We start from the raw sequence: 54,936 nt of genomic DNA on the forward strand, positions 1-54,936 counted from the left end.
AAAGTAACCACTGAGAAATCAGTGGTTTTTTTGTATGTTTTGAAATCTAGAAAATGTTAAAGTTTAATAGAGTGATCAAAATATTCAAAGGGGTGCAATGGAATGGCAACAGGACAATATAGTAAGGTAATCAATGTACAGAAAAATAAATTAGAGGGTTTTATTCATAATAAAGAACAATGGGCTGTTTTAATACCAGGTTACTTACATCACGAATTACTAAATGAAGACGATATGATCTGGGTCTTCCAAGGAGACTTTGGTATAATTCAGAAAGCTGTTAAAGTAAAACTTAAAGTAAACAAATCAGATGCTCATCAAATACAGTTTGAATTAGAGGGTTTATCTGATCCTATAAATGGTAATGGTTCTTTTGAAATCTTACAAAATCAAAATGAATCACCACAACTGACTGGTAATTTAACAATGAAAGCAAGTGGGTTTTTAGCAGGAATGATGAATCCAGTATTAGATAATTTTGTACCTGGGTTGATTGAGCAATTAGTGGAAGCAATGGCCATTCAAACATTACAAGACTAGTTATATGAAAATAAGTGGTGAACCGATTATTACAGATAACAGCAATAATCGGTTTTATTTTAATAAGCAACTCTTATTGCTACAAAAATGATGGTTTAGGTATAGATGACTCTTTTTTTGAGTGAGGCGTCAACGATAATGACATCAAGCTGTGATTAACTTTGATGAAAAGGTTTGTTACTAAATAAAAAGTGGATTTCCATGCGGAGGGATAGCTTTTTTCTGTCCTTATAATTTCGTATAATTAAGGAGAATCTAACGAAAATGGGTGTATGTTTTGCATAAGAAAAAACCAATTATAGAAGGGTTAGAACGTTTTCGACAGCAACAAAATATTTCTTTTCATGTCCCAGGTCATAAGCATGGTGAACTGTCTCACCTTCCGCAAGCATTTAAAGATGTTATGCGTTATGATGTAACTGAATTATCTGGATTAGATGATCTACATTACCCTGAGGAAATGATATTAGAAGCCGAGAATTTATTGGCAGATACATATGGAGCAACGAAGAGTTTCTTTTTAGTAGGAGGGTCTACTGTTGGAAATTTAGCAATGATTTATGCTACTTGTAACAAAGGAGATACCATTATTGTTCAGCGTAATGCACATAAATCAATTTTCCATGCTATTGAACTTGTTGGGGCTAAGCCAATTTTTGTGTCGCCGCTATGGGATGAGCGGACAATGTCGGCGACACATGTAACTTATAGAGATTTAAAAGAAGCCGTAGAAAATTATTCAGAGGCGAAAGCAGTAGTTTTAACATATCCTACTTATTATGGGATGACTTCGAATGAAATACAGCAACAAATTGTTTATTGTCATGAGAAGGGAATACCTGTATTGGTGGATGAAGCACATGGCGCTCATTTTAATGCATGTACGCTATTTCAGCCATCCGCATTGACACTTGGTGCAGACGTTGTTGTTCAATCAGCTCATAAAACTTTACCTGCTATGACGATGGCCTCTTTTATGCATGTTAAGTCGGCATTGATAGAGGCTGACAAAATACATCATTACTTACGCATGTTACAATCTAGTAGTCCATCTTACTTATTATTAGCATCATTGGATGATGCTCGCTATTATGTACAGACATATATGGAGAGTGATGGGGCATATATAATAGAAAAAAAGAATCAATGGGTAGATGCATTACGAGCAATTGGATCATTAGAAGTAATTGAAGTAGATGATCCACTTAAAGTATTGCTACGTGTTAATGGTTATAGTGGCTTTCAATTACAGGAGGCATTAGAGGCAAAGCATGTATATGGGGAACTTGCAGATGCCAATCAGGTTTTATTTGTGTTACCTTTGCTGAAGCAGGGACATACCTACCCATTTGCTGAAATCAGGGTTCGTATAAAAGAGGCCATAACAACGCTATTAAATACAGCTAAAACAGATAGCATGACGGCTTCTCAAACAGCCTATCATTTTGTACCGATTACTGAGCCTATATATACCTTTAATGAGGTTGCATCATTAGAGAAAGAATGGTTACCATATATGCGTACAATGGGGCGAATTTCAGCGAATATGATCATTCCTTATCCACCTGGTATACCATTATTAGTACCAGGAGAAAGAATAACAGTAGCTAAGTTAAGTCAATTGGAAGAGCTACTAGCAGCAGGTGCAACATTCCAGGGGAATCATCGTTTAGCAGAAAAAATGATTCAGGTTATTAAATAGTTGGAGGCAATAACAGCATGAATAGCAATTTATTTATTACATTTGAAGGACCAGAGGGAGCAGGAAAAACAACGGTCATTCAAATGATAGCAGAGCGATTAACAAAAAATAATATTGAAGTTCTAGCAACAAGAGAACCAGGTGGAATTGAGATTGCAGAAAAAATAAGAACGATTATTTTGAATCCTGCACATACTGCTATGGATGAACGAACAGAAGCATTGTTATATGCTGCAGCAAGAAGCCAGCATTATTTTGAGAAAGTACGTCCTGCCTTAGATGCAGGGAAGTTAGTGATATGTGACCGTTTTATTGATTCCTCTTTAGCTTATCAAGGATATGCAAGAGGTATAGGTGTCAATGAGGTACTTTCTATTAATGAATTTGCTATTGGGAAGAAATTACCTGACGTGACCATACTATTTGATCTTGCTCCAGAGGTTGGCTTAGCGCGTATTCATGCATCTGGCAATCGGGAAGTAAACCGCTTAGATGTTGAAAGCTTACCGTTTCATCAGAAGGTACGTGAAGGATATTTACAATTAGTAGAGCAGTATCCAGAGCGAATACGTGTAGTCAATGCAGATCAAGATATTGAAAATGTTGTGGAAGATGTATGGTTATTATTATTGGAAGCAATGCAGTAAATGCATGAAGTTGTCTACAACAATGTGATATAATGATACTATCCATTAATTTATCTTCACTAGGAGGGCAACATTTGTCGAAGTACCTATTAGGTCAGACACACCTTCGTGTAAGATACATTATGTGTTTAGGGAACCTTGTAGATGTCTCTTTTAAAACTTTCTTATAGAGTTTTTGTATCAATATGATGATGTTCCTCAAGTTCAACAGATGAACTAAGATTAAGAATAGAATTGAAATCTATCTAGGTGAATTTTATAAAAGGGGTGAGTGCGAATGAAGTTAGTCGTAGCTGTAGTGCAAGATCAGGATAGCAGCCGCTTATCAAATGCTTTAACGAAAAATCAGTTTCGCGCAACTAAATTAGCGAGCACAGGAGGATTTTTACGTTCAGGAAATACGACATTTCTTATAGGAACTGAAGACTCTCTCATACCCAAACTTTTAGATATTATTCGGGATAATTGTCGGGCAAGAGAGCAAATGGTTGCACCCGTTTCTCCGTTAGGAGGAAATGCTGATTCCTATATACCTTACCCTGTGGAGGTAGAGGTGGGAGGAGCTACCGTATTTGTTTTACCGATTGAACAATTCCATCATTTTTAAAAAGTAGCCTCCGAAGCTAAATCATTGATTATTTGTTACTATTAAACATTTTATTTAAAATTGATTATGCGTAGGAGAAATAGATGAAAATTGTGGGGGCGAAACCAGCTTGAAGATTAATCAAGATATACGTGTCGGGTTAAATACAAATCGCAAAGAGCCACTACAAAATAATAATCAAAATAACCGATTTGGAGATATGGTCGTCAAGCAAGGTAATAAGCTGCAAACAGAACAACTCACGCGTTTGTTAGGAGATATATCTACTGCAGGGGACCGAGTAGCTAGATCACGTAATTTACGAGAACTTGCTAGGTTTAAAATGCTTGTTAAACGATTTCTACAAGAGACAGTAGAACATGGTATGGAGTTAAAACAATCACATACCTGGAATCGTTTTGGTGAAGGAAGACGTCTGAAAATCATTGAAACCATTGATACACGTCTTGTCGAGCTTGCACAGGATCTCTTAGACGAAGAAAAAGAAGCAATAGATCTTCTTGATAAAATCGGTGAAATTAAAGGCTTACTAATTAATTTATATATGTAAAACCCGTGTCTCGTTCTCATTTAGGCGCGGGCTTTTTTCAAATGTTGATGTGGCTACTCGCCATAAAGTAAACAACTGTAATCTTTACAAGAGTGCAAGAAAGTATCACCTTTTGTTGTAGAGACAGGAAGGAATTTAAATGTATGGCCAAGAATGTTGAAGAGCTACTCACACTGCAACCAGTCGTAATGAAGCAGCTTCAAACAATATTTGACAAGAATAGATTAGCACATGCATATATTTTTGATGGCGAAAAAGGGACAGGCAAGGCAGATATTATGCACTTTTTTGTCAAATTAATGTTATGTGAGCAACCAAGTGGAAATGTTCCATGTGAAACATGTCGAAATTGCAAACGTGTAGATTCGGGAAATCATCCAAATATTCATCGAATTTATCCAGATGGTCAATTCATAAAAATTGATCAGATGCGAGAACTCATCGGAGAAATGAAAATGGTGGGTGTAGAAGAAGGACGTAAGATTTATGTGCTTCATCATGCAGACCGTCTTAATACAGCCTCTGCAAATATGATACTTAAATTTTTAGAGGAGCCAGAAGGAGAAGTAACTGCCATATTACTAACTGAGCAAATGCAGTCAATTCTTCCAACTATCCGTTCTCGTTGTCAACATATCAAATTTCAAAAAATGCCACGTCATGTTTTGTTGAAGCATTTACAGGAAAATAATATTTCATATTCAATGGCCTCAACAGTAAGCATGATGACAAATGAGCTCGAAACAGCGATTTTTCTAGCAAATGATGAGCAGTTTGCACTCGCTCGAAAAACAGTGTTAAAATTAGTAGAGGCTATTCGGCAAAATGTACACGAAGCATTGCTTATTGTGCATGAAGAGTGGTTGCCTCACTTTAAAGAAAAAAGCGAGATGGAGCAAGCATTGGATTTACTACTATTTGCTTACCGTGATATAGTGTCAATAAAAGCTAATCCCGAGGCAGCTTGTACTTATCCAGACATGTTACCACTATTTAAAGAAGTTGCGTTATATTCCACTTATGAAAGATTATCAAACCAGATGGAATCTATTTTACAAGCACGCGCCTCTTTACAGCGTAACATGAATAGGACGTTATTGATGGAGCAGTTAATGCTAAATCTGCAGGAGGGATATACATTTGTATAATGTAGTAGGAGTCCGCTTTAAAAAGGCGGGTAAAATATATTATTTTGATCCGGCATCATTTCTACTAGAGGATAGTCAATATGTTATTGTAGAGACAGCCCGCGGTGTAGAGTATGGAAAAGTAGTTGTCCCTCAAAAAGTTGTGGGTGATAATGATGTTGTATTACCACTAAAACAAGTACTTAGACCAGCAGATGATCGTGATCGTATACAAGTAGAGGAAAATGCAGCGGAATCAAAGCGTGCATTTGAGCTCGCTAGTACTAAAATTATAGAGCATAATTTAGAAATGAAACTTGTAGATGTTGAATATACATTTGATCGTAATAAAATTATTTTTTACTTTACAGCTGAAGGACGAGTTGATTTTAGGGATCTAGTAAAAGATTTAGCCTCGGTTTTTAGAACACGTATTGAACTTCGTCAAATTGGTGTGCGTGATGAAGCCAAGCTTTTAGGTGGTATCGGTCCATGTGGTAGAATGCTTTGTTGTTCCACATTTTTGGGTGATTTTGAGCCCGTTTCGATTAAAATGGCTAAAGATCAAAACCTATCATTAAATCCTTCAAAAATATCTGGCCTTTGTGGACGTTTAATGTGTTGCTTAAAGTATGAAAATGATGAATATGAAGAAGCAAAAGAGGGCATGCCAGATGTTGGTGAGATAACAATGACACCAGATGGCCGTGGGAAAGTAGTAGGGCTAAATGTGCTGGAAAGACTTATTCAAGTATATTTACATGAGCAGGAACGCACAGTTGAGTATACACTAGAAGAACTGCTAGCATGCGAAAAAAATCTTATTTAAGATAGAGAATTTAACGAGGTGGCTTGGGTGAAGGACCGTAATTTCTTAGATACCGTTATGGAGTTCGAACAACAGCTCGAAGCAATGCAGGAGCAATTTGGTGCATTGAAACAATTTGTAGCGTTAATGATGGAAGAGCATAAGGCGCTTGAAACAGAAAATCATCACCTACGTACACGTCTAGAAGAACTACTTTCTAATACAAACTCCGTACAAGCTGCTGAAGTAAAGAAAGAGAGTCCGCTAGATATTGGTGAGGGATATGATAACTTAGCTCGCCTCTACCAAGAGGGCTTCCATGTTTGCCATGTTCATTTTGGAAGTTCACGTAAGGGTGAGGATTGTCTGTTCTGTCTATCATTTTTAAATAAACAAAATGTGTAATAAAAGGCTGATTCCCGCTACGGTGGTGTCAGTCTTTTGTTTTGTAGCGTAGGAGGAGTAAGTATGGAAAAATGGCTAAAAGGTGACGAGCGGTTAGATTATTTGTTGGCTGAGAATTTACGTATTATTCAAAGTCCCTCTGTCTTTTCGTTCTCATTAGATGCAGTATTGCTTTCGAAATTTGTCAGTATTCCTTATCATAAGGGAAAAATCGTTGATTTATGCTCAGGAAATGGTGTGATTCCACTTTTTTTAAGTGCACGTACAAAGGGACAGATAACGGGAGTAGAAATTCAACCACGTTTATTTGAGATGGCAGAGAGAAGTATCCGTTACAATCAGCTAGAACAGCAAATTCAAATGATTCTTGGAGATGTTAAAGAAATACCAAAACAACTTGGGATTGAAAAGTATGATGTGGTTACCTGTAATCCACCCTATTTTTTAGCACATGAAGCGAGTGATAAAAATCTTAGTGAGCATCATGCCATTGCACGCCATGAATTGTATTTAACATTGGAAGAAGCGATTCAATCCGCAAGTAAATTATTAAAGCAAGGGGGCAAGGCCGCATTTGTTCACCGACCTGGGCGATTATTAGATATTGTGACAGCTATGCGAGCAAATCGCTTAGAGCCTAAACGGATGCAGCTCATTTATCCGAAGGAAGGGAAAGAGGCTAATACATTATTAATAGAAGGAATAAAAGATGGAAAGCCTGATTTAAAAATTCTGCCGCCGTTGTATGTTTATGATGCCAATAATGAATACACGACAGAAGTGAGAGAAATTCTTTATGGAAAAGAGCAATAATCACTACTTTTATGTGTTAGAGTGTGCTGATCAAACTCTTTATGCAGGGTATACAAATAATATAGAAAAACGTGTTGCTGTACATAACGCTGGTAAAGGAGCAAAATATACAAGAGCTAGAGGTCCAGTGAAATGTATTTACAAAGAAATATTCGAGACAAAGCAAGAAGCAATGCGTGCTGAATATGCCTTTAAGCAATTAACAAGAACACAGAAAATTAATTATATAAGGAGGGGTGAATCGTGAAATCACAAAAAAGTACAATACACGATCAGACAGGTTGTTTATATCTGGTAGGAACACCTATTGGTAATTTAGAGGATATGAGTGTGCGTGCACTTCGCATTTTAAAAGAAGCAGATATTATCGCTGCAGAAGATACTAGAAACACCAAAAAGCTGTGTAACTACTTTGAGATTGACACACCACTAATCAGCTACCATGAGCATAATATAGCCGTAGGTGGAGAAAAATTATTAACATTACTACAAGAAGGAAAAACAATTGCATTAGTAAGTGATGCAGGTTTACCTTGTATTTCTGATCCAGGTGCAGATATAGTGGAAAAAGCAATTGCCCAAAACTTTTCTGTTGTACCAGTGCCAGGGCCTAATGCAGCAATTTCAGCATTAATTGCATCTGGGTTATCGCCACAACCATTTTTCTTTTATGGATTTTTGAATCGCGGAAAAAAGGAACGTCGCCAGCAATTAGAACAATTAAAAAAACGCCAAGAAACGATTTTACTATATGAGGCACCACATCGCTTAAAGGATACATTAAAAGATATGGAAGCTATACTCGGGGAACGTCGTATTGTTTTAGCTCGAGAGCTGACAAAGAAGTTTGAAGAGTTTTTACGAGGTACTTTGTCTGAAGCTGTAGAATGGTCACAAACTGAAGAAATACGAGGAGAGTTTTGTATTGTTCTTGAAGGTAATAGCTGTGTAGAAGAGGAAGATCATGAAGAAGCCTATTGGCAAAACATGTCCATTGTTGAACATGTTGATTTCATTATCAATCAATCGAATGTATCTTCAAAAGAAGCCATTAAAGAAGTAGCTAAGTTAAGGCAAGTGGCAAAGCGAGATGTTTATAATGAATATCATAGTGAATAATAGTAAAGAGTTACCTTATTAGGGTAGCTCTTTATTTTTATTTAGTTAATGACTCGAAACTTAAAAGTTGAAAAGTAATAATTTTGAGACACAATTTTAAATTGATAATAATTGTAAATAATAGTAACCTTAAATAGAAAGGTCTGACATGGACATTATAAGGGGTTAAGAAATTGGTTATATTAATAAACAGAAACACCTAAATCACTGTTTTGATTTAGGTGAGAAACTAATTATTTTTTTAAGTTAGATTGAATTTCTTTAACTAACATTTCTGCGCCTTCTGGACTTAAAATTAATTTGCCTCCAACTAGACGGAAGTTATCATCTGAAACTTCACCAGTAACAGCACATGTCATATTAGGCATATATTTTTTTAAGATGATTTTATCATCATCCACATAGATTTCTAAAGCGTCCTTTTCAGCAATACCTAGCGTACGGCGTAACTCGATAGGAATTACTACACGACCTAACTCATCGACTTTACGAACAATCCCTGTTGATTTCATAATAGATTTCCTCCTAATTTATAAAAGTTATATTGGTATTTCGTCAAATTTCGACATTATTTCTTTGTCTGATAGTTATCATACCAAGTAATGCCATAAACGTCAATTAATTAATGCACTAATATTATGGTTTTTAAAAAAAATTTTTGAGAAGAATGCAGGTATTTTAATTTTTTTAAAAGGTTTTTAATAAATATTTTTGTTAATAGTAAAAAAGGTTCTTATTTAAGTCATTTAATGGATTAAATATATTATTCGACAATTTTCGCGTTTAATAAACTTTCATTGAAACGAATTTCGTACTTCGTTAGAATAGAAAGTATATTGTAAAACAATGGAGGCAGTTCTTGTGAGTGAACAACAAAAAACATTCTATATAACAACACCCATTTACTATCCAAGTGGGAAATTTCATATTGGTACGGCATATACAACAGTAGCATCTGATACTATTGCACGCTATAAACGTTTAAAAGGTTATGATGTACGCTTTTTAACAGGAATGGACGAACATGGCCAAAAAATTCAAGAAAAAGCAGCTGAAGCGGGTAAACATCCTCAAGATTATGTAAATGAAATTGCCGATGCTGCGAAAAAACTTTGGGGTTTAATGGATATTTCTTATGATGACTTTATTCAAACAACGCAGGATCGACATACGAAAGCTGTCGAAAAGATTTTCCAAAAGTTTTTAGATAATGGTGATATCTATAAAGGTGAATATGAAGGCTGGTACTGTACACCGTGTGAATCATTCTTTACTGAGACTCAACTAGTTGACGGGAACTGTCCTGATTGTGGTCGTCCGGTGCATAAGGTTAAAGAAGAATCGTACTTCTTTAATATGAAGAAATATGCAGATCGTTTATTAGCTTATTATGAAGAGAACCTTGAATTCATTGAGCCAGAATCACGAAAAAATGAAATGATCAACAACTTCATTAAACCAGGGCTAGAGGATTTATCGGTATCAAGAACATCCTTCGACTGGGGAATTAAAGTACCAGGAGATCCAAAGCATGTCATTTATGTATGGGTTGATGCATTAACGAATTATATTACAGCCTTAGGTTATCTATCAGAAGATGAATCATTATTCAATAAATATTGGCCAGCAGATGTACATGTAGTTGGCAAGGATATTGTTCGTTTCCACACGATTTATTGGCCAATCTTCTTAATGGCATTAGATTTGCCATTACCGAAAAAGGTATTTGCTCATGGTTTTATTATGATGAAAGACGGTAAAATGTCTAAATCAAAAGGCAATGTAATTTATCCTGAAATGTTAATCGAGCGTTATGGTCTAGATGCGACACGTTATTTCCTATTACGAGAATTACCATTTGGCTCTGATGGGGTATTTTCACCAGAATCATTTATTGAACGTACAAACTTTGATCTGGCTAATGATTTAGGGAACTTATTAAATCGTACAATTTCAATGATTAATAAATATTTTGATGGTATTATTCCGACAGAAAATCTTCAACCGACAGAATTTGATGCAGCTTTAAAAGAGCAAGCTGAGTCGGTACGTATTAAATATGAAGAAAGTATGGAAAAAATGCAATTTAGTGTCGTTCTTGCTGACTTATGGACGCTTGTTTCACGCACAAATAAGTATATAGATGAGACACAACCATGGGTGTTAGCAAAGGAAGAGTCAGACAAGCCAAAATTAGGTGCAGTTATGCGAAATTTGGCAGAAAGCTTACACCAAATCGCTGTCATGTTGCAACCATTTATGACAACAACTCCTAAACGTATGATCGATCAGTTAGGATTAGATGACAAATTCTTAGCATGGGATACAATTGCAACATTCGGCAATACTATTCCAGCAAACATTAAAGTGGTAGAAAAAGGGATACCGATTTTCCCACGCTTAGAAAATGAGGTTGAGATTACTTATATTCGTGAGGAAATGCGTGGGTCTGTGAAAACACCACAGGATGAAGAAATTAAAAAGGTAGAAAAAACTGAAGAAAATCCAGAAATTCCTGAAATTACTATTGATGATTTTATGAAAGTTGATTTGCGTGTAGCTACTGTGACTGCATGTGAAACTGTTCCGAAAGCAGATAAATTATTAAAGCTACAAGTTGATCTAGGATATGAGCAACGTCAAGTAGTTTCAGGTATTGCGAAATTTTATACACCAGATGATTTAATAGGTCAAAAAGTGATTGTCGTAGCAAATTTAAAACCAGTAAAATTACGTGGTGAAATATCACAAGGAATGATTTTAGCTGGTGAGAAAGATGGAATTTTAAAATTAGCATCAGTTGATCCTAAACTTGAAAATGGTGCAAAAGTAAAGTAATGAACTTAAGGAAGGCCTGCTGAATATGAATTATTCAGCAGGCTTTTCAAATCTGTTAGAGAAATCGGGATTAAATTATTTTGATATAATTTACGATGCGTGAAAAACTTGGTTTTATGGGCCCGAAGAACTACTTGTGGTAATGTCGATTAAGTGGAATGTCACAATGTCGAATAGTTTGTAATGAAATTGTAATGATCACGAAAAATATGAAATAATAAATTTTAATAAAATCAATGTTAGGAGAATGAAGATGTTTATAGATACACACGTACATTTAAACGCAGATCAGTATGAGGAAGATCTTCAAGAAGTGATTGATAGAGCTCTTGAAGCTAAAGTAGAACGAATGGTAGTTATTGGTTTCGACCGTAAAACCATTGAGAGAACAATGCAATTAATAGAGCAATATGATTTTGTTTACGGTGTCATTGGCTGGCATCCAGTAGACGCTATTGATTGTACTCAACAAGATTTAGAGTGGATTGAGCAATTAGCTTCACATCCAAAAATAGTTGGCATTGGTGAAACGGGATTGGACTACTATTGGGATAAGTCTCCAAAAGACGTTCAACAGGAACTTTTTCGCAAGCAAATTCAATTAGCTCAAAAGATCAATTTACCAATCGTTATTCATAATAGGGATGCAACAGGTGATGTTGTACAAATTTTACGTGAAGAAAATGCTGCATCCGTAGGGGGTGTTATGCACTGCTTTAGTGGAAGTGTAGAAACAGCGCGTGAATGTATAGCAATGAATTTTATGATTAGTCTTGGGGGACCAGTGACATTTAAAAATGCACGTCTACCAAAGGAAGTAGCTACAGAAATAGCTCTTGAGCATTTGATGATTGAAACAGACGCTCCTTATTTAGCTCCACATCCACATCGAGGTAAGCGCAATGAACCCGCTTTCGTGCCTTTAGTTGCTGAGGAAATCGCACGTTTGAAAGGGTTGACAATTGAGGAAATTGCACAAGCAACTACAGCCAATGCGAAAAATTTTTTTGGGATTGACAATTAACTAGCTTAGATGCCTCCAATACAGGGTTTGTGGTTGGCAAAAAACAAGAAGTCAATTTTCAGAGAAATACTTTCGGGTTGACAGTGCCAAAACTAGTCCGTATAATCCAACCTTGTATTAAGGAGGCGTTTTTTCATGTCAAATAATTCCATGAAAAACTTGTTCTTAGGATCATTGAGGAGTAAGCAAACAGTGATAAGAATTATCTCACTTGTCCTGTTTGTGTCTGTAATCTCTTTCGTGCTTTATCAAGGTACGAAAAAATCCGTTAAGCTTGAAGCAAATGGAGAAACAATCGAAGTATCAACACATGCCAAAACTGTAGAACAATTATTACAAAATCAAAATATAGATATAGCAGAGCATGACAAAATTTCACCCTCTCTGAACACCAAAATTGTTAATGGATTAGCAATTACATGGGAACAGGCAAAAGAAGTAACTATTTCAGTTGATGGAAATCAGTCAAAAGTTTGGACAACTGAAACACTTGTGAAGGACATTTTGAAGGAAGCAAATATTAAAGTATCTGAACATGACTCTTTAGCGCAAGGTCTAGATACTGAACTAGGAGCAGAAAACAAAATCGATATTCAAAAAGCGTTTCAAGTAGCGCTTGTCGATGGCGTAAATAAAAGACAAGTATGGTCCACTTCGACTACGGTCGCTAACTTTTTAAAACAACAAGGAATTCAGCTAAATGAATTCGATCGTGTCGAAAATAACCTGGAGAACGTTATTACTCCGGAGAGTAAAATCACAGTAGTTCGCGTAGAAAAGGTTATCGATGTAGTGGAAGACTCTTTAGATTTCGCAGTTGAAAAGAAGCAGGATGCTTCATTGCAAAAGGGGAAACAAAAAGTAGTAGCAACGGGCGAGAAGGGTTCGATTTCTCGTACGTATGAGGTTGTCAAAGAAAACGGTAAGGTTGTGGCAAAAAACCTACAATCTGAGAAAGTTTTAAAAGAGCCGAAGAAACAAGTGGTTGCTGTAGGCACAAAAACAATTGTTGCAAGTGCAGCAACTGTGTCACGTGGTTCAGCAGAGCCTACTAACGGAAAAGAATTTTATGTAACGGCAACAGCATATACACCATATTGCAACGGTTGTACTGGTACATCAGCAACTGGTATAAACCTACGTTCAAATTCTGGCTTGAAGGTGATCGCAGTTGACCCTTCTGTTATTAAGTTAGGATCAAAGGTTTGGGTAGAAGGCTATGGAACTGCTATAGCTGGGGATACTGGTGGGTCAATTAAGGGTAATAAGATTGACATACTTGTACAAACAGATGCCCAAGCACGTAACTGGGGACGTAAGAAAGTGCGCGTTAAAGTATTAAATTAAAAAAATTGTAAAATTAATCAAAATGTTTTTCACAAATGGAGCTTTCCTGTTTTGACTGGCGGGAAGGCTTCTTTATTATTTTTTTAGCAAATGATGTTGTAGGTATGTAGAGAGAAAGTTGAATAAGATAAGCTCATCTGAACCTTGTATTCCTGTACAAATCGTATAGAGCAGTTGTAAAATGGTCAGAAGATAAGGTAGATAGAAAAGAGGAGCCTTTTTGCAAATTAAAGAAATTATTGTTGTTGAAGGAAAAGATGATACGACAGCTATTAAACGTGCTGTACAAGCAGATACTATAGAAACGAATGGATCTGCAATTTCTGAAGAAACGTTAAAGCGAATTCAGCACGCCCAAGAAAAACGTGGAGTTATCGTATTTACTGATCCAGACTATCCAGGACGTCGAATACGCGCCATTATCGAGGAGCGTGTAAAAGGGGTGAAGCATGCCTTTTTACCAAAAGCGAAAACGATCGCTAAAAACGGTAAAGGGTTAGGGATTGAGCATGCTGCTGATGAGGATATACGTGAAGCACTACAACATGTCTATACCCCTACACATGAGTTGCTAAACGAAGCGGTAATTACACTGGAAGATTTAATGACTGCTCGTTTAATTGGACATCCACAATCAAAGCAGCGTCGTGATAGACTAGGGGAAATTTTAAATATAGGTGCTACAAATGGTAAACAACTTCATAAAAGATTGAAAATGTTTCAGATTACAGAGGAGCAATTTGGTGCGGCTATCGCACAGTTAGATCAGGAGGAAAATGATGCATAAGGATATTGCTACACCAATTCGAACACAAGAAATATTAAAAAAGTATGGTTTTTCATTTAAAAAAAGTTTAGGTCAAAACTTCTTAATTGACCCGAACATTTTAAGAAATATAGTGAGTCACGCCAATTTAACTGAGAATAGTGGCGCAATTGAAGTTGGTCCTGGGATTGGGGCATTAACTGAGCATTTGGCGAGAAGCGCTAAAAAGGTAGTTTCCTTTGAAATTGACCAACGTTTATTACCTGTACTAGAAGATACGCTTAGTCCATATAATAATGTGTCTATTATTCACTCTGACATACTTAAGGCAGATGTGGAGAAAGTAATTGCAGATGAGATGCCAGGTATTGATGATATTATGGTTGTAGCAAATTTACCGTATTATGTAACGACCCCAATTTTACTGAAGTTACTCAATGACCGATTACCGATCCGTGGTTTTGTTGTGATGATGCAGAAAGAGGTAGCAGACCGTATAACAGCTAAGCCAGGGACGAAAGAATATGGTTCTTTATCAATTGCAATACAATATTACGTGAAAGCAGATATTGCGATGACAGTGCCAAAAACCGTTTTCATGCCGCAACCTAACGTTGACTCTGCAGTAATTCGCCTTATTAAGCATGAGGAACCACCAGTAAAAGTAATAGATGAGGATTTTTTATTTGTTGTAACGCGTGCTTCATTCGTACAGCGAAGAAAAACAATCTATAATAACCTGCAATCTGGTTTACCTAATGGAAAGGCACAAAAGGATCAAATTTTACAGGCATTAGAGTTAGCAAATATTGAGCCAACTCGCCGTGGAGAAACACTTTCAATTCAAGAGTTTGGGAAATTAGCTGATGCACTGCATCCTGTATTTGCAAAGTAAAAATTTTTGTTAACAATTTTTCGGATATGTAAAAAAATATATATTTTTTTATAAAAAATAAGTTGACAAGATTTATAAGAGGCTGATAAAATATTATATTTTGTTGACATTTTTGGGCCATTAGCTTATACTTGTTATTAGTGAGGTGTAAGCGAAAATGCCAAAAACTTTAGCGGACATTAAAAAGTCGTTGGATTGTCATTTGGGTAAACGTTTGCAATTAAAAGCAAACGGTGGTCGCAAGAAAACGGTTGAGTGTGCAGGGATACTACGTGAGACATATCGCGCCATCTTTGTAGTAGAGCTCGATCAAGAAGACAATACGTGCAAGCGCGTATCGTATAGCTACACAGATATTTTAACTGAAGCAGTAGAGATTACATTTTTAGACGAAGCAAAGGCTGCTGTCGCAAAATAGTTTCTAGTACTTATTTCTATATTTTAGAAACACTCATGTATATTAAAAATACATGAGTGTTTTGCGTTTTCACGGGCATACTAAATTCGTCAGTTGTTAAAGGAGGAGTTTATATGCCTAGAAAAGGTATCATGTCACCTCGTTTAAAAGAAGAGATCGCAAAAGAACTTGGATTTTATGATGTTGTGCAAAAGGAAGGCTGGGGCGGCATAAAAGCTCGTGATGCTGGTAATATGGTCAAACGTGCCATAGAAATGGCAGAACGGGCAAGTAGTGAGCAAGAGCGTAAGTAGACTGTTTTTGCTAAAATAGTCATCTTATAAAGTTTCATTCAGCAGGGATGAAAATCCTTACTGACACAACAAATACAACTGACGAGAGAGAGCCGTTACTCCGAATAGGGTAAACGGTTCTTTTTTTCCATTTTCGTATTCTCAATATGGTAAAATAAAATGAATAATCTTGCGCGAAAAAAAGAACTGTTTATACGTGTAGCTATAAGGAGGAAGAAAGATGCTTTATGTAAAGGCGCCTGCAAAAATTAATTTAACATTAGATGTACTTTATAAAAGACCGGATAATTTTCACGAAGTGGAGATGGTTATGACAACAGTCGATTTAGCTGATCGTATCAGTCTTGAATCTCGAGAAGATGGTGTTATTCAAATAATTTCAACAGATAATTTTGTACCAAATGACCATCGTAATTTTGCTTATCAGGCAGCGCGTCTCATTAAAGATACATATGGCATTAGACAAGGTGTATCCATTACGATTGAAAAGGAAATCCCCATAGCAGCAGGACTCGCAGGAGGTAGTAGTGATGCAGCTGCAACATTAAAAGGGCTAAATGAACTGTGGGATTTAGGTTTATCAATAGATGAATTAGCGGAACTTGGTGCTAAAATTGGTTCGGATGTTTCGTTTTGTGTTTACGGAGGCACGGCACTCGCTACAGGACGAGGCGAAAAAATAAAGGAATTACCAGCTCCACCTAATTGTTGGGTTGTACTAGCTAAGCCTAAAATTGGTGTGTCGACAGCAGAAGTTTATGGGGGTCTTAAGGTTGAAGGACTGCAACACCCCAATACACAGCAGATGATACAAGCTATAGAGACAAAAGATTATGAGCTATTATGTTCTTCATTAGGAAATGTTTTGGAAACTGTAACATTTAAGCTACACCCAGAAGTTGTGATGTTAAAGGAACAAATGAAGCGCTTTGGGGCAGATGCCACGCTAATGAGTGGAAGCGGTCCAACTGTATTTGGGCTAGTGGATAGTGAAGCTCGTGTAAGTCGCATTTATAATGGTTTACGTGGTTTTTGTGAGGAAGTTTATGCAGTACGAATTTTGGGTGAGCGAAATACGCTTGCTTAGAAACGCAAATTTGTGTTAATTTTACCTATAAATATTCGTGTTTAGGAGAGGGTCGCATGAAATGGAAGCGTAGTGAACGACTAGTTGATATGACGTACTACTTACTAGAACATCCACATCAGCTGATCCCGCTAACTTATTTTTCAGAACTATATCAATCTGCTAAGTCATCCATTAGTGAAGATTTAACGATTGTAAAAGAAACATTCGAAGAAAAAGGAATCGGGTTATTGATGACAGTGCCGGGTGCTGCAGGAGGAGTAAAGTATATTCCGAAAATGTCCGAGGCTGAAGTACGTTTAGTGATTCAAGATTTAAAAGCAGAGCTAGAACATTCAGATCGATTGTTACCAGGTGGTTACTTATTTATGACGGACTTGCTTGGAAACCCAGATTTAATTAATCGTGTAGGAAAGGTCTTTGCTTCGGCCTTTGCAGATCAACAAATCGATGTCATAATGACAGTAGCAACTAAAGGGATATCCATCGCTCATGCCATTGCAAGACATTTAAATGTACCAGTGGTTGTTGTGAGAAGAGATAGTAAAGTAACAGAAGGTTCTACAGTAAGCATTAACTATGTATCTGGTTCTTCCAGAAGAATTCAGACAATGGTATTATCAAAAAGAAGCATGAAGAGTGGACAACGTGTATTAATTACTGACGACTTTATGAAGGTCGGCGGTACTATGAATGGTATGAAAAATCTCTTAGAGGAGTTTGACTGTCAGCTAGCAGGCATTGCAGTGCTTGTGGAGGCTGAGCATGCGGACGAAACATTAGTAGACGATTATTATTCACTTGTAAAGCTTCATGAAGTTAATGAAAAAGATCGAACAATTGCATTAAGTGAAGGTAACTATTTTTCTAAAAGGGGACATGACAAATGAAAGTAGTAGCAACAACAAATGCACCAGCAGCAATCGGACCATATTCACAAGGTATTATTGTTAACGGTATGTTTTATAGCTCTGGTCAAATTCCATTAACAGCTACAGGTGATTTAGTGGAAGGCGATATAACTGTACAAACAAATCAAGTATTTGCTAATTTAAAAGCTGTTTTAGCGGAAGCTGGAACTTCTTTAGATAATGTTGTGAAAACAACGGTCTTTATGAAAGATATGAATGACTTTGTAGCGATGAATGAAGTTTATGCAAATCATTTCGGTGATCATAAACCAGCTCGTTCAGCTGTAGAGGTAGCCCGTCTTCCGAAAGATGTAAAAGTAGAAATCGAAGTAATCGCAATCGTAAAATAAATAAAACTTATTAAGCTCACTAAAGAGAATCTTTATTCTTTTTAGTGGGTTTTTTTACGCCGACAAACAATTGTCAAAAATTACGTATATAAGAAAAAATATTATTCTAATAAGTATTCAAATTTTTTAGAAAATTTGATAGACTATGAAAAGGAAAATATTCGGTAATTGAGAATATAATATTTTCATTTAGGCATCCAAGAAGAGAGGTGGTGAGAAAATGGAAGTTACTGATGTGAGATTACGTCGGGTACAGACGGATGGTCGCATGCGTGCGATTGCTTCCATTACACTTGATAATGAGTTTGTTGTTCACGATATTCGTGTCATTGATGGAAATACTGGTTTATTTGTAGCTATGCCTAGTAAACGAACACCAGATGGGGAATTTAGAGATATTGCTCATCCAATTAATTCTGATACTCGAAATAAAATTCAGGAGATTATTTTAAACGAGTATCATAACTCTAGTGAAATAGAGGAAGCTGGTAAAGAAGAAGAATTAGAGGGAATCGGTGTGTAATAAATAGTAAATAACTTACTTTTTAAGGATATGTTACAAACTTACGGTAAAAAAGATAGGAAGAACTCTTCTAGTTGGAAGGGTTCTTTTTATTTTGATAAAAAGATAATATGAGCAATTTCAGGATATACTTCATGACATTCGAGCATAAGGTGCATTGGATTTAGGAATTCATGTTTTTGTCAACTCTACATGCCTTGAAAATAGATGAATTTTGCTATATAGTCATAAGAGAAAATGAGCGTATTGGAGGACTTACAGATGAGCAATATTTTTGCTGTCATTTTGGCTGCAGGTCAAGGTACACGTATGAAGTCCAAATTATATAAAGTGCTCCATCCAGTATGTGGGAAACCAATGGTACAACATGTGGTGGATCATATTCAGTCGTTAGATGTGAATCGCATTGTAACGGTTGTCGGACATGGTGCTGAAAAAGTGCAACAACAGCTTGGTGATAAAAGTGAGTATGTGCTGCAGGCTGAGCAACTAGGTACAGCGCACGCTGTGCAACAAGCAGAGGCCATTTTAGGTAATGAAGAAGGTACAACATTAGTTGTATGTGGAGATACACCACTAATTCGTCCTGAAACGATGCAAGCTCTATTCGAACATCATCAAGCAAAGAATGCTAAAGCAACTATTTTAACTGCAATTGCTGAAAATCCAACTGGCTATGGCCGTATATTACGTGGCAGTAACGGACAGGTGGAGCAAATTGTTGAACAAAAGGATGCTTCAGCAGAGCAGCAATTAGTAAAAGAAATAAACACAGGCACATATTGCTTTGATAACAAATTATTATTTGAAACATTGAAGCTTGTGAAAAATGATAATGCTCAAGGTGAATACTATTTACCAGATGTCATTGAAATTTTACAAAAGCAAGGTGATATTGTTGAAGCATATGTCACTGATGATTTTGAAGAAACACTAGGTGTTAACGATCGCGTGGCTTTATCACAAGCCGAGACATTAATGCGTACAAGAATCAACGAGAAACATATGCGGAATGGTGTAACAATTATCCATCCTGAAACAACGCATATTAGTGCAGATGCAGTTATTGGGCGTGATACGGTGATTCAACCTGGCTCAATGATTGAAGGTGCTACTGTGATCGGTGAAGATTGCATTATCGGGCCAAACACTCAAATCATAGATAGCCGCGTTGGTGATCGTACAACTATACATTCTTCAGTTGTCCGTGAAAGCGCTATTGCAGAGGATACTGCTATTGGGCCATTTGCTCATATTCGACCACTTTCAGACATCGGTAGTCATGTCAAAATTGGTAACTTTGTAGAAGTGAAGAAAAGCAAGCTAGATAATGGCTCGAAAGTTTCACATTTAAGTTATATTGGCGATGCTGAGATCGGTAGTAACGTCAATATTGGTTGTGGTTCCATTACAGTAAACTATGATGGAAAAAACAAGTTCAAAACAATTATTGAAGATGATGTATTTGTAGGATGTAATACTAACTTAGTAGCGCCAGTGAAAGTTGGAAAAGGTTCATTTATTGCAGCAGGTTCTACAATTACAAAAGAAGTTCCTGAAGATGCACTTGCCATAGCTCGTGCAAGACAAGAAAACAAACCGAATTATGTAAGCAAATTAAATTCAAAATAATTATCAACTAAACAGGAGGCCATCATGCCGTATCATTATGCAAACTCACAATTAAAAATATTTTCACTTAACTCTAATAATCCATTAGCTCAAGAAATTGCGCAGGAAATGGGCGTAGAATTAGGTAAATCTTCTGTTAAGCACTTCAGTGATGGAGAGATTCAAATTAGCATTGAAGAAAGTATTCGAGGTTGTGATGTGTTTATCGTGCAGTCTACTTCTGCACCTGTAAACGAACATTTAATGGAGCTTTTAATTATGGTAGATGCAGTTAAACGTGCATCTGCTCGTACAGTAAACGTTGTAATGCCTTATTATGGTTATGCACGCCAAGATCGTAAAGCAAAAGCGCGCGAGCCAATTACAGCTAAATTAGTGGCAAACCTACTTGAAACTGCTGGTGCAACACGTGTTATCGTATTAGATTTACACGCACCTCAAATCCAAGGTTTCTTCGATATCCTAATCGACCACTTAATGGCAGTACCATTACTATCTGATTACTTCAAATCTAAAGGTATTCCAGGAGATGAGATCGTTATTGTTTCACCAGATCACGGTGGGGTAACACGTGCTCGTAAAATGGCTGAACGATTAAAAGCACCGATTGCAATTATTGACAAACGTCGTCCGAAACCAAACGTTGCGGAAGTGATGAACATTGTTGGTAATGTTGATGGTAAAGTGGCAATCTTGATTGATGATATTATTGATACAGCAGGTACAATTACAATTGGGGCAGATGCGTTACGTGCTGCTGGTGCAAAAGAAGTTTACGCTTGCTGTTCACACCCTGTATTATCTGGTCCAGCAATTGAACGTATTGAAAACTCTGCTATTAAAGAATTAGTGGTGACAAATACAATTCAGCTTTCAGACGAGAAAAAATCTCCAAAAATTACAGAGCTTTCTGTAGCTAAATTAATGGCGGATGCTATCTCTCGCGTTTATGAAAATAAATCTGTAAGTACTCTATTTGATTAATAAATATTGTAAGTATAAGACCAATCTACTCTTTGAGTAGATTGGTCTTTTCTATATAAATTGGACACTATTTCATCAAGACGAAGAAATAGATGAGTGTTTTATGTGTGAGCCTTCTCACAAAGGGGTATAATAATAATGTGTCTTAATAATATTTACTCTACCTTAAACAAATAGAGCTAAGTATTATCATAGCCTACAACGAATTATTGTTGAGGCGTAAATAATTTTCTTGGAAGGGGAATAAAGAAGTATGAGTACAGTATTAAGTGTTACAAAGCGCGAAACTGGGCATCGTTCAACATTAACCCAACTTAGAAAAGGGGGAGCCATTCCTGCAGTTATTTACGGCTACAAAGTAGATTCAACCCCAATTTCTATTGCTGCAAAAGATTTTAAAAAGTCCATTCAAAAAAATGGGCAAAATAGTGTGTTTTCGCTAGAGTTAGAGGGGAAAAAGGTGAATGCTGTTGTGTCAGAGATTCAGCAATGTTCATTGAAAGATGAAGTAAATCATATTGACTTTTTAGCCATTAATATGGCGGAAGAGCTAGAAGCTGATGTCCCGATTAAATTACTTGGACAGTCAGTTGGTGTGAGTGAGGGCGGTATTTTAATGCAGCCTAACTTAGAATTAAAAGTTAAAGTAAAGCCAACAGAGTTACCCGAATCAATTGATGTGGACATTTCATCGTTGAAAATTGGGGAATCCCTAACAGTAGCAGATATTCGCGATGCTACATCTGTTGAAATTATTAGTGAAGATGATTATATGTTAGTAACCATTGTGGCGCCTGTTTCTGTAGAGGAAGAGACTACAGAAAATGAAGAAGGGCAAGAGTCAGTATAAAAGTAAATACGCTTAAGGCTAATAAGAAGGCTATAGCTTTCTTGTTAGCCTTATTTTTTATGCCTTTTAACAATTGTACAAAATGCTTTCTAGGCGTGCTATATGGTAAAATAATGACTATTAGATTTGAAAGAAGAGAGGTACTTATGAAAATTATCGTTGGTTTAGGAAACCCAGGTAAACCTTATGAGCATACAAGACATAATATCGGCTTTGATGTGATTGATGCGTTAGCAGAAAAATGGGGAACACCTTTAACAAATTCAAAATTTAACGGGATGTACACAACTGTACATCGACCAGAAGGAAAGGTTCTACTTGTTAAACCATTAACATATATGAATTTATCAGGGGAATGTGTTGGTCCCCTAATGGACTATTTTGACATAGAGGTAGAAGATTTAATTGTCATTTATGATGACTTGGATTTAGAGACAGGTAAATTACGTCTGCGACAAAAAGGGAGTGCAGGTGGTCATAACGGCATTAAATCATTAATTCAACATTTAGGCACTCAGGAATTTAATCGTATTCGAGTGGGCATTAATCGTCCACCAGCGGGCATGAAGGTAGCAGACTATGTGTTAGCTAAATTTTCGAAGGAAGACCAAGTTCTTATGCAAGACGCCATTGTAAATTCTGTAAACGCTGTTGAAGCATCTCTTTCAAAGCCGTTTCTTGATGTGATGAATCACTTTAACGCAAGCAAATAGATGGAAGTAATAAAATTTATGTTAAAGTTTTTGGATAATTGGCATGGTGTAAGGTGAGTAATGAGCTGCCTTACACTATTATTACAGCTAATACTTGTAGTGAATAGTCTTAGCTACAGGTAAAAATTAATTCTCTAATTTTTAAGTTATTGCAATGAGGATGACAGTGAAAAGTGCATAATCCTTTTTATAAATGTCTATACTTTAAGTAGAAAGTTGCTTAAAGGAGGATGATTTGGAGATGTCAGTTCGCTATCGATGTCGGCATTGTGAAGTAGAAATAGGGACACTACCATTTGATGCAGATGATACAATTCGAAAGTTGCATATTTTCGAATTGGGAGAAGCGGATGATTATGTTGAGAAAGATCAACATGGTCAAACGACTGTGCACTGCATTTGTGAGCAATGTGAGGATTCGCTGAGACAATATCCAGATTATCACGCACTCAATAAATGGATTCAATAATTGGAAGGATGCTTTGACACACTTATGTGTGTTCAAGGCTTTTTCCATTTCATAAAACAGCCATTAATAGAGATATGTAAAATAACACTAGAATAATAGAAATAAAAATATAGAATTTATGCTGAAAGGAGCTTTTGACTGTGGAGGTTTTACGACAGCTTGTGTCGCAAGATAAACATATTACATCATTTTTAAAGGAAATTCAGAGCGGTCAAACTGCATCACAGCTTATTACAGGTTTAACAGGAAGCGCACGCCCCGTAATGGTCGATGTGTTATTTGAATATGTAAAGAAGCCAATCTATATTATCTCTCCTAATCTATTGCAGGCACAAAAAATGGTTGATGAGCTTGCTGGATTGTTAGGTGAAGAACATGTTCATTATTACCCAGCAGATGAATTTATTGCAGCCGATCTTTCTGTAGCTTCACCAGAACTTCGCGCGGAGCGAATTGCGACGCTTGATTGCTTAGCTAGAGGTGAGAAAGCCATATATGTAATACCTGTGGCTGGTTTACGTAAAATAATGCAGCCTAAGGAACACTGGCTACATTATTTTTTACAAACAGCCGTAGGTGAAGATATTGAAATTGAGATGTGGTTACAAACATTAGTAGAGATGGGCTATGTACGGAATTCAATGGTGACATCACCTGGAGAGTTCGCGTTGCGTGGGGGGATTTTAGATATTTATCCACCTTATTTGGAATCACCTATTCGTATTGAATTATTTGACACAGAGGTTGATTCCATACGAACATTTTCAGCAGATGACCAACGTTCTATTGATAAATTACAAAAAATTCGTATTCTTCCTGCTTCAGAGGTCATTCTTACTAAATCAGAAAGACAGGCATTAGCAGGCCGTTTAGAAGTGGCATTAGCAGCCAGTCTAAAGAAGGTAAAAAAGCAGGAGACACAGGAACTTCTGTATCAGCATATTCAATATGATATTGAATTGCTACAGCAAGGAAATTTACCTGATTATGTAAACAAATATGGCTCATTATTATACGATAAAACAGCCTTTTTGGGAGATTACTTTGAACATGATGGTATTGTACTTTTTGACGAGCTTGGACGTATTCAAGAGGTAATGGATGCATGGGAACGTGAAGAAGATGAATGGTTTTTATCTTTAATCGAAGAGGGAAAAATGGTTCATGATGTCAAACCCGCCTTCTCATTAAAAGAAATATTGGCGATGTTGTCACAACAAAAGCTTTCATTTTCATTATTTTCGCGAACATTTGCAGGGATTACGTTTACTAAAACAACTAACTTTTCTTGCAAACCAATGCAGCAATTTCATGGACAAATGTCCTTGCTTCAAAGTGAGGTTGAACGCTGGTTACTTGGCAAATTTACAGTTCTAATCATAGCAAGGGATAAAGAACGAGTAAAAAAGGTTCAGCAAATGCTTGAAGAGTACGATATTCATACGGCGATAGGTGAGCCGACAGAACCTGGTATTTATATTGTAGATGGTGGTTTGTCGAGTGGCTTTGAATTGCCTCTACAGCGTTTAGCAATTGTAACAGAAGACGAGCTCTTTAAACAGCAGGCAAAGAAAAAAGCACGTACACAAAAAATGACTAATGCTGAACGTATTAAAAGTTATACGGAAATTAAGCCAGGTGATTATGTTGTGCATGTTCATCATGGGATTGGTAAATACATCGGTGTAGAGACATTAGAGGTTAATGGTACACATAAGGATTACCTGCACATACGATATCGTGCAGACGATAAATTATATGTCCCTGTAGAGCAAATAGACTTAATCCAAAAATATGTGGCGTCAGAGGATCGTGAACCAAAGCTACATAAATTAGGTGGAGCAGAGTGGAAAAAGGCGAAAGCGAAGGTATCCTCTGCTGTACAGGATATTGCAGATGATTTAATAAAGCTGTATGCAAAGCGTGAAGCAGAGAAAGGGCATGCTTTTACACCTGATAACGACGACCAACGTAATTTTGAAGCGATGTTCCCTTATGAGGAAACAGAGGATCAGCTACGTTCAATTGTTGAAGTAAAACGAGATATGGAACGTGAACGCCCTATGGATCGTTTAGTCTGTGGCGATGTAGGCTATGGTAAGACAGAGGTAGCCATTCGTGCCGCATTTAAGGCTATTCAAGATGGAAAGCAAGTGGCATTCCTTGTCCCTACTACTATCTTGGCTCAGCAACATTATGAGACAATTCGTGAGCGCTTTCAGGATTTCGCCATTAATGTTGGATTGTTATCTCGCTTCCGTTCGAAGAAAGAGCAAACAGCCACATTAAAAGGCTTAAAAGAAGGCCGAGTCGATATAGTTATTGGAACACACCGTATTTTATCTAAAGATTTAATTTTCCAAGACCTTGGCCTGTTAATTGTGGATGAAGAGCAACGTTTTGGTGTGACGCATAAGGAAAAAATTAAACAGTTAAAGACAAATGTCGATGTCTTAACTTTAACGGCTACACCAATCCCAAGGACTCTTCATATGTCCATGGTAGGGGTCCGAGATTTATCTGTTATTGAAACGCCTCCTGCTAATCGCTTCCCAGTTCAAACATATGTGATGGAGCACAGTGGTGCATTAGTACGAGAAGCTATTGAGAGGGAAATGGCACGTGGCGGACAAGTATTTTATTTATATAATCGGGTTGAGGATATGGCTCGAAGGGTTGAGGAGATTCAAGTACTCGTCCCTGAAGCACGTATAGGCTTTGCTCATGGAAAAATGACTGAGTCAGAGCTAGAATCAGTGATTTTAGCCTTTTTAGAGGGCGATTATGATGTGCTTGTTACGACAACAATTATCGAGACTGGTGTCGATATACCGAATGTAAATACATTAATAGTCCATGATGCTGATCGCATGGGCTTAGCACAGCTCTACCAATTACGCGGGCGCGTTGGACGTTCTAACAGAGTAGCTTATGCATATTTTATGTACCAACGCGACAAAGTTCTGACAGATGTAGCGGAGCAACGTTTACAAGCAATTAAAGAATTTACAGAGCTTGGCTCAGGCTTTAAAATTGCGATGCGAGATTTATCTATTCGGGGCGCAGGAAACTTACTTGGAGCGCAGCAACATGGCTTTATTGATTCAGTTGGCTTTGATTTATATTCACAAATGCTTCAGGATGCCATCGCGGAACGTCAAACAGGCGTGAAAAAAGAAGAAAAGCCAGATATAGAAATTTTGCTGAGTATTGATGCTTATATTCCAGACGCTTACATTCCAGATGGTTATCAAAAGATCCAAATGTATAAACGAATTAAAGCCATGGATCAGGTGGAGGAGTATGACGAAATCATGGAGGAATTAGAGGATCGATTTGGCGATCTTCCAATTGAAACAGAGCGTTTACTTCGAATAGCACGAATGAAAGTTTGGGGCTTAGGTGCGGGAGTAGTATCTGTAAAGGAGAAGCAAAAACTTATTACAATACTATTGTCAGAACAAGGGACGGCAAGTGTCGATGGCAGTAAGATTATTGAAGAATCGATGAAATTCGAGCGTGCTGTTGGTTTTGGTATGGATGGCATGCAGTTAAAATTAACAATAGATGAACGCAAGAGTGGGAAATATCAACCCTTTGATATGTTGGAAGAGCTAATGCAAATTATTGATAAAGCAAAAAAGCAGCCATAGTAGTTAAAAGGCTATTCTTATCTTTTACTGTAAAAGATAAGAATAGCCTTTTTCATGTTGCTTCAGTAATCATCATCTCTAACATATTTGCTCACAGGAATAATTGATTTTTTCCAATATTTTTTATGAATTAATTATAGAAACTTATTCCTTGGGTAATCTAATAAAGAGTTGATTGATGTAATACCGTTTTTTGAAAAAAATTGATTGATGGTTGTGAAATCCTTTTTCTTCAGTTTTTGCATAGATTGCTCAAATAAAAACCATACTATCATTGAATTAAAATTTCATTGTAGCGAAAGCGAGGCATTAGAATGAAGGCAACAGGAATTGTTCGTCGTATTGATGATTTAGGGCGTGTAGTTATTCCAAAAGAAATTCGTAGGACGCTACGTATTCGTGAAGGCGACCCGCTTGAAATTTATACGGACCGTGAAGGCGAAGTCATTTTAAAGAAATATTCTCCCATCAATGATTTGGGGGAATTTGCAAGAGAATATGTTGAAACACTTTATGAAACGATGGGCACACCAGCATTTGTCACTGACCGTGATGAAGTAATCGCTGTTGCAGGGATAGGGAAAAAGGAATATATAAATCGTCGCATTACGTCCTTTGCGGAAAGCTTTATGGACGAACGCTCCACAAAAATAGAAAAAATGGAGACAACGATTGAAATTGTCCCTGGACAATATGAGCAAGTAAAATCATATTGTGCGACACCTATTATGGTGAATGGTGACCCAATAGGCTGTATTATCGTCTTGTCTAAAGTACACTTTGTTGGTGAGGTAGAAGTCAAAGTAGTGGAAACAGCTGCAAACTTCTTAGCAAAACAAATGAATAGTTAATGCATGGAAAAGTTATTGCGATGACCTTTAAGGCTGAACAATAACTTTTTTGCGTACATAAGGATGAATCATTATAGGAACAGTAGTGCCACCTTGCACGTCAAACTTTTGAGATATGCTATACTATTGGCATTGTTAAGAAGGAAAGAGGGCAATTTATGTCGCAACGTTTTGGTATGAAAAGCTACATGAAGGGTGCCGCCTTATTGACGATAGCAGCCCTTATTGTAAAAGTTCTTAGTGCCATTTACCGTGTGCCTTTTCAAAATCTAGTAGGTGATGAAGGCTTTTATATCTATCAACAGGTATATCCAGTTATTTCAATCTTCGTTGTTTGGACATCTAGTGGCTTTGCTATAGCCATTTCTAAAATGCTTGCAGACAATGATTGTATTGTTGATACAATAGAACGTGATGAAAGACGTCGCACTATAACACAGGTAGTTTTCAGGTATTTAACGGTATTATCACTACTGTTTTTTGCCATTTTATTTGGAGGTGCTGAAAAGATTGCCCATTTAATGGGAGATATTCAATTAGCACCACTTATTCGTACAGGCTCCTTAGTAGTATTGGTTATGCCGGCGCTGGCTATTTTAAAAGGTAGCTTTCAATCTAGAGCAATTATGGAGCCTATTGCTTATGCCCAAGTACTTGAACAAGCAGTGAGAGTAACTGTCATATTAGCAGGTACCTTTCTTATTATGACAACGACTAAATCTCTTTATGGTGCAGGAAAAATGGCTGTTATCGGTACAGTAATTGGAGAAATTACAGCCTTGCTATTACTTGCTTATATCTCATATAAACGATTTGGTCTACTGCAAGTTAAACAACATCTACAACGTAATCCAAGTTTACCTATCATTAAAGAGGTCACTTGGCTGAGCTTGAGTGTCAGTATGAGTGGTCTACTACTACTTGGCTATCAATTGGTCGATTCATTTACAATCTATTCTTCATTAATTGATAATGGGATGACTCCTACAATTGCAAAGGAAACGAAGGGTATTTATGATCGAGGACAACCGTTAGTTCAACTAGGTGTTGTCATTGCATCCTCATTGTCGTTGGCCATTGTGCCACTTGTCGCCCATTTGTCGAAAAAACAAGCGGGACGTAGTGCAGTACCATTCATACAATTAACATACAAAGCATCCGTCCTGTTCGGCTGGTCTGCTGCACTAGGCTTAATGCTAGTTATGCCTTATTTAAATGAAATGCTTTTTAAAACCAATTCCTTATCGGAAGTATTGATTGTCTATGTATTTCAAATTGTCCCTTTGTCGATTATCCTTACATTTACAGCGATCTTACAAGGCTATGGAAAATTAAAAAAACCAGCTTTATTTCTCATAATTGGTTTTCTAATAAAAATTATATTAAATGTACGTTTAATTGGTGGATTAGGTGTACTAGGAGCTGCCATCGCAAATGATATAGGATTATTATTAACAGCAACCTTGCTAATTATTTATTTAAAAACATTGACTGGCATTCAATTAGCTTCAGGCGCATTTTATAAAAAAGTAGGTATAGCCTCCTTCAGTATGACAATCGTCGTTCTTATATGGTTACAGCTAGTATCGTCCTTGTTAAACCATTTGATGTCTTCACGTATGATAGCCATGGTGGCGGGTTTGACAGCAGTATCTATTGGGGCGTTTGTTATGCTAACAATTATTGCAAAGAAAAGAGTACTAATAGAAAAAGAATGGTATTTACTGCCGTTTGGACGTAGAATGGCTGTTTACCAACTTTGGCTAAATTCAAGGAAGTAGGTGTAATATTGAATACATTAACAATTATTGGTTTAGGTGCAGGTGACTTTAATCAGCTGCAAATGGGTGTTTATAAAAAATTAAAGGCTGCTAAAAAATTATATGTACGAACAGTGGATCATCCGGTTTTAGAGGAATTAGCAGCAGAGGGTGTGGGATTTGAAAGTTTTGACGACGTTTATGAAAAACACGATACATTTCAACCTGTGTATGCAGAAATAGCTGATTCTCTTATAGAAGCTACCGCTGTTGAGGATGTTATGTATGCTGTGCCAGGGCATCCACTAGTTGCAGAGCAAACAGTGCAATTACTTATTGCAGCCGCAAATGAAGGGAAAATTGAGCTAGTCATTGAGGGTGGTCAGAGTTTCTTAGATCCCATTTTTGGTGCGTTAAAAATAGATCCAATTGAAGGCTTTCAATTACTTGATGGTACTAGTTTTTCAATGCATGACATTAACATGCGTCAGCATATCTTGATCGCTCAAGTATACGATACATTCAGTGCATCAGAAGTGAAGCTAACGTTGATGGAGAAATATGATGATGAGTATCCTGTGACAGTTGTGACAGCGGCTGGATCTTCCCAGGAACAGATTGTCACAGTGCCACTCTATGAACTCGATCAAAGTGTAGAAGTAAATAATTTAACAACAGTCTATGTACCACCTGTAAAATCACAGGAGGAGTCATTAAGAGATTGGACAACATTCCGTCAAATCATTGCAACGCTGAGAGGTCCAAATGGCTGTCCTTGGGATCAAAAGCAAACACATGAGTCGTTGAAAAAATATTTACTTGAGGAAGCACATGAATACTTGGCTGCGGTTGATGCTGAGGATGATTTTGCTATGATTGAGGAACTTGGTGATGTGTTGTTACAAGTATTTTTGAATGCACAAATTGGAGAAGATCAAGGTTATTTTACACTTGAAGATGTGTTAGCTTCGATTAGTAAAAAAATGATTCGCCGCCATCCGCACGTTTTTGGGGATGTTGCAGTAGAAGATGCAGATGATGTTGTGGCTAATTGGGAGGCTATTAAAGCTGAGGAAAAAGAAACTAGCGACAAACCTTTATTAGACGAAGAATATAGAGCATCTTCGGCATTACAGACAGCCTACAATTATCAAAAAAGAGCTGCAAAAGTGGGCTTTGATTGGCCAGATGTGGAGGGAGCATGGGATAAATTTACCGAGGAATGGCAGGAATTTCGCCATGAGGTGACGAAAGGCTCTAATGCGTCCCGTCTTGATGAATTTGGCGATGTATTGTTCACATTAGTAAACTTAGCACGTTTCTATAAATTATCACCAGAAGAAGCCATGCTACATGCAAATGAGAAATTTGCAAGACGTTTCGGCTATGTTGAGCAACAGGTAAAGGCAAGTGGAAAACCATTTTCCGATTTTACATTAGAACAATTAGATGCATTTTGGAATGAAGCAAAGCAACTAGAAAAGGAGTAAGATTATGAGATTAGATAAGTTTTTAAAAGTATCCCGTTTAATAAAACGCCGTACTTTAGCCAAAGAAGTGGCCGATCAAGGACGTATTACAATCAATGAAAAGATTGCAAAAGCAAGTAGTACAGTGAAAGCTGGTGATGAGCTTGCTATCCGTTTTGGTCAAAAAATAGTAACGGCACGTGTAGAAGAAATACGTGATACTGTGAAAAAAGAAGATGCAGCAAAAATGTTTACCATTTTGAAAGAAGAACGACTTGAAAAGATTGAGCCTGAATTTATTGATGATGAGGATTAAAGCTAAATTTATTTTCTAGCCCTCCTATTGTTGTCCTGCCTTTCTTTTTGTAGGTGAAAGTATGACACAACTTAAATAAAGTTGTCATGCTTTGAAGGTTGTCCGCATAAAGTGAACAGAAGCTAGGACGACTAAAGGAGGAAAAAAATGACGCTACATCAAGAAAGTAATCGTTACACAATTCCATCTGGAGAGCATATTTTAACGATTCGTAATCGTAAAAGAATGGACATGACTTCTGTAAAATCAATTGAACGCTTTGATCAGGAAGAGTTTTTCATTAAGACGTCCCAAGGGCACTTGTTAATCCGTGGAGAGGAACTGCATATCGTTCATTTAGATGTTGACAAAGGATTATTGACACTTGAAGGAACTGTAAAAACCTTACAGTACGACGAGGAGGAAAGTGGCTTCTCGAAAGGTTTCCTTCATAAGTTATTTGGATGATTGTCAGTGAACAATTTTATCAATTAATTGTCATGGTTTTGAGCGGTATAGCAGTTGGTTTCATAATTGATAGTATAAGGCTTATTGTTTTTTCAACTCCAAAAAGGTCAAGCCTTCGAAAGTGGATGATGGTTGTTGAGTTAATAACTTGGATTCTACTTGGAGGGTTGACATACTATTTATTATTTTGGCTAAAAGATGGCGCTTGGCGGGCTTACGACCCGCTAGCGCAAATAGCCGGAATTTTTTTGTATCAATCATTTTTTCAAACCTTTTTACGTTTCGTTGCTAGAATTTTGGTGAATATAACATGGAGACCCTTTTGGTTCATTGTGCGTTTCATAATTACGGTTATTCGACAAATTTTGCAATTATTAATAAATATTGTTATGTTTGTTATAAGACCTTTTGTCAAAATTTATTCGTATTTGTCCTACACTTTTTTTAAAAAATTACGATATTTGAAGTATAATAAAAAGCAACAATAATTATCGGAGGTGCGGACATGACTAGACGTCATTCATCAAATGATGAATCCCAAAACTTCACTAAGCTTGATAATGACTATGTCCGTAACACGGATAGAGCTATAAATCGCAAACAACAGGCTCGAAAACGTAAGATGCGTCGTATTGTCTTTTTTGCGATTGTACCAGTCATTATTATTGCTCTTCTCTTAAATGTGCTGTCACATCAGAATGAAACATTAGCAGCAAAAGAGAAATCCAAAGAAGAAGCGAATCGGCATCTCACTGAATTGAAAGAGGAACAAGATACATTAAATCTTAAAATCAAACAATTGCAGGATGATGAATATATCGCAAAGCTATTAAGAAAAGAGTACTACTTATCGGAAAAAGGTGAGATTATTTTCATCATTCCAGATAAGGAAGATAAAAAAGACGACTGAAAAGCTATGTATTGTTGACACTCTTTTATTGTTATATATAATGAAAAGAGAAGCTTATTGCAGTAAAAAGTTTGATTAAATTGATTACATGGCTCAAAAGAGTCGCTTAATTTTTAAGGAGGAGCATTTTTTTTATGTCAATTGAAGTAGGCAGCAAGGTACAAGGTAAAGTAACAGGAATCACAAATTTTGGAGCATTCGTTGAGCTGCCAGATGGCAAAACAGGCTTAGTTCACATTAGTGAAGTTGCTGACAATTATGTAAAAGATATCAATGAGCATCTAAAAGTTGGAGATGAAGTTGAAGTAAAAGTGATGAATGTTGAAGCGGACGGAAAGATTGGTCTTTCAATCCGTAAAGCAAAGCCTCAAGCTGAAAGACCAGAGCGACCAGAGCGTCCAGCACGTCCACGTCGTGATAATCGTTCCAATGATCGCAACGAACGCCACCAGCCAAAAGAAAATTTTGAGCAAAAAATGGCACGCTTCTTAAAAGATAGTGATGAACGTCTAGCAACACTTAAACGTGCTACAGAATCAAAACGCGGAGGTCGCGGAGCTAGAAGAGGGTAGTTTGCTGACTGTTTTAATCGTAGAAAAAGTGTATGAAATAGAGTTGGGAGTGGCTTTTTAAAAAGCTACTCCCTTTTTTAATATACCTATAAAGTAGAAGAAGGTCTCTTTTTCTTTTTTGTGGGTGTTATCGTTTTTTCATCGGTAAGACCAATGGATTCTTTCTTCACAGGATGGATAACCATTTTGACAAGTAAAGCAACACCATAAACACTCACAGCTAGTCCACCAAGCAATAAGATTATTTGAACAAAAAACGGTAAGTTTATTAGAATTGAAATAAGAATAATCATTGAGCCACTTCCACAAATTAAAGCAGCTTTCGTTAATGCACTCAAGGGAATTAAACCTCCTAAAAACTTTGTTTTTACTAGTATGCCATACTTTTATATTCTGTCACATAGCTTTACTTGAGCGGACGGATAGAATTTGCAAAGAAGTAGATAGATGGATAAATTAAAAATAGGTATCTCAGAATCTAGTTCTGAGATACCTATTTGAGATGACCCGTACGGGATTCGAACCCGTGTTACCGCCGTGAAAGGGCGGTGTCTTAACCACTTGACCAACGGGCCTATATGGTGGCGGCCGAGGGGATCGAACCCCCGACCTTACGGGTATGAACCGTACGCTCTAGCCAGCTGAGCTAGGCCGCCAAATTTAGAAATGGAGCGGAAGACGAGGTTCGAACTCGCGACCCCCACCTTGGCAAGGTGGTGTTCTACCACTGAACTACTTCCGCATGTCGTTTAAGCAACAAGTTAAATAATACAAGCCAATCGTGCTAGTGTCAAGTAGGTTTGAAAAAATATTTAAAGATATTTCAGGACATTTAACTATAGAAGAATATTTTAGCGGATTTTTTGTTCTTACGTAGAAATATATCCTAGAGAAGAGTTGAATCAAACCATTAATAGTACGTGAAATCCCTTCAAATTAGGCTTTAAGATGAATAGTAAATAATTATTATATTAATTCAATAATTGAATTTTCCGATATTTCTATTGATCAAAAGCCTTTTACTATAGAAATTGTTGCCAATTCTCGTATTTATGAATAGCTATTAGTCGAAATATTTATATTTTTTTCTGTCAACGTCAGACAATCTTTCCACACATAATTTTTTATAATAACCAAAAGTGCGGAAAGGGGATAGTTAAATGACAAGTATTGAATGGTATAATACAACGAATGTAGATGACCAAAAAATAGGTTTGAAAAAGAAGCAGATCCTAATAGGCTCTCTCTTTTTTTTAACCGCCTTTTTCTTGGCTCAATCTGTTGTATTTGAAGCGGCTGTACCGTTCTCAGTTCCTTTTTGGGCCATTATTCGAACAAAATATAGGGAGTATGCTAAATTCGTATTATTTGGGAGTTTAGCGGGTTGCTTTTTCCTAGGCTTTGGACAAGTCCTAATTCTCGCTTTACAAATTATCCTGTATGAATGTATTATGCGTTTTCGTTACTGGCAACTGCCCCAAAGTATTGCGGTGTCTTTAGCTGTATTACTAGTACAAATAATGTGGCAAGGGGTGATGTATCAAGGCTTACCACCAGTGCTTGTACAATTTTATGTGGGCTGTGAAGCAGCTTTAGCTCTTATTATGACATTGTTTATGCAAGTATTATTTGTTAATTCGTATGAATGGTTTACGACGCATTGGACATATGAAAAGCTAGGTTCAGGATTAGTTGTCTTTGCAGCCATGCTTACTGGAATGCAAACGGTTGTAATAAGCTATTTTTCACTCCCTATTTTTTTACTGCAGCTCTTTATCTGTTTTGGCGCATTGGTTGGAAGTGTGCCCTTAGCAACTGTCATTGGAGCAGTGTTAGGAACGCTTATAGGTGTGGCCAAGCTTTCGTTTACCGGTATGCTTTCGGTGGCTACCTTAACTGGATTATGTGCGGGTATGGGAGCGAAAGGTGGTAGATTTGGCGTTGCTATTGGTAGTATTTTACCTAGTGTATTTTTTTTATTTTATGACGCCACATTGCCCTTGGATAGTGTTTATTTCACCTCAATTGCCATTGGTAGTATTTTATTTCTAACCATTCCAAAGAAATATTCAGATAAGGTAAGGGACAAGCTCTTTCCACAACGAGAAGAGGTTTTACTAGCCCGACAGAATTGGTTAACAGAACATGTAACGTATAAATTAGAGCACTTTCAGCATTTTGTGCAATTCATGAAGGAACTTGTGTTTGATCGCTTTATGACAGCACCAGTTGAAGCGGCAAAGGAAGTAGCACCAATGAATACTTGTTTAAGTTGTTTCCGTTATGATCATTGCTGGGGTGCGCAAAATAATGGTATGGACAAGCTGATGACAGATTGGTTTCATATGAAAGGAGTAGGCAAGGAATCAGCTATTCATCGTGTTGAAGAACAAATACGCTATAAATGTGTGAAATCCACGAAAATCTTTGAGGAATTAGATACAGAACTTTATAGAGAACGAATTAACGGGCAATATTTCCATGGTAAAAAAATGATTGCCCTTCAACTGCGAGATATGAGCAATCATTTAAATCAGTTAATTGCTGAGATGAAGGAAGATACAATTTCTTTTGTAAGTGTTGAGAAGGACATTGTTGAGCGCTTAAAGGAAGCCAATATTGAATGTTTTCAACTTGATGTCTTAAGTAATAAGCCTGGGGCAAGAAAGATTGTTTGTGCCTTAGCACCAGCACGTGTGAACTGGGAGAAAGATACGACATTAGCTGAACGTATGATTTTGCCGATTCTTTATGAAATTTTTGATGAACCTTTTGAAATTGAAAAAGTAGTAGCCTGCGAAATACCATTTCGTCATGTTCAAATTTGCTTTAGATCAGCTATTAGCTTTGAAGTAGAGTATGATATATATAGCATGTCTAAAGATGCAACACTATATTCCGGTGATTCTCATGCCCTTTTCCAATTGCATCCAGGATTATTTGCGATATTGCTGTCTGATGGTATGGGGCAAAGTAAAGAAGCACAACATGAAAGTAGAAAATTGATTCATTTAATGAGAGAGTGTCTAAATTACAATATGAATCCCGAAACTGCGATGCATACGCTCCATTATGTCATGGCATTAAAGCAGCAAGATGATATGTATGCAACCCTTGATTTTGCACTTGTCGATTTACAGCATGGAGATTTGTGGTCGTGGAAAGCGGGTGGAATGTCAACCTACATTTTGCGTGGAAAAGAGGTACTGAAAGTAGAAAGTAATGCAGCACCTGTAGGATTCTTATCTATTTCAGCGGTCGAAGCTGAAAAAAGAAAACTGAAGGCAGGTGATGTTATTTTAATGCATTCAGATGGACTGTTCTCAAGTGTAGCTGATTGGGATGAACAGGAGGAAACATTTTTAGCTTTCGCACAGCAGGTAGCAAGTACAAATAAAACGATTCAAGAAAAGCTAACAACCATTATGCAATCATTCCAAGGATATTTTGAAATAGAGGATGATTGTACAGTATTAATGTTAGAGGTGACACATGTTGTACCGACATGGGCTGTCTTTAGACCAGCTCAGTATTCAATGAGCAAATCATCTTAAACTAACAACGAAAAGGGGAGGAGAAGCGTTTGTCATTTGAATTAAAGGTCAAAACATTTATAGAAGAAGAGCAATTATTACAGCAAGGCGACCATCTTCTCATCGCCGTTTCGGGTGGGGTAGACTCTATGGCTTTACTTCATTACTTTATTCAAACACAGGAGCATTGGAACATTCAGGTGGAAGCCGTACATGTTGATCATATGTTGAGAGGAGAAGCTTCTGCTGAGGATAGGGCTTTTGTTCAAAAATATTGTGACGCTAATGATGTTTACTTACATGCCAAGGAAATTCCAATACCTACAATATTGGCACAGGAAAATGGTAATACACAGTTAATATGTCGTAGGGAAAGGTATCAATTTTTCAAAGAAGTTCTGCAAAAAACAAATGCTAATAAGCTTGTAACTGCACATCATGCGGATGACCAACTGGAGTCAGTATTAATGGCCCTTACAAAAAATGCAACAATGAATAGCATGCAGGGCATACGTCCTCAAAGAATTTTTGGAGGAAAATCATTAATTCGTCCGTTTTTAACGGTTACAAAGTCTGAAATAGGGGAATATTTACTTAGAAAAGGTTTAGATTATCGAGAAGATGCTAGCAATTCTAAAGATACCTATGTACGTAATCGTTTTAGACATCATGTGGTGCCTTTATTGGAGGCAGAGAATCCGCGAGTGACTGAACAGGTGACCCATTTCACAAAGCAATTGCAAGAAGACGATACCTTTTTAATGACATTGGCCCAAGATGTATTTTCCCAAATCATCATAAGAAATAATGAAAATACATATCGCATGGAAATTGAGGCATTTCAATTGGTACCACTTGCTTTACAAAGGAGGCTCATTTTAATACTATTAAACTATCTTTACAAAGATTCAAATACGATACAAAGTTATGCCTTATTGACTTCAATTTTAAAGCTTTGTGATACAACAGCAGGGTATGCTGAAATTCACTTACCTGAAGATTTTCTAGCAGTTCGCCGTTATGGAAATTTAACGATTCAGAAAAAGGAGCCGTTAGAAGGCCTAGCTTCTCCTGAGAAACAGGTTATTTCGACTGCTAATGGCTGGACAACACTGACAAATGGTGAGCGCTTACGCGTAGTCAATTTGCATGATTTATCGTCTGAATTGCTGACGGATACTGCACAACTTTTTTATTTTAACGCTAGCAAACTCCACCTACCGTTTTATGTTCGGGCACGCAGGGATGGAGATAGAATGCTGTTAAAAGGAATGGATCAGCCAAAACGCTTATCTCGCCTTTTTATAGATGAAAAGATTCCTTTAAATGAGCGAAATAGCTGGCCGTTACTGATTTCTCAATCTGATGAGGTGGTAGCGGTAATTGGTGTGCGTATGGGAATATTTTTTTCAACCACTCCGCAACCAAACGATGATACAGTGCTCATCGTAGACTAAGGTCTTTGTAAAATATTTCACCGAAATAGGGTGAAGATTTTTTGATACATCACGAGGAGGAATCGATATGTTACAAAACGACATCGAAAAAATTATGATTACAGAAGAACAATTGCAAGAAAGAATTGCAGACTTAGGCGCGCAATTAACAGAGGAATACAAAGATGCATTTCCATTAGCTGTTGGCGTACTTAAAGGGGCAATGCCATTTATGACAGACCTAATGAAACGTTTCGATTCTTTCATCGAACTTGATTTTATGGATGTGTCTAGCTATGGTAATGCTACTGTGTCATCTGGTGAAGTGAAGATTTTAAAGGATTTGAATACAAGCGTTGAGGGACGTGACGTATTAATTATCGAGGACATTATTGATAGTGGTTTAACTTTAAGCTATCTAGTAGATTTATTTAAATATCGCAAAGCAAAGTCCATTAAAATTGTTACATTACTTGATAAACCATCAGGTCGAAAAGTAAATTTATCTGCTGACTATGTTGGTTTCGAAGTGCCAGATGGCTTTGTTGTTGGATATGGCTTAGATTACGCTGAAAAATATCGTAACTTACCTTATATTGGTATTTTAAAGCCTGAGGTATATTCTTTCTAAGAACAAAAGACCAGCTATAAAAAGTAAAGGTCTCCAGCGCAAGTCACGTATTTTTAGTTATGTTTAACATAATTCAAAATCTTGACACAATGTTTAGCTATATCGAGCCCGAGGAACAGGTACAATTACGCTGGGACATATAAAGATGGCCTAAAAACTGTTGTGATAACGGCAATAAGTGAACGAAACATTTTTTAAGTAGGGCTTTTCGTTGTATGATGAAATCATGATATGTTAAGATTTTACTTATAATTTTTCTGTTTGTAATGAGGAGGCTGGAGATGAATCGAATATTTCGATATACCATATTCTATCTACTGATTTTCCTAGTGATTATCGGTATTTTTGGTACTTTCAATGGTGGAAATTCACCAACGAAAGAATTAACTTATCATGAGTTTCAAGAAGCTCTAGATAAGAAAGAAATAACAAGTGCTACAATTCAACCTGATAAATCAGTTTACGTCGTTGAAGGAACACTGAAGGGGTATGAAAAAGGGGAAAGTTTTACTACAAACATCCCTCGTGAAAACCAATCTTTAATGGACCGCATCGATGAGGCTGCTAAGGATAAAAATAGTAATATTAGTTTTTTAGCAGCACCAGAAACAAGTGGATGGATTCAATTCTTTACAGGAATTATTCCTTTCATTATCATCATTTTCTTATTCTTCTTCCTAATGAGTCAATCTCAGGGTGGCGGTAATAAAGTGATGAGCTTTGGTAAAAGTAAAGCTAAACTGTATGATGATCAAAAGAAAAAAGTGCGTTTTACAGATGTAGCAGGTGCTGATGAAGAGAAAGCAGAACTTGTTGAAGTGGTAGAATTCTTAAAAGACCACCGCAAATTCACTGAAATTGGTGCCCGTATTCCAAAGGGTATCTTACTTGTAGGTCCTCCAGGTACAGGTAAAACATTACTTGCACGAGCAGTAGCTGGTGAAGCAGGTGTTCCATTCTTCTCTATCTCAGGTTCTGACTTCGTAGAAATGTTTGTCGGTGTTGGTGCTTCTCGTGTCCGAGATCTATTTGAAAATGCTAAGAAAAATGCTCCATGTATCATCTTTATCGATGAGATTGATGCAGTAGGTCGTCAACGTGGTGCTGGTCTCGGTGGAGGCCATGATGAGCGTGAACAAACATTAAACCAGTTATTAGTTGAAATGGATGGTTTTGGTGCCAATGAAGGGATTATTATCATTGCCGCAACAAACCGCCCGGATATTTTAGATAAAGCATTATTACGTCCAGGTCGTTTTGACCGTCAAATTACAGTAGGTCATCCTGATGTAAAAGGACGTGAGGCAATTCTTAAAGTACATGCACGTAATAAGCCTTTAGCAGATACAGTTGATTTAGCAGCTGTTGCTCAACGTACGCCAGGTTTCTCAGGTGCGGATTTAGAAAATCTACTAAACGAAGCAGCGCTTGTAGCGGCTCGAAAAAGTAAGCGCACTATAAATATGGCAGATATTGATGAAGCATCAGACCGAGTAATCGCTGGTCCTGCAAAAGCCAGTCGCGTATATTCTGCGAAAGAGAAGAAACTGGTATCCTTCCATGAAGCCGGCCACGTAGTCGTTGGTCTTGAGCTAGATGAGGCTGATACAGTACACAAAGTAACAATTGTTCCTCGTGGGCAAGCGGGTGGATATGCGATTATGTTACCGAAGGAAGAGCGCTTCTTTACGACAAAGCAAGAGCTTTTAGATCGTATTGCAGGTCTTCTGGGTGGTCGTGTAGCTGAAGAAATTGTTCTTGGTGAAGTTTCTACTGGAGCACATAACGATTTCCAAAAGGTTACAAGCATTGCCCGTGCTATGGTTACTGAATACGGAATGAGTGAGAATCTTGGAGCTATGCAATTTGGTTCAAGTCAAGGTGGTAATGTATTCCTTGGCCGCGACTTTAATTCTGACCAGAACTATTCTGATTCAATAGCCTATGAAATTGATAAAGAAATGCAAAAAATAATTGATACACAATATGAGCGTACTAAGCGTATCCTTACGGAAAAACGTCACCTGCTTGATTTAATTGCCAATACACTAATGGAAAAAGAAACATTAAATGCACAAGAAATTGAGCATTTACGTGATCATGGTGTGTTACCGGAACCAGAGGCTGCAGAAAAAATTGAGGAGAACACTCCAAAGATTGAAGCAAAGCCTACATTAGATACTATTGGCGAACCAGTTGTTGAAAAAGAGCTACTAAGTAAAGAGTCAAATCCAACAACTTTGGATTTAGCAAAAGAACGTAAAGAACCGAATGATGCACCTAAGGGTATCGATGAAAAACGTGATTAAAAATAGGGAAGACTGTTTACTAGTTCAGTAAGCAGTCTTTTTCTTTGCCTTTTCTTACTAATAAGCATTAGGATAGAGTAGTAAAAAAGACAAGCTGCATGCAACTCTGCCATTTAGAGAGGATGTTAGCCAAAAAAGATAGGAGTGTATATGCGTGGGAAATGTTGTGTTGAATAATGGTCTTAAAATGCCTTTGGTTGGTTATGGTGTCTTTCGAGTACCCGAAGGAGATGACCTAGCTGAAGCAGTCAAAACAGCTATAGCAAAAGGCTATCGTAGTATTGATACAGCACAAGTATATCGAAACGAAGAAAGTGTTGGACGAGGAATACGAGCAGCCATTGAAGAAGGCTTGGTAACTCGTGAAGAATTATTTATCACATCAAAAGTTTGGAACGATGGACTTTCCTATGAAGAAACACTTGCGGCATATGACAGCAGTCTAGAAAAAATAGGATTAGACTATTTAGATTTATATTTAGTACATTGGCCTGGAATAGACCAAAATTATATTGAAGTTTATAAAGCACTAGAAAAGATTTATCAAGATGGTCGAGTACGTTCAATTGGTGTTAGTAATTTCCATGTACACCATTTGGAAAGCCTTTTGAAGGAAACGACTGTCGTCCCTGTTATAAATCAAATTGAATTCCATCCGCATTTAATACAGGAGGAAGTACGTGCCTACTGTAAGGATAAGGGCATACAGGTAGAGGCATGGTCTCCGTTGATGAATGGTTCTCTACTGGAAGAGGCATTGATTCAAGAGCTAGCATCTAAATATGGCAAAACGCCTGCACAGATTGTATTACGCTATGATGTGCAACATGATGTTGTCACGATTCCAAAAACGATGACACCTGCACGTATGACTGAAAACTTAGCTGTTTTTGATTTTACGTTAACTGAGCAAGAAATGACACAGTTAGATGCAATGAACGATGGACTACGTTGTGGTCCAGATCCAGAAAAATTTAATTTCAAATGATTGTAAGTGAGGCTACCATATTTAGGGGGCCTCTTTTTAAAGAAGGATGATAACATGTATAGGTATTTATCTCCACCTGTAGTAGAAGGTGATGTACCTAAGACTATCCCTACAGTACAAACAACATCTGCTGAATCAAGATAAAAAGTATGGTATCATTTTCTAAAGTGTTTTATCCTCATTCCAGTTAGAGAAAATATTGTAATATGGGGATTGTGAAAGTTACAATGACGACATGGGAGGTGTCATTCTTGATTTTAGTTTTAGATGCAGGGAATTCCAATATTGTATTAGGTGTCTATGATGACAACGATCAATTAGCCTTCCATTGGCGTATGGTGACGGATCTTCATAAAACAGAAGATGAATATGCCATGCAAGTTCTTTCATTTTTTAATCATGCAGGCATTTCATTTGAACAAATAACAGGCATTATTATATCCTCAGTTGTGCCACCAATTATGTTTTCACTAGAGGCGATGTGCCAGAAGTATTTTCGAAAAAAGCCATTGATAGTAGGGCCAGGTGTGAAAACAGGTTTAAATATTAAATACGAAAATCCTCGTGAGGTTGGGTCTGATCGCATAGTGAATGCCATAGCAGCTCTAGATTTATATAAGGCCCCTTGTATCATAGTTGATTTTGGGACAGCAACAACCTATTGTTATTTGAACGAAAAGGGCGATTACATGGGTGGAGCTATTGCGCCAGGCATCACTATTTCTACAGAGGCTCTTTATACACAGGCTGCAAGATTGCCGCGTATTGAAATCGTTCGACCTACACATATCGTGGGGAAAACGACCGTTTCTGCCATGCAGGCGGGAATTTTTTATGGCTTTGTCGGGCAAGTTGAGGGCATTGTTAATCGTATAAAAGCACAAAGTAAAGAGGAGCCATTAGTTATTGCTACAGGTGGATTAGCAAATCTAATTGCAGGGGAGACACAAATTATAGATGTTGTAGATCCATTTTTAACGTTAAAGGGTTTATATAAGCTCTATAAACGTAACCAATAGGAAATGAGGGACATTCCATTTATGAGTGATTATTTAGTAAGAGGTTTAGGATTTAATGGACAAGTTCGTGTGTTTGCAGCACGTACAACAGCCACAGTAGGAGAAGTGCAACGCCGTCACGATACATGGCCAGTTGTATCAGCAGCTTTAGGTCGTTCAATGACAGCGGCAGTTATGATGGGAGCCATGCTAAAAGGTGAAGAGAAAATTACTATTAAAATTGAAGGCAACGGTCCAATTGGCCCAATGGTAATTGATAGTAATGCACATGGAGAAGTGCGTGGATTTGTGACAAACCCTCATGTACACTTTGATTTAAACGAGCAAGGTAAGCTAGATGTTCGAGCAGGTGTTGGAACAGAAGGTGCTCTTACAATTGTTAAAGACCTTGGTTTAAGAGATATGTTTTCAGGACAAACACCAATTGTTTCAGGCGAAATTGCTGAAGATTTTACTTATTATTTTGCTACATCTGAGCAAGTACCATCATCTGTAGGTTTAGGCGTATTAGTTAATCCAGACAACACTATTCTTGCAGCTGGCGGATTTATACTTCAATTAATGCCAGGCTGTGAGGAAGAAACGATAACTGAAATTGAGCAACACCTTGCTACAATAGAGCCTGTTTCCAAAATGATTGAAAAAGGCTTTACACCAGAGCAAATTTTAGAAGCTGTATTAGGAAATGGGCATCTACAAATTTTAGATTCCATGCCAGTTGAATTTAAATGTCAATGTTCAAAAGAGCGGTTTGGTGCGGCAATTTTAGGTCTAGGAACAGCAGAGATTAGAGAAATGATTGATGAGGACGGCGGTGCAGAGGCACAATGTCACTTCTGCTTAGAGACATATAGCTTTTCTAAAGATGAGCTAGAAGGGTTTATCGATGAGCTCAACGCGTAATCGGCGACCTTCAACCAATGTAACACCAAACCAAACTCCTTTATTGCAACGTCGTTTAAAGACAAAGCCTGCTTTAGCTGTCATAGCCGTTTTGTTATTAGGAAATGTATTATGGTTCATTAGTTGGTTGATCCCTAACAAAGGTCAGGAAATTGGTAGCGACGAACAAGTCGCTGCCATTGACGGGGATGTTATCACACGCCAAGAGTGGATGATTGCTATGGAAGAACGATATGGTAAAGAAACACTCCAAAATTTAGTAAATGAAACGGTAATGGAAAAGGCCGCAAGAACATATAAAATTAAAGTTACTGATAAAGAAATTGATCTTGAATTAGCGTTAATGCGATCTGCTCAAGATAAGTATGATACAGCCATGCAAAATCTTTCGGCAGAGCAACTACGCCAAAAGATTCGATCACAGCTTATATTGGATAAGGTACTCACTAAAGATGTAGTGATAGAGGAAGAAAACGTTGAAAAGTATTATGAGGAAAATCAAGGCTTATATAATACAAAAACAAGCTATCGTACGAATTTTATTGAGGTCGATTCAAAAAAAGCTGCTGATGAGGCACTGGGTGAATTAAAAAATGGCTCTGATTTTACAGTGCTGGCACGAGAAATATCTGTTGATAGTGCTTCAGCGAGTTTAGGAGGGGATATTGGTTTCCTTACAGAAAATCAGGAAAATGTAGACCCTGCAATTATTAATACTGTAAAATCACTAAAGGCAGATGAGGTAAGTAAAGCCTTTAAGTTAGATAATGGTCATTATGGCATTGTTCAAGTACAAGAGATATTAGAAGGACAATCCTTTACATATGACGATGTGAAAGAACATATTGAGCGAGAATTAGCTTTAGAGCAATTACCGCAATCTGTTACGCCGGAAGCATTTTGGTCGGAATTTAATGCTACTTGGTATTATGGAGAGACTAAAAAAGAAAAATAATACATGAAGAGAGTCTGCAGGTTTTGCGGGGTAAAATGAGTCTGATCAAACTTACAGGCATTCGTAGTGAATTACCCAATAAATGCAGGTTCTTTTTCTTTAGTGAGGATAAGATTTTTCCTTTTCATAGCAATGATAAATATTCTGAAAATATTAGTTTTATTTATTGACAATCGAATGGAAAAATTGATAAAATACAAAATAAGTAAAACCTATAAAAATAGTAGGGATTGGGAGTGGATTAGTAAATGAGTAGATTAGCAAACTCGGTAGCTGAATTAGTTGGTAAAACACCAATTGTAAAATTAAATCATGCAACAAGTGAAAATGAAGGTACTGTGTATGTAAAATTAGAATATTTTAATCCGGGAAGCTCGGTGAAAGACCGTCTAGCTTTAGCTATGATTGAAGCTGCGGAAAAAGACGGGACATTAAAACCTGGTGGTACGATTATTGAGCCGACATCTGGTAATACAGGTATTGGTCTTGCGATGATTGCAGCTGCTAAAGGTTATAAAGCCATTTTAGTTATGCCAGAAACTATGAGCTTAGAGCGTCGTAATTTATTACGTGCTTATGGTGCAGAGCTTGTATTAACACCTGGTCCAGCAGGTATGAAAGGTGCAATTGCTAAAGCAGAAGAACTATCTGAAGAACATGGCTACTTCCTACCACAACAATTTACAAATCCTGCGAACGCGGTAATTCACCGTTTAACAACAGGCCCAGAAATTGTAGAAGCATTTGATGGCCTGACACTCGATGCTTTTGTAGCTGGTGTCGGCACTGGTGGTACAATTACTGGTGCTGGTGCGGTCTTAAAAGAAAAGTATCCAAACATTGAAATCATTGCAGTTGAACCAAAGGATTCACCAGTTCTTTCTGGTGGTCAACCAGGGCCTCATAAAATTCAAGGAATTGGCGCTGGATTTGTACCAGCAGTTTTAGATACAGAAGTCTATTCTTCAGTATTCCCTGTTGAGAATGAGGTTGCTTTTGAAGTAGCACGTAAAGTAGCACGTGAAGAAGGAATCCTATGTGGTATTTCATCTGGTGCTGCAATCTATGCTGCAATTGAAGCGGCAAAACGTTTAGGTAAGGGTTCGAATGTCCTTGCTATTGTGCCTTCTAATGGTGAGCGTTATCTATCAACACCTTTATATCAATTTGAAGACTAATTCAATTTTTTTATGTAAGGGCTCCTTTATAAAGGGGCCCTTTTTTAGTGTGAAAACTAGGGCACTATGAAAATTATAAAAACATTCGCTTCTATGTAATAATCAAGTTAAGATGGAATCACATCATATGTTTAAAGGGGAAAAATAACTTGAAAACAATACTTACAAAAACATTAACGATGGATGCAGATTCATTTTTTTATAGCTATAAAAGGCAGACAGAGACGCAGCAAGCGCATGTGTTTTTAGAGAGTGGACGTGGTGGACATTTTTCAATAGCTGCGTGGAATCCATTAGCTACCGCACGATCAGTAGAGGGTGGGCTTTTCGTAAATTGGAGAAATGGCAGACAGGAAGTTTTACAAGGGGAGTCCCTCGACTTACTGGAAGAGCTTGTGGCGGAATATCAGGTTTCTTATAATGCAGAGCTACCTGTTTTTCAGGGAGGGGCTATTGGATTTGTGTCGTATGATTATGCTCGTAAAATCGAGGAGCTTCCTAATACGGCAACAGATGATTTACAAGTGCCTGATATCTATTATTATATCTTTGATTGCTGGGCCGTACATGATGTGAAAACGAATACAGTGACACTTATGAAGTTAGAAGAGAATGAGGTTAACTTGGAAGAATGGGCTAACATCTGGCAGGTTGCTGCACAGGCTGGATTAGACGCGCGCAAATTTGAGAAAACAACTGCTATAGAAGTTAAGAATGATGAAAATGAGTTGCTTGTTTCATTTGCAGGCGGCGATTTCGAGGCAGCAGTAAAAAAAATCCAAAAGTATATCGCACAAGGCGATGTCTTTCAGGTGAATTTATCTGTTCGTCAGTCTAAGAAACTCAATGCAAATGCACTAGATGTCTATGAGGCACTACGAGCGTTTAATCCGTCGCCATATATGGCTTATATTGAAGCACCTGATTTTTCTGTTGTTTCTGGATCGCCAGAGTTACTAGTCAAGCGTCAAGGCAATGAGTTGTCGACGAGACCAATCGCTGGCACTCGACCAAGAGGGAAGTCGGAAGAGGAAGATTTAGCGTTGGCTCAAGAATTAATTGATAATGATAAAGAGCGTGCTGAGCATGTGATGTTAGTGGATTTAGAGCGCAATGATTTAGGACGCGTATCCACCTATGGAACAGTGGAAGTGGATGAGTTTATGGTCATTGAGCGCTATTCACATGTTATGCATATCGTTTCGAATGTGCGTGGAGAAATAGCAGAAGGTAAAACGAATGCAGATGTTATTCGTGCGATGTTCCCAGGTGGGACAATTACAGGAGCGCCAAAAATCCGCACTATGGAAATTATTGAAGAATTGGAGCCTGTACGACGTGGTTTATATACAGGCTCAATCGGCTGGCTAGGCTTTACAGGTGATATGGAGTTTAATATTGTAATCCGTACAGCGTTTGTAAAAGATGGGGTTGCGCATATTCAAGCTGGAGCAGGCATTGTCATTGACTCTGTTCCGGAAAGAGAGTATCAGGAATCTTTAAATAAAGCGAAAGCAATGTGGCAGGCAAAGGCAATGGCAGAGGAGCGAGTAATATGATTTTGATGATCGATAACTATGATTCATTTATTTATAACATCGTCCAATATTTGGGTGAATTTGGTCATGACATAGTAGTAAAACGTAATGATGTTATTACAGTAGAAGAAATAGAACAACTTTCGCCAGATATGATTGTTATTTCTCCAGGGCCATGTAGTCCAAATGAGGCGGGGGAAAGCCTGAACATTATTAAATATTTCGCGGGAAATATTCCGATTTTAGGAGTTTGTCTTGGACATCAGGCGCTTGCACAAGTGTTTGGTGGTCATGTCATACAAGCGGAACGTTTAATGCATGGGAAGACATCACCCGTGCTGCATGCTGAAGTGGGTTTGCATAAAGGCATGCCAAATCCATTCCAAGCAACTCGCTATCATTCTCTTATTGTAGAAAAGGAGACATTACCAGCGTGTCTAGAAGTAACAGCTTGGACAGAAGAAGGAGAAATTATGGGTTTACGTCATAAGGAATATCCTATTGAGGGTGTACAATATCATCCGGAATCCATTATGACAGAGCAAGGGAAACAACTTCTTCGCCAATTTATAGAAATGTATATAGAAGGAGTGAAATAGATGCAGTGCTGGATGAACGGAAACTATATGGCGGCCCAGGATCTGAGAATTTCGCCATTTGATCATGGATTTTTATATGGATTAGGATTTTTTGAAACGTTCCGTACATATGGTGGTCAGGTATTTTACTGGGAAGCACATATGGAAAGATTACAACATGCTTTATCACAATATCACATTCATTTAAACTATCCTGAAAGTGTATTACTTGAGGCTGTGCAACAACTAAATCAACTTGCTGGCGGTCAGGATGGTTACTTCCGTTTAAATGTATCTGCGGGTGAACATAATATTGGATTACAGCCAACAGAATATAGACAACCTAATATCATCATTTTTCGCAAGGAACTTCAAGACACGCCGCGTGGTACTGAAAAGTTTGCACAATGGCTTACCATACCACGCAATACACCTGAACAAGCATTTCGTGTTAAATCGCACCATTACGGCAATAACGTGCTTGGTCGCTTTGAAATGCCATCACTGGCTCAACAAGAAGGTTTCTTTTTAACAGAATCAGGCTATGTAGCTGAAGGTGTGACATCAAATATATTTTGGATAAAAAATGATATACTATATACGCCTTCTTTGGAGACAGGTATTTTACCAGGAATTATTCGTGCATGGGTTATAGAAAAGGCTAGTGCGCTAAACCTTGACGTACAGGAAGGCTTTTATACAAAAGAGGATTTACTAAAAAGTACGGAATGCTTCATTACCAATTCAGTACAAGAACTTGTGCCTATTAGTAGCTTGGCGAACCAGCGATTTTTAGGCAATAAAGGACCTATTTATTCCATTTTGCATAGCGCATTTGTTCAAGAAGTGGAACGAGGATAGAAGGAGCGTTTACATGCTAGAAAAATATACGAAACCATTAACGATTAATGGTATTACATTAGACTATAGACAAGAAACATTTGTTATGGGGATTCTAAATGTTACACCGGACTCCTTCTCTGATGGAGGAAAGTATAACAATGTGGAGGCTGCAGTTACTCAAGCAAAAAAAATGGTGGCTGAAGGAGCAAAAATTATCGATGTAGGTGGAGAATCTACACGTCCTGGGTACGAACGAATTTCAGATGAAGATGAAATTGCACGCATCGTGCCGGTTATTCGAGCGTTAGCACAAGAAGTAAAGGTCATTATTTCAGTTGATACGTATAAAGCAAGTGTGGCGCGTGCCGCAATTGAAGCCGGCGCACATATCATCAATGATATTTGGGGAGCAAAGGCAGAACCAGAAATTGCTCAGGTTGCTGCAGACTTACATGTTCCAATCATTTTAATGCATAACCGTGAAAATATGGATTATGGTGTTGATTTTTGGACGACTGCAAAGGCAGATTTAGAAAAAAGTATTGCCATTGCACAGCAAGCGGGAGTTCCCGATCATCATATCATCTTAGACCCCGGTATCGGCTTTGCTAAAAATACTGCACAAAATATAGCTATGATGCAACACTTATCGGATTTAGTGGCTATGGGCTATCCCGTATTATTAGCAACATCACGTAAATCAATGATTGGTAATGTCTTGAACTTACCTGTTGAGGAGCGTCTTGAAGGGACAAGCGCCACAGTGGTTTATGGAATTGAAAAGGGTTGTCATATGATAAGAGTTCATGATGTAAAGGAAATGGCGCGGGCAACGTATATGACGGATGTATTAGTGGGTAAACGTTTGTTTAAGGAGGAAGCGTGATGGATTATATTCATTTAAAGGACATGCAGTTTTATGGTTATCATGGTGTATTAGCAGCTGAAACCACTCTAGGCCAACGCTTTCGAGCAAATGTTTCGCTTGCAGTAGACATGACAAAAGCCGGTGAAACGGATGATCTTTCTTATACCGTAAATTATGCAGAGGTATATGCGTTATGTCGGGATATTGTAGAGGGTGAACCGTTTAAGCTTATTGAGGCTCTTGTTGTGAAAATAGCAAATGTGATTTTAGCAACCTATCCTGATAAAGTAAAAGGAGTTCGTGTAGAGCTTATTAAACCAGACCCACCTATTCATGGTTATTATAAAGAAGTCTCTGTTGAGGTTACGAGGGGGGATTTCTAATGAAGGATGTCTATTTATCTATCGGAACAAATATGGGGGAGAGATATGAGAATCTTCAGCATGCAGTAGACCTTTTAAAAGAAAAGAAGGAACTAGAGTTGATTCGTGTTTCATCTGTTTTTGAAACAGCTGCTGTAGGTTATACGGATCAGGCCGATTTTTTGAATATAGCTGTTCATCTAAAAACAGCTATATCGTCTGTTGAGATGTTGAATATTTGCCAAGAAATCGAACGGGAATTAGGGCGTGTAAGAGAATTCCGCTGGGGCCCAAGAGTTATTGATCTTGACATTTTACTTTACAATCAAGAGAATATTGAAACGGAGAACTTAATTGTTCCTCATCCAAGAATGTACCAGCGAGCGTTCGTCCTAGTACCACTTGTAGAGATCACACCATCACCTTTCGATGAACAGCTACAACAAGCGCATGATCTGTTACAGCAAATGGATTGTGAAAAGGAAGGCGTAATCTTCTGGAACCACTTTAATGAGCCGTCAGCGGTGAATTAAGTATTTGTATAGGAATGAATTATCAGCGTATAGCATTAACGATAGATAGAGAAAATAGGTAAAGCTTATAGAGGAGGAAGAAAAACGTTGAGTCAGTCAACAGAGAAGCCATTTCAAATTGGCGATATTGTCATGGACAACCGAGTAGTATTAGCGCCAATGGCTGGGATTTGTAACTCTGCTTTCCGATTAACGGTTAAGGAGTTTGGGGCAGGTCTCGTATATGCTGAAATGATTAGTGATAAGGGCATTGTCCAAAAAAATGAAAAAACATTAGGTATGCTTTATATCGATGAACGTGAAAATCCTCTTTCACTGCAAATCTTTGGTGGAGATAAAGAAACCTTAGTGGAAGCAGCGAAATATGTGGATGAAAATACGACTGCTGATATTATTGATATCAACATGGGATGTCCTGTTAATAAAATTATAAAATGTGAAGCGGGAGCACGTTTACTACTTGATCCTAATAAAGTATATGAGATGGTAGCGGCTGTTGTGGATGCTGTTAAAAAGCCGGTTAGCGTAAAAATGCGTATTGGTTGGGATGAAGAACATATCTTTGCGATTGAAAACGCTCAAGCTGTTGAGCGTGCAGGTGCAGCTGCAGTAGCAGTTCATGGTCGTACACGTGTACAAATGTATGAGGGTAAAGCGAACTGGGATTATATTCGTCAAGTAAAGGAAAATGTCAGCATCCCTGTGCTTGGTAACGGTGACGTGGAAACACCCCAAGATGCTAAACGTATGCTGGAAACTACAGGTGTAGATGCAGTAATGATTGGACGTGCTGCTTTAGGTAATCCATGGATGATCTATCGTACGGTTCAATACCTAGCAACTGGTGAATTAAAAGAAGAGCCAAGTGTACGAGAAAAAATGGACGTATGTTTACTACACTTTGAACGACTTCTTCAATTAAAAGGAGAAGGAATTGCAGTACGGGAAATGCGTAAGCATGCATCATGGTATTTAAAAGGAATCCGAGGTAATGGTAAGGCCCGCAATGCTATTAACCAAACAGAAACTGCGGCAGAACTTCGGGTACTATTAAATAGTCTTGTACTGGAGTATGAAGAAAGCGAATCTAAATTGATTGTTCCAGAAGTTAAAGAATTAATGATATAGTTTTTATTATGGGCGTCTCTATAATTTGATAGAGGCGCCTTTTCAGCAGCACCTTTAATTTTTAGAATTATTAATTATTTTGTATTGGATTGAAAATAAATTGAAACAGATGATTACAGCACTAAAATTGTGTACAATAGAAATATTATGGACGTAAACGCGGACAATTTACTTAAGGAGTGAAACAAGTGTCAAATATAGAAGAATTAAATGATCAACTATTGGTGAGACGCCAAAAGATGACAACGATACTAGAAAATGGACAAGACCCATTTGGAAGCCGTTTTGAGCGTACACATTTATCAACAGAAGTACGTGATCAATTTGCAGATCAAACAAAAGAACAGCTTGAGGAAAACCTTCAAGAGGTAATTATTGCGGGCCGTATTATGACGAAACGTGGTAAAGGAAAAGCTGGCTTTGCACATATTCAAGATTTAAATGGTCAAATTCAAATTTATGTTCGTCAAGATCATGTAGGCGAAGAAGCGTATGAATTATTTAAACAAGCTGATTTAGGAGATATCGTGGGTGTGCGTGGTAACGTGTTCCGTACACAAGTAGGAGAACTTTCTGTAAAGGCTGAGGAATTCACATTCCTTACAAAAGCGCTACGTCCTATGCCAGAGAAATTCCACGGCTTACAGGATGTTGAGCAACGTTATCGCCAACGTTATCTAGATTTAATGACAAACGAAGATAGCAAAAAGACATTTATCACGCGTTCGAAAATTATTCGTGCAATCCGAAATTATTTAGATAATGCTGGATACTTAGAAGTAGAAACACCAATGCTTCACACAATTGCAGGTGGCGCAGCAGCTCGTCCATTTATTACGCATCACAATGCCCTTGATATGGAATTATATATGCGAATTGCCATCGAATTGCATTTAAAACGTTTAATAGTTGGTGGTTTAGAGAAAGTTTACGAGATCGGACGTGTGTTCCGTAATGAAGGAATTTCTACACGCCACAACCCTGAATTTACAATGATTGAACTATATGAAGCATATGCTGATTATCAAGATATCATGTCTCTAACTGAAAACCTTATTGCACATGTTGCTCAAGAAGTTCTCGGTACAACTTCTGTTCAATATGGTGAAGATGAAATCAACCTTGCTGTAGGCTGGAAACGAGTTCATATGGTTGAAGCTGTAAAAGAGGCTACAGGTGTAGACTTCTGGCAGCCGATGACAAAAGAACAAGCACAAGCACTTGCTAAAGAGCATGGAGTTGAAGTGAAGGATGTTCACGAAGTAGGTCATATTATCAATGAATTCTTCGAACAGAAAGTAGAAGAGACGCTTGTACAGCCTACATTTGTATATGGTCACCCTGTAGAAATCTCACCTCTTGCGAAGAAAAATCCAGAGGACGAGCGTTTTACAGATCGCTTTGAGTTATTTATCGTTCGTCGTGAGCACGCCAATGCCTTCACAGAGTTAAATGACCCTATCGACCAACGCCAACGCTTTGAAGCACAATTAGCAGAAAAAGAAGCAGGTAATGATGAGGCACATGAAATGGACAATGATTTCATTGAAGCATTAGAATACGGTATGCCTCCAACAGGTGGTTTAGGTATAGGTATTGACCGTTTAATTATGCTACTAACAAATTCACCATCAATTCGTGATGTATTATTGTTCCCAACAATGCGTCATATTACAAAATAAATTACTGCGTAGGCTCTTTATAGAGCTGCTAAAGAGCATTCAATGAATTAAGAGGAGAATTCACAGGATAGGTGAGTTCTCTTCTTTTTGCTCAATGAAAAAAATTAAGTTGTTTAAACGTAGATTATATTTAGGTTATACTTTTATAGTTCTATGTTTTTCAAATCAAATACAATAAGTATAAAAAGAAGTATTTTATTGGGGGCTTATAATGAATTACAAAATTATTAACAAACAAGTATTTGAACAGGCACAATTACGTTCTGTTTCTGATGTTCCATTTACGGAGGAAGAGCTCGAGCATGGTATGAAATTAGTCGTTGCTAAAAAAGACGAGAATCTTACTTTATATTTAGTAGAAATAGATGGCCATAAGAAATTTGATGTTCGTTGGGACGATTCTTCTGAAATCTTTAGTGGCTGGTATTCTGCATGGGATAACTTCTTGTGGTGCTTAAATATAGTTGACCCTCAAGGTAATGAAATAAAATAGGGACTATTAGAAATAAGCAGGCGCTAAAGTACTTCTACTTTAGCGCCTGCTTATTTTCATAATGAAATTTTTAAAAACCTTCTTTGACCTAAACAACTAATTAAATTTGTAGTTTTATTTAGGAAGTAATTTTACACTAAGTTTTATGAGCTATATTTAACTTGAAAAGTAAGTAGTATTTTAATTTAAGATATTGAGATTTAATAGAAAGAGATGTATAGTAAAACAAATAATAAATAAGGAAAGATACTATGATTTACGATTCTCGTAAATACACAAATTTGCTTATTAAAGCAAGTTTGTTAAATTAAATTAGATTTTGTATAAAAAACACTTGCGAAGTTTTTTCTAACGTGATAAATTATTACTTGTCGTTAAGACGATGCAATCAACAACATTGAACTTCAAAAACAATTTGAAAAAAAGATGTTGACATGAATAATTGATTATAATATAATTTAAAAGTTGTCTCCGCTGATTTGAAAAAACATTTTAAAAAAGTGTTGACAACGAAGTGAAGAAATGTTATAATTTAAAAGTTGCTGTCGAGAGATGATTGCTAA

General features: G+C 37.4%; 56 protein-coding genes and 3 tRNA genes. 54 read left to right on the forward strand and 5 right to left on the reverse strand.

Translation table 11 applies throughout. The features are described from left to right. Positions 1–102: 102 nt before the first annotated feature. The 11 genes from AC1RFD_RS21355 (at position 103) to rsmI (ending at position 8,318) form a co-directional block, all read left to right on the forward strand. A complete protein-coding gene (locus AC1RFD_RS21355) occupies positions 103–540 on the forward strand; it encodes an SRPBCC domain-containing protein (protein WP_115674065.1) in 438 nt (145 codons plus the stop codon). Positions 541–817: 277 nt separating this feature from the next. Beyond that, complete coding sequence (locus AC1RFD_RS21360) at positions 818–2,242, forward strand: aminotransferase class I/II-fold pyridoxal phosphate-dependent enzyme (protein WP_463518852.1); 1,425 nt, start codon at positions 818–820, stop codon at positions 2,240–2,242. Positions 2,243–2,259: 17 nt separating this feature from the next. Beyond that, positions 2,260–2,889 (forward strand): dTMP kinase, encoded by a 630-nt coding sequence (tmk, locus tag AC1RFD_RS21365; RefSeq protein ID WP_115674067.1) that lies wholly within the window; start codon positions 2,260–2,262, stop codon positions 2,887–2,889. A gap of 277 nt (positions 2,890–3,166) precedes the next feature. Next, complete coding sequence (gene darA / locus AC1RFD_RS21370; RefSeq protein ID WP_004229230.1) at positions 3,167–3,496, forward strand: cyclic di-AMP receptor DarA; 330 nt, start codon at positions 3,167–3,169, stop codon at positions 3,494–3,496. A 109-nt stretch (positions 3,497–3,605) separates the two neighbouring features. After that, positions 3,606–4,046 (forward strand): YaaR family protein, encoded by a 441-nt coding sequence (locus AC1RFD_RS21375; protein WP_004229228.1) that lies wholly within the window; start codon positions 3,606–3,608, stop codon positions 4,044–4,046. A gap of 143 nt (positions 4,047–4,189) precedes the next feature. Then, positions 4,190–5,194 (forward strand): DNA polymerase III subunit delta', encoded by a 1,005-nt coding sequence (gene holB / locus AC1RFD_RS21380; protein ID WP_492475248.1) that lies wholly within the window; start codon positions 4,190–4,192, stop codon positions 5,192–5,194. Next, positions 5,187–6,002, forward strand: a complete 816-nt coding sequence (locus tag AC1RFD_RS21385) for a PSP1 domain-containing protein (RefSeq protein ID WP_048395431.1) — start codon at positions 5,187–5,189, stop codon at positions 6,000–6,002. The genes holB and AC1RFD_RS21385 overlap by 8 nt, the downstream gene beginning before the upstream one ends. 27 nt (positions 6,003–6,029) lie before the next feature. Continuing rightward, positions 6,030–6,386 (forward strand): DNA replication initiation control protein YabA, encoded by a 357-nt coding sequence (gene yabA, locus AC1RFD_RS21390; protein WP_004229222.1) that lies wholly within the window; start codon positions 6,030–6,032, stop codon positions 6,384–6,386. A gap of 63 nt (positions 6,387–6,449) precedes the next feature. Further along, positions 6,450–7,199, forward strand: a complete 750-nt coding sequence (locus tag AC1RFD_RS21395; RefSeq protein ID WP_054548597.1) for a tRNA1(Val) (adenine(37)-N6)-methyltransferase — start codon at positions 6,450–6,452, stop codon at positions 7,197–7,199. Then, positions 7,183–7,446, forward strand: coding sequence for a GIY-YIG nuclease family protein (locus tag AC1RFD_RS21400; RefSeq protein ID WP_004229219.1), 264 nt, complete (start codon positions 7,183–7,185; stop codon positions 7,444–7,446). Before AC1RFD_RS21395 ends, AC1RFD_RS21400 begins: the two co-directional genes overlap by 17 nt. After that, complete coding sequence (rsmI, locus tag AC1RFD_RS21405; RefSeq protein WP_048395435.1) at positions 7,443–8,318, forward strand: 16S rRNA (cytidine(1402)-2'-O)-methyltransferase; 876 nt, start codon at positions 7,443–7,445, stop codon at positions 8,316–8,318. Before AC1RFD_RS21400 ends, rsmI begins: the two co-directional genes overlap by 4 nt. A gap of 233 nt (positions 8,319–8,551) precedes the next feature. On the opposite strand, the gene abrB is transcribed toward rsmI, so the two are convergent. Then, complete coding sequence (gene abrB / locus AC1RFD_RS21410) at positions 8,552–8,830, reverse strand: transition state genes transcriptional regulator AbrB (RefSeq protein WP_004229214.1); 279 nt, start codon at positions 8,828–8,830, stop codon at positions 8,552–8,554. Between the two features lie 334 nt (positions 8,831–9,164). Between abrB and metG the strand changes: the two genes are divergently transcribed. From metG to AC1RFD_RS21535, 25 genes are all read left to right on the forward strand, one after another. Further along, the gene (metG, locus tag AC1RFD_RS21415) at positions 9,165–11,156 is read left to right on the forward strand and encodes a methionine--tRNA ligase (protein WP_369823948.1); all 1,992 of its coding nucleotides are present in this window, start codon (positions 9,165–9,167) and stop codon (positions 11,154–11,156) included. Positions 11,157–11,409: 253 nt separating this feature from the next. Beyond that, positions 11,410–12,180 (forward strand): TatD family hydrolase, encoded by a 771-nt coding sequence (locus tag AC1RFD_RS21420; RefSeq protein ID WP_048395439.1) that lies wholly within the window; start codon positions 11,410–11,412, stop codon positions 12,178–12,180. A gap of 135 nt (positions 12,181–12,315) precedes the next feature. Then, positions 12,316–13,527, forward strand: coding sequence for a resuscitation-promoting factor (locus tag AC1RFD_RS21425; protein WP_048395441.1), 1,212 nt, complete (start codon positions 12,316–12,318; stop codon positions 13,525–13,527). Positions 13,528–13,747: 220 nt separating this feature from the next. Next, a complete protein-coding gene (gene rnmV, locus AC1RFD_RS21430) occupies positions 13,748–14,314 on the forward strand; it encodes a ribonuclease M5 (RefSeq protein WP_048395443.1) in 567 nt (188 codons plus the stop codon). Further along, positions 14,307–15,188, forward strand: coding sequence for a 16S rRNA (adenine(1518)-N(6)/adenine(1519)-N(6))-dimethyltransferase RsmA (rsmA, locus tag AC1RFD_RS21435; RefSeq protein WP_048395444.1), 882 nt, complete (start codon positions 14,307–14,309; stop codon positions 15,186–15,188). The genes rnmV and rsmA overlap by 8 nt, the downstream gene beginning before the upstream one ends. Positions 15,189–15,345: 157 nt before the next feature. Next, positions 15,346–15,606: a biofilm formation stimulator Veg gene (gene veg, locus AC1RFD_RS21440; protein ID WP_004229199.1), complete on the forward strand. Its 261-nt coding sequence runs from the start codon at positions 15,346–15,348 to the stop codon at positions 15,604–15,606. 113 nt (positions 15,607–15,719) lie between these two features. Continuing rightward, positions 15,720–15,899: a small, acid-soluble spore protein, alpha/beta type gene (locus AC1RFD_RS21445; RefSeq protein WP_004229193.1), complete on the forward strand. Its 180-nt coding sequence runs from the start codon at positions 15,720–15,722 to the stop codon at positions 15,897–15,899. A 220-nt stretch (positions 15,900–16,119) separates the two neighbouring features. Then, the gene (gene ispE / locus AC1RFD_RS21450) at positions 16,120–16,986 is read left to right on the forward strand and encodes a 4-(cytidine 5'-diphospho)-2-C-methyl-D-erythritol kinase (protein ID WP_048395447.1); all 867 of its coding nucleotides are present in this window, start codon (positions 16,120–16,122) and stop codon (positions 16,984–16,986) included. A gap of 56 nt (positions 16,987–17,042) precedes the next feature. Continuing rightward, entirely contained in the window at positions 17,043–17,876 is an 834-nt protein-coding gene (purR, locus tag AC1RFD_RS21455; protein WP_004229190.1) for a pur operon repressor, read from the forward strand. Further along, complete coding sequence (locus AC1RFD_RS21460) at positions 17,873–18,247, forward strand: RidA family protein (RefSeq protein ID WP_004229189.1); 375 nt, start codon at positions 17,873–17,875, stop codon at positions 18,245–18,247. Before purR ends, AC1RFD_RS21460 begins: the two co-directional genes overlap by 4 nt. Before the next feature lie 220 nt (positions 18,248–18,467). Next, positions 18,468–18,770, forward strand: coding sequence for a septation regulator SpoVG (gene spoVG / locus AC1RFD_RS21465; RefSeq protein WP_048395448.1), 303 nt, complete (start codon positions 18,468–18,470; stop codon positions 18,768–18,770). Between the two features lie 261 nt (positions 18,771–19,031). Further along, positions 19,032–20,402: a bifunctional UDP-N-acetylglucosamine diphosphorylase/glucosamine-1-phosphate N-acetyltransferase GlmU gene (gene glmU / locus AC1RFD_RS21470; protein ID WP_048395450.1), complete on the forward strand. Its 1,371-nt coding sequence runs from the start codon at positions 19,032–19,034 to the stop codon at positions 20,400–20,402. A 24-nt stretch (positions 20,403–20,426) separates the two neighbouring features. Then, on the forward strand, positions 20,427–21,386 hold the full coding sequence (locus AC1RFD_RS21475) for a ribose-phosphate diphosphokinase (protein ID WP_004229183.1): 960 nt from the start codon (positions 20,427–20,429) through the stop codon (positions 21,384–21,386). Between the two features lie 253 nt (positions 21,387–21,639). After that, positions 21,640–22,236 (forward strand): 50S ribosomal protein L25/general stress protein Ctc, encoded by a 597-nt coding sequence (locus AC1RFD_RS21480; RefSeq protein WP_054548595.1) that lies wholly within the window; start codon positions 21,640–21,642, stop codon positions 22,234–22,236. Between the two features lie 146 nt (positions 22,237–22,382). Next, complete coding sequence (pth, locus tag AC1RFD_RS21485) at positions 22,383–22,949, forward strand: aminoacyl-tRNA hydrolase (protein ID WP_016993791.1); 567 nt, start codon at positions 22,383–22,385, stop codon at positions 22,947–22,949. A gap of 241 nt (positions 22,950–23,190) precedes the next feature. Further along, a complete protein-coding gene (locus AC1RFD_RS21490) occupies positions 23,191–23,418 on the forward strand; it encodes an anti-sigma-F factor Fin (protein WP_016993788.1) in 228 nt (75 codons plus the stop codon). A 140-nt stretch (positions 23,419–23,558) separates the two neighbouring features. Further along, positions 23,559–27,071 (forward strand): transcription-repair coupling factor, encoded by a 3,513-nt coding sequence (mfd, locus tag AC1RFD_RS21495; RefSeq protein WP_288583289.1) that lies wholly within the window; start codon positions 23,559–23,561, stop codon positions 27,069–27,071. Positions 27,072–27,385: 314 nt separating this feature from the next. Continuing rightward, on the forward strand, positions 27,386–27,922 hold the full coding sequence (gene spoVT, locus AC1RFD_RS21500) for a stage V sporulation protein T (protein ID WP_004229174.1): 537 nt from the start codon (positions 27,386–27,388) through the stop codon (positions 27,920–27,922). Between the two features lie 158 nt (positions 27,923–28,080). Further along, positions 28,081–29,703, forward strand: coding sequence for a putative polysaccharide biosynthesis protein (locus AC1RFD_RS21505; RefSeq protein WP_066038163.1), 1,623 nt, complete (start codon positions 28,081–28,083; stop codon positions 29,701–29,703). 8 nt (positions 29,704–29,711) lie between these two features. Further along, positions 29,712–31,172, forward strand: coding sequence for a bifunctional methyltransferase/pyrophosphohydrolase YabN (gene yabN / locus AC1RFD_RS21510; protein WP_048395339.1), 1,461 nt, complete (start codon positions 29,712–29,714; stop codon positions 31,170–31,172). Positions 31,173–31,176: 4 nt separating this feature from the next. Continuing rightward, positions 31,177–31,467 carry an RNA-binding S4 domain-containing protein gene (locus AC1RFD_RS21515; RefSeq protein ID WP_048395337.1) on the forward strand — a complete coding sequence of 97 codons (291 nt, stop codon included), beginning with the start codon at positions 31,177–31,179 and terminating at the stop codon, positions 31,465–31,467. Positions 31,468–31,614: 147 nt separating this feature from the next. Beyond that, a complete protein-coding gene (yabP, locus tag AC1RFD_RS21520) occupies positions 31,615–31,914 on the forward strand; it encodes a sporulation protein YabP (protein ID WP_004229167.1) in 300 nt (99 codons plus the stop codon). After that, entirely contained in the window at positions 31,911–32,402 is a 492-nt protein-coding gene (gene yabQ, locus AC1RFD_RS21525; RefSeq protein ID WP_048395335.1) for a spore cortex biosynthesis protein YabQ, read from the forward strand. The genes yabP and yabQ overlap by 4 nt, the downstream gene beginning before the upstream one ends. A gap of 17 nt (positions 32,403–32,419) precedes the next feature. After that, positions 32,420–32,824 carry an FtsB family cell division protein gene (locus AC1RFD_RS21530; RefSeq protein WP_048395333.1) on the forward strand — a complete coding sequence of 135 codons (405 nt, stop codon included), beginning with the start codon at positions 32,420–32,422 and terminating at the stop codon, positions 32,822–32,824. 134 nt (positions 32,825–32,958) lie between these two features. Further along, positions 32,959–33,396 (forward strand): S1 domain-containing RNA-binding protein, encoded by a 438-nt coding sequence (locus AC1RFD_RS21535; protein ID WP_048395331.1) that lies wholly within the window; start codon positions 32,959–32,961, stop codon positions 33,394–33,396. A gap of 86 nt (positions 33,397–33,482) precedes the next feature. On the opposite strand, the gene AC1RFD_RS21540 is transcribed toward AC1RFD_RS21535, so the two are convergent. The 4 genes from AC1RFD_RS21540 to AC1RFD_RS21555 form a co-directional block, all read right to left on the reverse strand. Beyond that, positions 33,483–33,734 (reverse strand): hypothetical protein, encoded by a 252-nt coding sequence (locus AC1RFD_RS21540; protein ID WP_048395329.1) that lies wholly within the window; start codon positions 33,732–33,734, stop codon positions 33,483–33,485. Positions 33,735–33,899: 165 nt separating this feature from the next. Beyond that, positions 33,900–33,971 (reverse strand) — tRNA-Glu (locus tag AC1RFD_RS21545). Positions 33,972–33,975: 4 nt separating this feature from the next. Next, positions 33,976–34,052, reverse strand: a tRNA-Met gene (locus AC1RFD_RS21550). Between the two features lie 11 nt (positions 34,053–34,063). Beyond that, positions 34,064–34,138: transfer RNA gene (locus tag AC1RFD_RS21555), tRNA-Gly, on the reverse strand. Between the two features lie 418 nt (positions 34,139–34,556). Here AC1RFD_RS21555 and AC1RFD_RS21560 point away from each other — a divergent pair. From AC1RFD_RS21560 to AC1RFD_RS21645, 18 genes are all read left to right on the forward strand, one after another. Further along, the gene (locus tag AC1RFD_RS21560; RefSeq protein WP_048395327.1) at positions 34,557–36,950 is read left to right on the forward strand and encodes a SpoIIE family protein phosphatase; all 2,394 of its coding nucleotides are present in this window, start codon (positions 34,557–34,559) and stop codon (positions 36,948–36,950) included. A 29-nt stretch (positions 36,951–36,979) separates the two neighbouring features. Beyond that, positions 36,980–38,386: a tRNA lysidine(34) synthetase TilS gene (gene tilS / locus AC1RFD_RS21565; RefSeq protein ID WP_369580776.1), complete on the forward strand. Its 1,407-nt coding sequence runs from the start codon at positions 36,980–36,982 to the stop codon at positions 38,384–38,386. A 67-nt stretch (positions 38,387–38,453) separates the two neighbouring features. Next, positions 38,454–38,996, forward strand: coding sequence for a hypoxanthine phosphoribosyltransferase (hpt, locus tag AC1RFD_RS21570; RefSeq protein WP_004229145.1), 543 nt, complete (start codon positions 38,454–38,456; stop codon positions 38,994–38,996). 281 nt (positions 38,997–39,277) lie between these two features. Next, positions 39,278–41,305 (forward strand): ATP-dependent zinc metalloprotease FtsH, encoded by a 2,028-nt coding sequence (ftsH, locus tag AC1RFD_RS21575; RefSeq protein WP_048395325.1) that lies wholly within the window; start codon positions 39,278–39,280, stop codon positions 41,303–41,305. 154 nt (positions 41,306–41,459) lie between these two features. Further along, positions 41,460–42,293: an aldo/keto reductase gene (locus tag AC1RFD_RS21580; protein ID WP_081010921.1), complete on the forward strand. Its 834-nt coding sequence runs from the start codon at positions 41,460–41,462 to the stop codon at positions 42,291–42,293. Positions 42,294–42,544: 251 nt separating this feature from the next. After that, on the forward strand, positions 42,545–43,312 hold the full coding sequence (locus AC1RFD_RS21585) for a type III pantothenate kinase (RefSeq protein ID WP_048395343.1): 768 nt from the start codon (positions 42,545–42,547) through the stop codon (positions 43,310–43,312). A gap of 21 nt (positions 43,313–43,333) precedes the next feature. Further along, positions 43,334–44,215 carry an Hsp33 family molecular chaperone HslO gene (gene hslO, locus AC1RFD_RS21590; protein ID WP_009373570.1) on the forward strand — a complete coding sequence of 294 codons (882 nt, stop codon included), beginning with the start codon at positions 43,334–43,336 and terminating at the stop codon, positions 44,213–44,215. Beyond that, on the forward strand, positions 44,199–45,170 hold the full coding sequence (locus AC1RFD_RS21595) for a peptidyl-prolyl cis-trans isomerase (RefSeq protein WP_288579891.1): 972 nt from the start codon (positions 44,199–44,201) through the stop codon (positions 45,168–45,170). The genes hslO and AC1RFD_RS21595 overlap by 17 nt, the downstream gene beginning before the upstream one ends. A gap of 248 nt (positions 45,171–45,418) precedes the next feature. Next, positions 45,419–46,348 carry a cysteine synthase A gene (cysK, locus tag AC1RFD_RS21600; protein ID WP_004229133.1) on the forward strand — a complete coding sequence of 310 codons (930 nt, stop codon included), beginning with the start codon at positions 45,419–45,421 and terminating at the stop codon, positions 46,346–46,348. 149 nt (positions 46,349–46,497) lie between these two features. After that, entirely contained in the window at positions 46,498–47,907 is a 1,410-nt protein-coding gene (pabB, locus tag AC1RFD_RS21605; RefSeq protein ID WP_054548589.1) for an aminodeoxychorismate synthase, component I, read from the forward strand. Continuing rightward, entirely contained in the window at positions 47,904–48,485 is a 582-nt protein-coding gene (pabA, locus tag AC1RFD_RS21610) for an aminodeoxychorismate/anthranilate synthase component II (RefSeq protein WP_048395320.1), read from the forward strand. Before pabB ends, pabA begins: the two co-directional genes overlap by 4 nt. Next, complete coding sequence (gene pabC, locus AC1RFD_RS21615) at positions 48,486–49,325, forward strand: aminodeoxychorismate lyase (RefSeq protein WP_492475249.1); 840 nt, start codon at positions 48,486–48,488, stop codon at positions 49,323–49,325. A 13-nt stretch (positions 49,326–49,338) separates the two neighbouring features. Next, positions 49,339–50,193: a dihydropteroate synthase gene (gene folP / locus AC1RFD_RS21620; protein ID WP_004229126.1), complete on the forward strand. Its 855-nt coding sequence runs from the start codon at positions 49,339–49,341 to the stop codon at positions 50,191–50,193. Continuing rightward, positions 50,193–50,558: a dihydroneopterin aldolase gene (gene folB / locus AC1RFD_RS21625; protein ID WP_004229125.1), complete on the forward strand. Its 366-nt coding sequence runs from the start codon at positions 50,193–50,195 to the stop codon at positions 50,556–50,558. The genes folP and folB overlap by 1 nt, the downstream gene beginning before the upstream one ends. After that, complete coding sequence (folK, locus tag AC1RFD_RS21630) at positions 50,558–51,070, forward strand: 2-amino-4-hydroxy-6-hydroxymethyldihydropteridine diphosphokinase (RefSeq protein WP_492475250.1); 513 nt, start codon at positions 50,558–50,560, stop codon at positions 51,068–51,070. Before folB ends, folK begins: the two co-directional genes overlap by 1 nt. 87 nt (positions 51,071–51,157) lie before the next feature. Further along, positions 51,158–52,198, forward strand: coding sequence for a tRNA dihydrouridine synthase DusB (gene dusB, locus AC1RFD_RS21635; RefSeq protein ID WP_103117258.1), 1,041 nt, complete (start codon positions 51,158–51,160; stop codon positions 52,196–52,198). A 179-nt stretch (positions 52,199–52,377) separates the two neighbouring features. Continuing rightward, positions 52,378–53,880, forward strand: coding sequence for a lysine--tRNA ligase (gene lysS / locus AC1RFD_RS21640; protein WP_259951243.1), 1,503 nt, complete (start codon positions 52,378–52,380; stop codon positions 53,878–53,880). 211 nt (positions 53,881–54,091) lie between these two features. Further along, positions 54,092–54,373, forward strand: coding sequence for a hypothetical protein (locus AC1RFD_RS21645; RefSeq protein WP_048395308.1), 282 nt, complete (start codon positions 54,092–54,094; stop codon positions 54,371–54,373). Positions 54,374–54,936: the final 563 nt, after the last annotated feature.

The sequence above is a fragment of the Lysinibacillus sp. GW823-FHT02G10 genome (assembly GCF_058797135.1).

Excerpts from the sequence above, each read along its gene's own strand:
- AC1RFD_RS21460 (WP_004229189.1), top strand. The coding sequence starts at position 17,873 with ATGAAAGTAGTAGCAACAACAAATGCACCAGCAGCAATCGGACCATAT.
- rsmA (WP_048395444.1), top strand. The coding sequence starts at position 14,307 with ATGCATAAGGATATTGCTACACCAATTCGAACACAAGAAATATTAAAA.
- veg (WP_004229199.1), top strand. The coding sequence starts at position 15,346 with ATGCCAAAAACTTTAGCGGACATTAAAAAGTCGTTGGATTGTCATTTG.
- AC1RFD_RS21505 (WP_066038163.1), top strand. The coding sequence starts at position 28,081 with ATGTCGCAACGTTTTGGTATGAAAAGCTACATGAAGGGTGCCGCCTTA.
- hpt (WP_004229145.1), top strand. The coding sequence starts at position 38,454 with ATGTTACAAAACGACATCGAAAAAATTATGATTACAGAAGAACAATTG.
- metG (WP_369823948.1), top strand. The coding sequence starts at position 9,165 with ATGGAGGCAGTTCTTGTGAGTGAACAACAAAAAACATTCTATATAACA.
- spoVT (WP_004229174.1), top strand. The coding sequence starts at position 27,386 with ATGAAGGCAACAGGAATTGTTCGTCGTATTGATGATTTAGGGCGTGTA.
- tmk (WP_115674067.1), top strand. The coding sequence starts at position 2,260 with ATGAATAGCAATTTATTTATTACATTTGAAGGACCAGAGGGAGCAGGA.
- pth (WP_016993791.1), top strand. The coding sequence starts at position 22,383 with ATGAAAATTATCGTTGGTTTAGGAAACCCAGGTAAACCTTATGAGCAT.
- AC1RFD_RS21420 (WP_048395439.1), top strand. The coding sequence starts at position 11,410 with ATGTTTATAGATACACACGTACATTTAAACGCAGATCAGTATGAGGAA.
- AC1RFD_RS21560 (WP_048395327.1), top strand. The coding sequence starts at position 34,557 with ATGACAAGTATTGAATGGTATAATACAACGAATGTAGATGACCAAAAA.
- pabC (WP_492475249.1), top strand. The coding sequence starts at position 48,486 with ATGCAGTGCTGGATGAACGGAAACTATATGGCGGCCCAGGATCTGAGA.
- hslO (WP_009373570.1), top strand. The coding sequence starts at position 43,334 with ATGAGTGATTATTTAGTAAGAGGTTTAGGATTTAATGGACAAGTTCGT.
- AC1RFD_RS21490 (WP_016993788.1), top strand. The coding sequence starts at position 23,191 with ATGTCAGTTCGCTATCGATGTCGGCATTGTGAAGTAGAAATAGGGACA.
- folP (WP_004229126.1), top strand. The coding sequence starts at position 49,339 with ATGCTAGAAAAATATACGAAACCATTAACGATTAATGGTATTACATTA.
- ispE (WP_048395447.1), top strand. The coding sequence starts at position 16,120 with ATGCTTTATGTAAAGGCGCCTGCAAAAATTAATTTAACATTAGATGTA.
- AC1RFD_RS21595 (WP_288579891.1), top strand. The coding sequence starts at position 44,199 with ATGAGCTCAACGCGTAATCGGCGACCTTCAACCAATGTAACACCAAAC.
- folB (WP_004229125.1), top strand. The coding sequence starts at position 50,193 with ATGGATTATATTCATTTAAAGGACATGCAGTTTTATGGTTATCATGGT.
- AC1RFD_RS21475 (WP_004229183.1), top strand. The coding sequence starts at position 20,427 with ATGCCGTATCATTATGCAAACTCACAATTAAAAATATTTTCACTTAAC.
- AC1RFD_RS21645 (WP_048395308.1), top strand. The coding sequence starts at position 54,092 with ATGAATTACAAAATTATTAACAAACAAGTATTTGAACAGGCACAATTA.
- AC1RFD_RS21535 (WP_048395331.1), top strand. The coding sequence starts at position 32,959 with ATGTCAATTGAAGTAGGCAGCAAGGTACAAGGTAAAGTAACAGGAATC.
- AC1RFD_RS21515 (WP_048395337.1), top strand. The coding sequence starts at position 31,177 with ATGAGATTAGATAAGTTTTTAAAAGTATCCCGTTTAATAAAACGCCGT.
- cysK (WP_004229133.1), top strand. The coding sequence starts at position 45,419 with ATGAGTAGATTAGCAAACTCGGTAGCTGAATTAGTTGGTAAAACACCA.
- darA (WP_004229230.1), top strand. The coding sequence starts at position 3,167 with ATGAAGTTAGTCGTAGCTGTAGTGCAAGATCAGGATAGCAGCCGCTTA.
- yabP (WP_004229167.1), top strand. The coding sequence starts at position 31,615 with ATGACGCTACATCAAGAAAGTAATCGTTACACAATTCCATCTGGAGAG.
- AC1RFD_RS21425 (WP_048395441.1), top strand. The coding sequence starts at position 12,316 with ATGTCAAATAATTCCATGAAAAACTTGTTCTTAGGATCATTGAGGAGT.
- AC1RFD_RS21480 (WP_054548595.1), top strand. The coding sequence starts at position 21,640 with ATGAGTACAGTATTAAGTGTTACAAAGCGCGAAACTGGGCATCGTTCA.
- AC1RFD_RS21355 (WP_115674065.1), top strand. The coding sequence starts at position 103 with ATGGCAACAGGACAATATAGTAAGGTAATCAATGTACAGAAAAATAAA.
- purR (WP_004229190.1), top strand. The coding sequence starts at position 17,043 with ATGAAATGGAAGCGTAGTGAACGACTAGTTGATATGACGTACTACTTA.
- AC1RFD_RS21395 (WP_054548597.1), top strand. The coding sequence starts at position 6,450 with ATGGAAAAATGGCTAAAAGGTGACGAGCGGTTAGATTATTTGTTGGCT.
- pabA (WP_048395320.1), top strand. The coding sequence starts at position 47,904 with ATGATTTTGATGATCGATAACTATGATTCATTTATTTATAACATCGTC.
- AC1RFD_RS21400 (WP_004229219.1), top strand. The coding sequence starts at position 7,183 with ATGGAAAAGAGCAATAATCACTACTTTTATGTGTTAGAGTGTGCTGAT.
- yabQ (WP_048395335.1), top strand. The coding sequence starts at position 31,911 with ATGATTGTCAGTGAACAATTTTATCAATTAATTGTCATGGTTTTGAGC.
- folK (WP_492475250.1), top strand. The coding sequence starts at position 50,558 with ATGAAGGATGTCTATTTATCTATCGGAACAAATATGGGGGAGAGATAT.
- ftsH (WP_048395325.1), top strand. The coding sequence starts at position 39,278 with ATGAATCGAATATTTCGATATACCATATTCTATCTACTGATTTTCCTA.
- abrB (WP_004229214.1), bottom strand. The coding sequence starts at position 8,830 with ATGAAATCAACAGGGATTGTTCGTAAAGTCGATGAGTTAGGTCGTGTA.
- holB (WP_492475248.1), top strand. The coding sequence starts at position 4,190 with ATGGCCAAGAATGTTGAAGAGCTACTCACACTGCAACCAGTCGTAATG.
- spoVG (WP_048395448.1), top strand. The coding sequence starts at position 18,468 with ATGGAAGTTACTGATGTGAGATTACGTCGGGTACAGACGGATGGTCGC.
- AC1RFD_RS21445 (WP_004229193.1), top strand. The coding sequence starts at position 15,720 with ATGCCTAGAAAAGGTATCATGTCACCTCGTTTAAAAGAAGAGATCGCA.
- AC1RFD_RS21530 (WP_048395333.1), top strand. The coding sequence starts at position 32,420 with ATGACTAGACGTCATTCATCAAATGATGAATCCCAAAACTTCACTAAG.
- glmU (WP_048395450.1), top strand. The coding sequence starts at position 19,032 with ATGAGCAATATTTTTGCTGTCATTTTGGCTGCAGGTCAAGGTACACGT.